The organism is Lentzea miocenica (genome assembly GCF_033949945.1).
GTDB lineage: Bacteria > Actinomycetota > Actinomycetes > Mycobacteriales > Pseudonocardiaceae > Lentzea > Lentzea miocenica.
The window spans coordinates 1-55,812 of the sequence record NZ_JAXAVW010000030.1 but is presented as its reverse complement, the minus strand read 5'-3'; the positions used below and the strand labels follow the sequence as shown (position 1 = coordinate 55,812).

The following is a 55,812-nucleotide window of genomic DNA, read 5'->3' as shown; positions in this document are numbered from 1 at the left end:
CCGCGTCTGGGGATACGACTACTACGGCGACACCAGGCTGCTCGACGTTCACATCCGCCGGCTGCGCTGCAAGATCGAACGTGATCCCGACGCTCCCGAAGTGGTGATCACCGTCCGCGGCACCGGCTACCGCGTGGACCGCAGCCCGTGACCGACCGCAGACGCCTGCAGCTGTCGCTGCGCTGGCGGCTCGCGGCCGCGTTCGGTCTCGGCTCGTTCCTGCTGTCCAGCGTGCTGGCCATCGCGACGTGGAACCTGTCCTCCGGTTACCTGCTGCGGCAGCGAGAGCAGAGCGCGGTGCGGCAGGCCGAGGTCAACGCCAGGGTCATCGACGAGGAGATGCGTCGCGGCGGCGAAGGCCTGGACAAGCTGCTCACGGGCTTGACCACCGGACCGGACTCGACGATCTTGCTGTACCGCCCTGGCGAGCTGCGCTCCAGCGGCCGCCAGATCGACCCCTCCGTCCTGCCGCCTCGGCTGCTCGAGCTCGCGCGCGATGGCATCCCCGCGAGGCAGCGGCTCGTGGTCGACGGCATCCCGGTCGTCGCCGTCACACTGCCGGTCACCGCTGGTGACGTCTACTACGTGGAGTTGTCTCCCACTCTGCAACTCGATCGCACGTTCCGGTTCCTGAGTGCCGTGCTCATTGCCGGCACGGTGGTCAGCGGACTGCTCGGCGTCGCGTTGGGCGCGTGGGCGGGCAGACGGGCACTGCGGCCGCTGACCGAGCTCACGGCCGTGGCCCATCGCATCGCGGGAGGCGATCTGCGGTCCCGACTGCCCGAACGCGCGGACCCGGATCTCGCGCCGCTGGCCAGAACTTTCAACGCGACGGCTGATCAGCTCGAACAGCGGGCCTTGCGCGACGCCAGGTTCGCCAGCGACGTCAGCCATGAGCTCCGTTCCCCGCTCACGACGATGATGAACGCAGCCGCGGTGTTGCGCCGTCGGCGTGAGGAGATCCCCGGCACGGCGGGACGAGCAACCGACCTGCTGACGTCCGAAGTGGACAGATTCGCTCGGATGGTCGTGGATCTGCTGGAGATCTCCCGATCCGATCAGCAGGTGGATGACCGTTCTCTGGAACCGGTCGATCTCGGCGGGCTCGTTCGCCATGTGCTCGCCACGCGATCTGACGCGGCCGCCCCGGAGGTCGAGGTGGATCCCTGCGCGCCACTGGTGATCGCCGACCGGCGCCGTCTGGACCGGGTGGTCAACAACCTGCTCGACAACGCCGAGCGCCACGCCGGTGGCCCGGTTCGCGTGGCGGTTCTTCGCAGTGACCACCAGGTCCGCCTCGAGATCGACGACCGCGGTCCCGGCGTCCCGGCCGAGTTGCGCGAGCAGATCTTCGAGCGGTTCGCGCGCGGCACTCAGGCGGGCAGCAGGGGCACCGACTCCGGCAGCGGGCTGGGGCTCGCTCTCGTCGCGGAGCATGTCCGTCGGCACGGTGGCCGCGCATGGGTACAGGACCGGCCCGGCGGCGGGGCACGGTTCGTCGTCGAAATCCCGGAGGCCACGACACGATGATCCGCACATTGTCGGCGCTGTTGCTCGTGTGCCTCACCACGGGATGTGGCGTGTCGGCGCAGGACGAACCGGTTCTGATCACCTCCACGAATCCTGCCGAATCCACCCCTACCATCACGATCAAGCCCACCGTGGCGCCGACCACCACATCGAGCTCCCCAACACCAGCGACAACTGCAACGCGCGACAGCCAGGAGAGGTGATGACGGCCGAACCACCGGACCAGGAGCCCGACTACCGGTTCACGCTCGCCAACGAGCGCACCTTCCTGGCCTGGATCCGCACGGCACTGGGGCTGCTCGCCGCCGGAGTCGCGGTACGCCAGTTCGTACCACCGTTCGCCGTCCCCGGTGCTACGACGGTGCTCGCGCTAGCGTGCATCATCCTGGCCGCGATCGTTGCGGCGAGCAGCTTTCCCCGATGGCGGCGCGCACAGCAGGCCATGCGCACAGGGGCCGCGCTGCCGCACAGCCCAATGGTCGCTGTACTCGCGGCCGGGGTGCTGTTCATGGCGCTGCTCGCCGCCGTGCTGGTGCTGCTCGGGTGAACCGTGACGCCGGTCTGCAGCCGGAACGCACCAGCCTGGCCTGGCACCGCACCGCGCTGGCCGCCGCCGCGTGCTCGCTGTTGCTCGTGAACGTGGCGGCGCGACACGGCTGGGGCCTGGCGACCCTGCCCGCCGTGTGCACCGCCGGGGTGTCAGTGATGCTGGTTCTGCTCGCTCGGCGCGGACAGCTCGCTGCCCGCCCGAGAGTCCTGCTCGTCCTCGCCGTTCTGGTCACTGGCGGGTGCGTGTCCGCTGTTCCCCTCGTCCTCGGCAACGGGATCTGACACCAGCACCTCTCGCTCCCCGCGACGCCGGGCGAGCACGAAGTACGCGACCGCTCCGAGGAACACCAGGATCGACACCCACACGTTGATGCGGACCCCGAACACGTGCGTGGCGTCGTCGGTGCGCATCAACTCGATCCAGCACCGGCCCAACGTGTAACCGGCCACGTACACCGCGAACGCCCGGCCGTGGCCCAGGCGCAGCTTGCGGTCCAGCAGGACCACGACTACCGCGATCAGCAGGTTCCAGATCAGCTCGTACAGGAAGGTCGGGTGCACGACCATGATCGGCGTGTGGTCGACCGCGACGCCGGTGAGCATGTCCGCGACGCCGTTCTCGGTCTCCCTGCGGTAGATCTCCAGGCCCCACGGCAGGTCCGTCGGAGCGCCGTAGATCTCCTGGTTGAAGTAGTTGCCGAGCCTGCCGATCGCCTGCGCCACGACGATGCCGGGCGCGACGGCGTCGGCGAACACCGGCAGCGGGACACCGCGGCGGCGGCAGCCGATCCACGCACCTACCGCTCCGAGTGCGATCGCGCCCCAGATGCCGAGGCCGCCGTCCCAGATCTTCAACGCGTCCAGCGGGTTCTTGCCCTCGCCGAAGTACCGGTAGTAGTCGGTCGCCACGTGGTACAGGCGGCCGCCGACCAGGCCGAACGGTACCGCGAACACCGCGACGTCGGACACGGTGCCCTTCGTGCCACCGCGCGCGACCAGCCGGCGATCGCCCCACCAGATCGCCACCAGGATGCCCGTGATGATGCACAGGGCGTAGGCGCGGATGGGCAGCGGGCCGAGGTACCACACCCCTTGGTCCGGGCTGGGGATCGTCGCGAGCATCCCGCTCACCGCACTGGTCATGCCGGCCACGGTAGTCAACGGCCTCAGACCGCCGGTGACCAGCCTCGATCGTCAGGCGTTCGCAAGGAAAGACGGCCATTTCGTCAATAGCCTTATCGATAGCCGCCGCACAGCTGAAGTCGAAGGGACGACCCATGCTGACCGCGATGACGGCAGCGGCTCTCGCGCTGGCCGCGCTCACACCCACAGACGCCGCCGACACACCTCCCGGACGAGTCACCATCGATGTGGTGACGGTCAACGGTTCCGGCTGCCCGGCCGGCACCGCCGCGGTCGCGTCCGCCGCCGACAACACGGCGTTCACCGTGACCTACAGCGACTACCTGGCCCAGACCGGTGCCGGTGCCAAGCCGACGGACTTCCGCAAGAACTGCCAGCTCGTGCTGCGGGTGTACTACCCGCAGGGCTTCACGTTCGGCATCGCCCAGGCCGACTACCGCGGCTTCGCACACCTCGCGACCGGTGCCCGCGGCGTGGAACGCGCGAACTACTACTTCCAGGGCATGTCGCAGTCCACGCCCCGCACCCACACGTTCACCGGCCCGATGAGCGACAACTGGCAGGCCACCGATCGCACCGAGGTCGGCGCGATCGTCTACGCCCCGTGCGGTGAGCAGCGGATGCTCAACGTCAACACGCAACTGCGGGTCCAGGGAGGCGCGAGCTTCATGACCATGGACTCCACCGACGCGAGCTTCAGCACCAACTACCACTTCTCCTGGAAGAAGTGCTAGCCACACCAACACACTCCGCCGCCATCTCTCTGGTCGACGAACCGAAGGTGGTCCCCCGTGCTCAACATCCTGGCCGCAGCGGCCATGACCATGTCCACGATCATCATCCCGCCCGGCGGTGCCCCCGGCGACACTCCCCCGCCCGACCACATCACCATCGACGTGGTCACCGTCAACGGATCCGGCTGCCCCGCGGGCACCGCGGCGGTGGCTGTGTCGCCGGACAACAAGGCGTTCACCGTGACCTACAGCGAGTACATGGCTCAGGTCGGAGTCGGCGCCAAACCGACAGACTTCCGCAAGAACTGCCAGCTCAACCTGAGAGTGAATGTCCCGCAGGGCTTCACCTACGGCATCGCTCAGACCGACTACCGCGGGTTCGGTCACCTAGAACGCGGAGCGAGTGGTGTGCAGCGGGCCAGCTACTACTTCCAGGGCATGTCGGACACCAGGCGCAAGACGCACACCTACAAAGGCCCGCTGAGCGACGACTGGCAGGCCACGGACAAGGTCGAGGTCGCCGCGATCGTCTATCACCCGTGCGGTGAACGGCGCAACTTCAACATCAACACCGAACTGCGGGTCGCCGCCGGATCGTCGGATCCCAAGAAGACAACCAGCTTCATGTCGATGGACTCCACCGACGGCGCCATCGAAACCACCTACCGCTTCTCCTGGAAGCGTTGCCCGTAGCCGAATTGCGGTCGCGTGCGGTTCCGGACCGTCCGGGGCCGCACGCGCGAAGCCTCACCCCTGCGTTCAAGGCAGCGGACAGGTTCGGATTCAGGCCGCAGACGCGATCGACCGCAGTGATCCCGAGAGATCGCAGAACCACGTTCTGATCGGCGACAACAGCGATTCTGCTCCCGCACTTCGCGGCTTCGTGATGGCTGTCGAGGAGGACGTGGATCCCTGAGGACCCCAAGAAGGTCACCGCGGTGAGGTCGAGCAACGGTCACCGCCGGGTCGATCGGCGTGGTGGCGTTGTAGTCGAGGTAGATCGGTCCGTCGAGAAGTCCACGTGGGACGGTCACGCGCTGATCTTCCTGTTGGAGTGGGTTTCGTACATGCGCACGGCGACCACGATTCCGGACAACGCGGTGAGTGCGGCGACCACCCACACCGCGGCGCGCAGGCCCCAGAGGTCGGCGACGATCCCCCCGAGCAGGGCACCCACGGCGAAGCCGCCATCACGCCAGAGCCGGTAAACGCCGACGGCTCGTGCACGCCATGCCGGATGTGCGACGTCGCCGATCGTCGCGAGCAGGGTCGGGTACACCATTGCGGTGCCCACGCCCAGCAGCACGGCCGCGACCAGCCACACCGTGAAGGTGTCCGCGACCGCGACGAGTGCCAGTGCCGCCGCCTGGATCAGCATCCCGGCGGTGATCAGGTGTTTGCGGCCCCACCGGTCCGACAGCGGACCGGTGACCAGCTGCCCCAGGCCCCACACGGCCGGGTAGACGGCGGCCAGGACACCGATCTTGGCGACCGAAAGGCCGGCAGTGGCGAACAGGATCGGGAACAGGCCCCACGCCAGACCGTCGTTGAGGTTGTTCACCATCCCGGCCTGGCTCGCCGCCGACAATGCGGGCTCCCGCAGGCTGGTGCGGGTGAAGATCTCCCGATCACTCGGCATGCCCTCAGCGGCAGCGGGGTGCTGTGTCGCTTCAAGCCGCGCGTGTTCTCGGGTCTCTCGCACGACGAACACGGTCAATCCGAGCCCGAGGACCACATAGGACAGTCCGAGCAGGAACGGTGCCGGACGCAGCCCGTACCGTGCGGCGAGGTAGCCGGTGGCGAGCGCGGTGACCGCGACGGCGATGTAGCCGGCGGCTTCGTTGAGGCCCATCGCAAGGCCGCGGCGGGACGGCCCGGCCAGGTCGATCTTCATGATGACGGTGGTGGACCAGGTCAGGCCCTGGTTGACGCCGAGCAGCACGTTGGCCGCGATCACCCAGCCCCACGACGGCGCCCAGATCAGCATCAGCGGCACGGGGATCGCGGCCAGCCAGCCTGCCAGAAGTACCGGGCGTCGGCCGAAGCGGTCGGACCAGGTGCCCGCGAAGTAGTTGGTGGCGGCCTTGGTCAGGCCGAACGCGACCACGTAGGTGAGTACGAAGGTGTAGCCGGTGAGGCCGAACTCGTCCTTGGCCAGCAGCGGCAGCACCGCGCGTTCCTGCCCGAGAACGCCACCGACCAGCGCGTTGACCGCGACGAGCAGGCTGAACTGAGCGAGGTTGGCGCGCAGCCCCAGTTGCAGGCTCACCTGCCGCTCTCCAGGCGTCCGCCGGTCGCGTCGGCCCAGTCCTGAGGTCCACCGGTGAGTACGGCGACGTCGCGGTGTCCCGCCTGTTCCAGGAGGCTGGCGGCGCCCATGGCGCGCTCGCCGTGTCCGCACATCACGATCAGCGGCTCCTGCGGCACCTCGTCAACGCGGCTGGGCAGGTCGCCGAGTTCGACGTGCAGCGCGCCCGGCAGGTGCCCGGAGGCGAACTCGGGTTCCTGCCGGATGTCCAGCACCGGCCCGCTCACCTGGCCCGGGCTCACCAACCTGGTTGTGGTCGTGGGAAGTTCCGCGGCAGTCCACGCATCCAGTCCGCCGGCGAGTTCGCCCGCGAGGTCGAGGTAGCCGATCTTGGCCGCCTGCCAGGCGATCTCCGCGGGGGTCTGATCGGCGCCGCGCACCACGACCAACGGCCGGTCGTGCGGCGCCAGCCAGCCGAGCCAGGAGGCGAACACCGGCCGAAGCGGAATCGACAGCGCGCCGGGCACGTGCGCGGCGGCGAATTCGTTGAGCGGCCGGACGTCGATCAATCGCGCGCCGTTGGCCAGAAGCCGCTGCACCGCAACAACTTCCAGCGGTGGCAGCTCGGGTGTTCCGGTGAGAACGCCTTTGCGGTTGATCTCGCCGAGGCGGCGGAAGTACGGCGGATAGCTGCCCAGCGAGCCGAGCAGCTCCTTCACGAAGGCGTCCTCGTCGGCCGCACGCAGCAACGGGTTCGTCGCCTTCTCCCTGCCGATCGTGCTGGTGCGGTCCGCGCCAGGCGGGGCTGAGCAGAAGGATCCGGCGCCGTGCGTGGGCCAGACGGCCACGTCGTCGGGCAGCCCGGCGAGCCTGCGCAGCGACGCGTACTGAGCGCGAGCCAGTTCCTCGGTCCGGTCGGGCGCGACGAGGTCGGTGCGGGCGGCGGCACCCACGATCAGCGAGCCACCGGTGAACACCCCGAGCGGACGGTCGCCGTCGAGCAGCAGGAACGACAGGTGCTCGTCGGTGTGGCCGGGGGTCCCCAACGCCCGCAGACGTAAGCCGCCGAGGTCGACTTCATCGCCGTCGTGCAGCCCGCTGTGTGCGAACTCGCGGTGTCCGGCCGCGGAGGCGAGCACGCGGGTGTCCTCGGTCGCGGAGAGCTGCCGGGCTCCGGACAGGAAGTCGGCGTGCAGGTGTGTGTCGGCGGCGAACGCCACGCTCAGCCCACGTCGCCGGGCTGCGCTGCTGACTTCCCTCAGGTCGAGGCTGACATCGACGACCAGCGCCCGGCCGTCGCCCAGATCGACCAGATACGCGGAGTTCCCCAGTCCCTCGTCGACAAGCGGGACTACCTCAGGCATGGCCATCGTCTCCTTCCCACATCCAGTGTTCTACACTATTCCAAGGATGATTGGAGAACCATGGGTGACCGGGATGCCAAGAACGCGTTGTTCGACCAGTTCGCCCGGGTCGGCAAGGCCCTCGCGAGCGGCAAGCGGCTGGAACTGCTCGACCTGCTCGCTCAGGGCGAGCGCACGGTCGACGCGCTCGCGAAGTCGGCGGAGCTGGGGCTGACCACCGCGTCGGCGCATCTGCAGACCCTCAAGCAGGCCAACCTGGTGGTCACCAGGCGCGAGGGCACGAAGATCTTCTACCGGCTGGCAGGAGACGACGTCGCCGCGCTGTTCGCGCTGCTGCGCACCGTTGCGGACGACCGGCTGCCGGACGTCCGCACCGCGCGTGAGGCATATCTCGGCGACGACACGGAAGCAGTCAGCCGCGAGGAGCTCCTCGACCGCGTCCGGTCGGGACGCGCGACGGTGATCGACGTGCGGCCCGCCGAGGAGTACGCCGCCGGGCACATCCCCGGCGCCGTGTCCGTTCCGCTGGACGAACTGGCGGACCGGCTGGCCGAGCTTCCGGCCGACCAGGAGGTCGTGGCGTACTGCCGCGGCGCCTACTGCGTGCTCTCCCACGACGCCGTCCGCCTGCTCACCGCGCAGGGACGAACTGCCCGGAGACTGGCCGACGGCATGCTCGAGTGGCGCCTCGCCGAACTCCCCGTCGCGGTCTGACGCACCGAGAAATGGACACCCTGATCACGCGTCACCCTGCCCAAAGACGCATCCTGACGGTGCTCGTCGCAGCCCAAGTCCTCAGCGGCGCCGGATTGGCAGCGGGCATCACCGTCGGCGCGCTGCTCGCCCAGGACATGCTCGGCGCCACCAGCGCGGCAGGCTTACCCGCGGCACTGTTCACCATCGGCTCCGCACTCGCGGCTCTGCTGATCGCCCGCGTCTCCGGCCTGCGCGGCAGACGCGCCGGTCTCGCCGGCGGCTACCTCACCGGCGCAGTCGGTGCGCTCGGCGTCGTCATCGCTGCCGCCACCGACAACGCCGTGCTGCTGTTCGTCGCGTTGTTCGTCTACGGCGCGGGCAGCGCGACCAACCTCCAGGCGCGCTACGCCGGCGCCGATCTCGCCGCCCCGCAACGCCGAGGACGCGCGGTGAGCACGGTGCTCGTCGCCACCACGCTCGGCGCGGTGCTCGGCCCCAACCTCGTCATGGCGACCGGCGAACTGGCCACGAGCTGGCACGTCCCGGCGCTCGCTGGGCCGTTCATCCTCGCGGTCTTCGCCTACACCGCGGCCGCCATCGTGCTGTGGGCACTGCTTCGACCCGATCCACTTCTCACCGCCCGGTCCCTACCCGCGGCCCCCGTGGCCAGCCGCGACTCCCGCGGCGACGCGCGGCTGCTGCTGATCGGCACGACCACCATGGTGGTCATCCAACTGATGATGATCGCGATCATGACCATGACCCCGGTGCACATGTACCTGCACGGTCACGGCCTCGCGGCCACCGGGTTCGTCATCGCCGTGCACGTGGCCGGCATGTACCTGCCCTCACCGCTCAGCGGCTGGCTCGTGGACCGGATCGGCAGGCTGCCCGTCGTCGCCGCCTCCGGCATCACCCTGCTCGCGGCCGGCCTGGTGGCAGGGCTCGCACCGGCCGAGTCCACCCCGTTGCTCACCCTCGCGCTCGGGCTGCTCGGACTGGGCTGGAACCTCGGCTTGGTCAGCGGCACCGCGCTGATCACCGATGCCGTGCCGCTCGAAACCCGTGCCACCGTGCAGGGCCGCATCGACATGGCCATCGCTGTAGCCGGTGCGACCGGTGGCATGGCCTCCGGCTTCGTCGTCGCGAGCAGCAGCTACCCCGCCCTGTCGTTCGCAGGCGGCATCATCGCGCTCGCTCTCGTGCCGCTGGTCGTCGTCCGTCCCCGGCTCAAGATCTGACTTTCTGACCGGGCGTGTCGAGTTCTGGTGGGTGCGCTCCGGTACGTCGCCGGGGCGGAGAAAGCGTTGGCCGAACTGGACTCCCTCGGCTTGGACCGCTATCACCTCTACCACGCCAACCCCTCCGAGCAGGCACTGCTGGAACAGCGGCTCAGGCCTTGACCGCGGCCACCCGTTCGACCATGCCGAGCTTGAGCCGCTCCTGGCGCTGCACCACGAACCCGGCCTGCTCCACCAACGGCAACGGACGCCGGGTCTGGTAGTCGCCGCACATCCGCACGCTCAGCCTCTCCAGCAGCGACTGTGCGAAGTGGACAAGGCGATGGTGGCTATGTCGCCCACACCGACCGGTGCGCCGTGCTGACGATCGAGCAGGAAGTGATCTTCGAGCCGTTTGATCTTGGTGCCGAGCCACCGGATACCGCCCCAGGTTGCCGTGTCAGCGGGTGGCGTGGGGGCCGTGGTCGCTGACTTGGGCGTCGAACCAGGCGTGCAGGGCGTTGCGAAGCTCGGTGCTGGTGGTGGTGTAGGTGGCGCGTGCCCCGTCGCGGGTGTCTTCGTAGTCGATGGTGATTCGTCCGCTGTGGGCGCGGAGCGTTTCCAGGCCGGGCATCTCGTTGCCGTGGATGCTGGCGGGGTCGGTGAAGTCGCCGCGCCGGAAGCGGTCGACCTCTGCGGTCAGGTGTTGCTGGATGAGGGTGATCTGTGCGGTGTCGCGCGGGTCGTCGGCGATGACAGTCTGCACGCCACCGGTGTCAGTCTTGGTGAACTGGTGTGTGGTGCGTTCCAGGTCGAACGGCATCACCGACGCACCTCGTTCGGCGACCTCGGCCTGTCGGTCGGAGGTCGCCGGCGTCGAGGGAGCGGCGCAGCCGCTGCTGAGCGCGACCGCAGCGGCTGCGACCACCAGGAACAGGGTTCGACGGGCTTGAGAGCGGTCAGGACGGTTCAACAGCGGCCTCCGCGAGGATCTGGAGCGCGCGCACCACAGCGGCGCGTTGGTCTTCGGGTACGCGATCGAGCAGGGCCGCGAGACGGTCCCGGCGGGAGTCGGCCTGCCGCGCGGCAGCGGTGGCACCTGCCTCGGTGAGCACGAGCAGCACGCCGCGGCCATCACCGTCCGCGGCCTCCCGGTCCACCCACCCCCGGCCTGCCAAGTTGGTGACCAGGCGGCTGACCGTGCTCTTCTCCAACCGCAAGCGGCGAGCCAGTTCCACCTGACGGATCCGCCCCTCACGGGCGATTTCCACCATGGCGTGCGCCTCCGAGACCGGGAGCGGCTGCCCGCATGGCGTGCGGTCGGGCTGATGGAGGCCGAAGTTGCGGACGAACCGCATCAGGGCTTCCTGCGCCGCGTCCGTCTCCCCGCTCTGCATGGTTCGACTGTACAACCAGATGGTTCGAGGATGCAACCAGTTGGCCCGCGCCGGTCACGGCGGCACCGTTGACCGCCCGTTGCTGCAAGAAGCTGTACCTGGTCGACCCGCGGGTTCCGGTCAACGTGCCGCGGAAGCGCGAGTGGGTCTGAGGACCAGCGACGAGTGGCCGACGTCCTCGACCATGTCGTCGAGCACGGTGACCTGTTCAGGGTGTTGCCTGTAGGACCAGCGACTCCGTCCCTATCGACAAGCGGACTTGAGACACTCGGCGACGCGGTCGGGGTCGATCTTGTTCCGTTCCAGGAGCCGGCGCACACCGTCGTTCTCCAGCAGACAGAGCAGGAACGCACAGCCGTCCAGATCGCGGCCGGGCCGGGGTTGAGGATCGATCACCAACGGGGGCGCCTGGTCACCGCGCGACCACACGGCGAAGGTTCGGAGCTCCTCGCGGGTGAACACCGTGCCGCGCAGATCCGCACCGCACGCACGGACCAGCACGCGATACACCCCTGACTCGGCGGTGGGAATCGAGACGGCGAACACCCCGGGCTCCTGCCCGGACAGTGACATGGTCACCTGACCTCCGCCGGGACCAGTCACCAGTGCACACACGGCCGCGGAGGACAGCGGAATCCCGCTGTCCGTCAACGTCGCTGTCAGCTGTGCCGGGGCGCCGGGCAGCCGCGAGCCCTGGCTCAGCAACACGCCGAGCCGCAGCGCGCTGCGGGCTTGGACGCTCAGCGTGAACGGCACGCCGTGCGCCTTGATCCCCGTCACGATCTGATCGAACAGCTGCCCGCCACGTTTGCGGTCGGCCAGGCGCTTGCGCAGTTCGGTGATCCAGCGGTCAAGCTCTCGCCCGTCCACGGACAGCACGGCCTGCCACTCCCCCTCCTGACCTGCCACGCGCAGCACGCGGTAGGCCTCGCCGACGACCTCGACCGGGCTCGCGGCGGAGCCGTCCGGTGCGATGAGCTCCACGCGCAGAGCCCGCGCGTTCTCGCCGAGCACCAGCACGTCCGCGCGGATGTCGGCGGCGGTGAGCAGGAACGGGACGACGACCTTGCCGCCGACCGGCACGAAGCCGTCCGGGTCGACCACGATGGCGGAGTTGGTGGCTCCGGCCAGCACCTGGGCGAAGTACTTCTGCAGCAGCAGCTGGTCGTCCGCGCCGGAGTTGCCGGTGAGCAGGAGGTAGCCGCCGGTGCCGTTGGCGATGTCGGACAAGGCGCCGGGGTTGAGCTGGTCGGCGGTGCCGAGGCCGATGGCGAACACGCGGCTGTGCACGGAGGACGCCGCGGCGGCGATGGTCTTGTCGGCTGTTTCGTGGCCGTCGGTGAACACGACGGTGGCGGTGTGGTCGTAGTCCATCGCGACCGGTGCGAGCTGTGCGGCGGCGCTTTCCAGGCCGTCACCGATGGCGGTGAGGCCGTTGAGGTCCGTGAGCGTTCCGATGATCGCGGTGGAGGCGGCGAGCCGGCCTGCTCCGCCGATCATGGGACCGGCATCGGTGACCGGTGCGGCTTCGGCGGCATCGGTGTCGAAGCGGACGACGCCGATGCCGTCGGTGTCGTCGAGCAGCGTGACGAACAGCGGCGCGGAGTCGTGCAGGACGTCCATGCGGGTCTTGCCGAGCAGGCCGGAGGCGAGACTCATGCTGCCGGACCGGTCCAGGACCAGCGACGCGCCGACGGTCGGGTTCGGCACGACGGTCGCGGTCACCGGGACCGTGAACACGTCGCCGGTCTCGGTGATGGTGACGGTCAGGGTGCCGGAATCCGATGAGCCTGCGGCATTCGGCGTGTAGAGCACCCAGACCAGCAGGTCGCTGGCCTCGAAGCCGTCCGGGTGCGGTGAGGTGACCGATGCGGACAGGACGGTGAACGGAGCGGTGACCGAGGCGGTGGCGGTCACCTCGGTGCAGCCGCGCACTCGAAGCCGCAACGCGCGAGCCGTCGGCAGGTGCTCGATCACGTCGAGGAACCGGATGGGGTCACCGACGGCCGGTGAGACCTGCTCCACGGTCAACGGCAGGGTGTCGTAGCAGGGTGGGCGCACCACGGACGGGTGGCGGCAGTTCTTGCTCTCGATGCTGGGTGACGCGCCGGCCCACGGGTCGATCGGTGAACCGAACTGGACGGTGCCGTTCCACGGCTGCATCGAATCCAGGATGCTGCCCGGTCCGGTCGTGCCCGACTGGTCGCCGTAGACCTGGTCCGGGTCGAGTCGCCAGTCGTGGCCCGGCTGCGCCTGCCACATCGCGAAGAGCCGGTCCACGTTGCTGTGCAACAGGAACACGAACGGGTCCTCGAACGCCTGGTGCTGACCGCCGATGTCGCCACCGACGTAGCCGTGCGCGCTGCCGTGCCATCCCTCCAGCTCGGTGCGGAACGCTTGCCACTGCTGGGCTTGGGGAAGGCCGTCAGCGCTGCCGATGATCGAGGCGTCCGAGTCGATCCCCGTCGCCCCCGCTCCGGCGCTCCGCTGGACGGACTGCGGTGGATCGGCCGGGTTCCCGGTCTGTTCACGGCTGCCGGCGAGCACACCGCCGTTGTGCAGCGCGGCGAGCGGTCCGTCGACCATTCCGTTCATCGTGCCGAAGAGGGTGTTGGAGGAGAGGTCGACGGTGCCGCCCTGGCCGTCGGAGGCGGCGCGCGGATCCTGCGTCCAGTCCCAGTAGTGCAGGGCGACATCGGGGTTCGACTGCTGCAGCAGTGCCTCGAAGCGGTTGCAGAGCTCGCGGTGCCATGGCAGGAAGGAGTTGCCGCCGTGGTTGTGGGTCGACTGGTGGATCTCGTCCTGCTTGTCCCAGTAGGACACTCCTCCGGGGAAGGCGTGCAGGTCGGCTTGCAGCAGGGCGTCGATGAACGCCTGCCGCTCAGTCGGCGTGAGGTGGGCGATGTTGCGTCTGACCGGTCCAGCCATCGTGGGCCCCCTTTGTGCGGATAACTCGAGGAGGTTGGATGGCGCGCGCAAATACACCACGCGGCACGGTATTGGCACTCCGAATGGGTCAGAGCCTGCCGCTGAAAGAACGGAAGGGCCTCGCGCAGGCGCCGCGCGGCACAGAGCGAGCCAGAAGTCTCTGCCGACTGTGACGCGTCGTGGGTTTGCGGACGCTGCGCGTGTTGATCGAACTCACTCATGCCCCGCGTCCTGCCCCCGGACGCGAGGTCTTGTCACGTCGAACTTCGGGCTGCGACAGGACGCTCGGTACGACGGTCTTGGCATTGCCAACCGCGGTCGTGGCGGAAACGGGGCCCGCCAGCGACTTCGGACTGTGGGTGAAGATCGCGCACGCCGACAGGACGACAGCAGTGGTCACGAGGTCGACCCTCTGGTGTGGTCGCGCGAGAGGGAGATCATGGCCTGGGGATCGACGGTTCTATGCCCGCGACGAGGTTGAACGCGCCGGTGAGCAAATTGAGTGCCACCACCCCGACCACATCAGCGATGACCCGGTCACTCCAGCCGTGTGCCCGCAGTTCCGCGACATCGTCGTCCGAGATTCCGGACGGCTCCGCGAGAACGCGCACCGCGAAGGCGATCAGTGCCGCCTCACGAGGATCAACGGCGGTGCCCTGGCGTGCGAGGACGATGTCGCTTTCGCTGAGTCCGTTCGCACGGGCAGCCTCGGTGTGCGCTGCCAAGCAGGCGCCGCAGCCGATCCACTCCTGTGCCGCGAGGGAGATCTTCTCGCTGAGAGCGCGCGGCAGCTTGACGCGCTTGAGGGCTCGCGACAAGTCCAGGTAGCCCTGCAACAGTGCGGGTGAGTGCGCCATGGTGCTGACCATGTCCCCGACCGAACCACGTCGCGTGAGGATCTCGGCGAGAAGCCCACGGGACTTGTCCGGGGCGTCCGCGGGGGCGAGGGCGGAAATGCGTCGCATGTGGAACCTCCTGAAGCAGACAGGTTGCCGCCCGCCTTTCGTGAGGCGGGCGGCAACACAGGTGAATGATCAGGCGTTGGCCGACTCGTGCTTGGCCTCCGGTGCGGCCGAACGGCTTCCGGGCAACGTGGCGGCCGCGATCAGCGCGCCCACGACCGCGATGCCGGCGGCACCGATGAAGGCGGCGGACACTCCGGTGGTCAGCTCGTCGACGTCACCGAGCCGGCCGGCCCCGTACGAGGCCGCCAGCGCCGTCATCGCGGCCAGGCCGAGGGCAGACCCGATCTGGTAGCTGGTGTTGACGATGCCCGAGGCGAGGCCGCCCTCCTCCGGGCGCGCGCTCGAGATGGCTGTGCCCAGCGACGGGATGAATGCCAGCGCCATGCCGGTGGCGGCCACCAGCGACGCGGGCAGCACGTCCGCCCAGTAGGTGCCGTCCGGACGCACGAGCGCCAGCCAGCCCAGACCGGCAGCGAGCACCACCAGGCCGGTGACGATCATCGTCTTCGTGCCGAACCGCGCGGTCAGACGCGGTGCCACGACCACCATCAACAGCATGATCGCGGTAGTCATCGGCAGCAGTGCCGAGCCACTGGCGAAAGCGCCCAGTCCGAGGACCTGCTGCAGGTAGAGGTTGAGGAAGAACCACATCGGGATCCACGCCCCACCGAGCAGGAGCTGCGCGACGTTGGCGGCACCGAGCTGGGGCGTGCGGAAGATGCCCAGCCGCACGAGCGGTGCCTTCCGCTTGGCCTGGATCAGCAGGAACGCGCCCAGCAGCACGACGGCGACGACCACGCCCAGGATCGTCTCGGCTGAGGCCCAACCCGCTTCGGGAGCGCGCACGATGGCGTAGACCGCTACCGCGAGGCCGGCCGTCACGGTGATCGCGCCGAGCAGGTCGGTGGAGCCGCGTTGAGCGGCACCGGCGGGCATCAGGGCCGGGATGGCGATCAGGGCGATCAGGGCGATCGGCACGTTGATGTAGAAGACCCAAGGCCAGCTCAGGTACTCGGTGATGACGCCGCCGAGAAACACACCGGCGGTGCCACCGGCCGGAGCGGCGGCGCCGTAGATCGCGAGCGCCTTGCCGAGCTGCGCCGGTTCGCTGCCGAACAGCATCATCAGCAGGGTCAGCGCGGAAGGCGCGATGAGTGCGGCACCCGCACCCTGCACCGCGCGGCCCGCGAGCTCGACCCAGACCTCTCCCGCGGCACCGGCGACGACGGAGCCCACGAGGAGCACCAGCCAGCCGGTGGCGAACATGCGACGGGCACCGAGCAGGTCGGACAGCCTGCCGCCGAGCAACAGCAGCCCGCCGAACGCCACGACGTAGGCGTTGAAGACCCAGGACAGGTTCTCCTGCGAGAACCCGAGATCCGTCTGGATGCGCGGCAGTGCCACGCCGATGATCGAGGTATCCATGATGACCATGAACTGCGCGGCGGCGATGAGAGCGAGCGCCCACCACCTGCGCCGACCGGTCTGCTCCACACTGGACATTTCAATACTCCATACTGGTAGGGGGTATAAACCAGGCAGACCTCTGCCATGACGGCATGCGGCTGCCACTACCCCTAGAACACGAAAGATTCGGACGATCTGTGGCCGCGGGCATCCGCGGCCACAGGTCACTCAGTGGTGGTGATGACCCTCGGGGCCACCACCGTGGTACTGGTGCACCACCGCGTGCCCCTTGCCCCGCGAGATCAGCCACCGGTTGACCGGGACCGTGACCACGAAGGCCACCGCCAGCGCGAATGCGAGGCTCCCCCAGAACAGCCAGCTGCCGAGGCCCGCCTCCATCGCGCCCGGCACGGCGAGCATCACTCCGTTGTCCACGATCTCCATCACGGCGATCGACACGGTGTCGGCGGCGAACGCGACACCGATGGCGGCACGGAGAGGCAAGCCGGACTTGAGCACCGGCCGGATGGTGAACGCGTAGCCGAACACGAACGCGAGCGCGACGGCCAGCACGATCGTCGACAGGTTCGACCACCCCAGCGCGGTGCCGATGATCATGCCGAGCACTTCACCGATCGCACAGCCGGTGAGGCAGTGCAGCGTCGCAGAGATGGCGAGCTTCGTCAGACTCGATTGCGCACCAGCGTGATTCATGATCCGTTCCTTTGCCTTACCTCTCGGGCCTACATACCCTACTGGGGTATGCTGCGGCGAACATACGCCCATACCCCCAGGGGGTGTCAAGAGACTGTTGAGGACGCACCGCCAGACACACGCGATCCAGCTCGGTCAGCGGTGCGATCGACAAGAAGAAAGAGCGCGCACGCCAACGTGGACCGGCTGCTCAGCCTCTGAACAACGATGCCCTGCTCCTCGTTGGAGGAACAGGGCATCGCAACCGTGCGCAACTCTGAGCTCTATGAGCTGGACACGACCTTGTTGGGCGTGGCCACCCGCGCACGCGGTGCCGCAGGCTCCACGGTCTCCGCCGTGGGCAGGCGCAACCGCTTGAGCGCCAGGGCGTTCAGCGCGACGATCAGGCTGGAGCCGGACATCGACAGCGCGGCGATCTCCGGACGCAGCATGAGGCCGAAGGCGGGCTCGAACACGCCGGCGGCGATCGGCAGCGCGATGGCGTTGTAGCCGATGGCCCAGCCGAGGTTCTGACGCATCTTGCGCAAGGTGCCGCGGCCGATGCGCAGCGCGATCGGGACGTCGAGCGGATCGGACCGCATCAGGACGACATCGGCGGTCTCGATCGCCACGTCGGTGCCCGCGCCGATGGCGATGCCCAGATCCGCCTGTGCCAGCGCCGGCGCGTCGTTGACGCCGTCGCCGACCATGGCGACCTTGCGGCCATCGCGCTGCAGTTCGGCGATCTTGGCCGCCTTGTCGCCGGGCAGCACCTCGGCGATGACGGTGTCGATGCCCAGCTGTGCGGCGATCCGCGCGGCGGTGGCCTGGTTGTCTCCGGTCAGCATGACAACCTCGACGCCCAGGTCGTGCAGAGCCGCGACGGCCGCGACCGAGGTGTCCCTCGGCGCGTCGGCGATACCGATCACGGCTGCCGCGACGCCGTCCACCGACACCAGCACGGCGGTGCGGCCGGTGGCGGCCAGCTCGTCGCGGCGCGCCGCCAACGTTCCCAGATCGACGTTCTCCCTCTCCAGCAGGCGCCGGTTCCCGACCACCACGCGGCGACCGTCCACCTGCGCGATCGCGCCGTGTCCCGGCACGTTCTCGAACCGCTCCGCGCGGGCGGCAGCGACGCCGAGTGCGTCGGCATGACGGACGACGGCCTCGGCGAGCGGGTGTTCCGACTCGCGTTCCACGGCGGCCACCAGCCGCAGCAGCTCGTCCTGCGACATGCCGTCGGTGATCACGTCGGTGATCTCGGGCTCGCCCTTGGTGAGGGTGCCGGTCTTGTCCATCACGACGACCTGGATGCGCGCGGAGGTCTCCAGTGCCATGGCGTTCTTGAACAGCACACCGCGTTTCGCACCCATGCCCGTGCCGACCATGATCGCCGTCGGTGTGGCCAGGCCGAGCGCGTCCGGGCAGGTGATCACCACGACCGTGATCGCGAACAGGATAGCGGTGGCGAACGTGCTGCCGGTCAGCAACCACGCGGCGAGGGTGGCGCCACCGCCGATGAGGGCCACCAGCACCAACCAGAACGCGGCGCGATCAGCGAGCCGCTGGCCGGGAGCCTTGGAGTTCTGCGCCTCCTGCACGAGCTTGACGATCTGCGCCAGTGCGGTGTCCGAGCCGACCTTGGTCGCCCGGACGCGCAGGGTTCCGTTGGCGTTGATGGTGGCGCCGATGACCGCGGAGCCGGAAGCCTTGTGCACCGGCAGGCTTTCGCCCGTCACCATCGACTCGTCGACCTCCGACTCGCCCTCCTCGACCACGCCGTCGACGGCGATCTTCGCGCCTGGCCGGACGAGCAGCAGGTCTCCCACGACGACCTCGGCGGTGCTCACCTCGACCGGTTCACCGTCACGGATCACGACGGCCTTGGGCGGCGCGAGGTCGAGCAGCGTGCGGATCGCGTCGTTGGCGCCACCGCGGGCCCGCATCTCGAACCAGTGCCCCAGCAACACGAACGCCGCCAGCACGGTCGCTGCCTCGTAGAACACCTCACCGCCACCGGTCAGCGTGATGACCAGCGAGTACAGCCATCCCGATCCGACGGCGACCGCCACGAGCACCATCATGTCCAGCGTCTTGGCCCGCAGTGCCCGGACCGCTCCGTCGAAGAAGATCCAGCACGAGTAGAAGACCACCGGCAGGCTGAGAACCAGCGCCCACACGTCCTGCCGCACCCCGAACGGCGTCGGCAGGTGCAGTCCGAACACCTCGGTGCCGATCGGCGACCACAACACGATCGGGAGTGAGAACACCAGCGCGACCAGGAACCGGTTGCGCATGTCGGCGACCATCGCCGCCATCGACATGCCGGCGTGCCCTCCGTGCCCCATCGCCTCGTGCGGAGACCGCAACGTCTCCGCGTGATCATGATGGTCGTGATCGTGCCCGGCCCTGTCCGGCTCCTCCATGGGATCGCAGATGTGATGGGGCACCGACTGGCCGGCGCAGTGGTAGCCGCAGTCGATCACCCACTGGCGCAGCGTGGCGACAGAGGTGTGGGAGGGGTCGAAGACCACCGTCGCCGTCTGGGCGGTGGGATTGACCGAGACGTCGAGCACTCCGGGTTGCCGGCCCAGCTTGGCGTTGACGACGTTCTGCTCGGACGCCCACCGCAGTCCGCTGACGTCGAGCACGGCTGTGCTGGTGTGATCACTCATGATCATGCCTTCCTGGCCCGCGGTCGATGTGCGGCCCGACTGGACTGGACTACCAACAGGAGAGCCGCGATGACGATCGCGTCGCCAAGCCCCTCCATCAGGGTGACGCGCTCGCCGAGAACCGCAACACCGAACGCGACGCCGACCACCGGGACGAGCAGCGTCCAGGCGGTGACCGAGGTGAGCGATGCGCGGCGCAGCTCGCCGAACCACAGCACGTACGGCAGTGCTGTCGCGCCTGCGGAAAGCACGAGCAGCACCGTGATGAACCGGGCGCTCCAGGTGATGGTGGTGGGCGGGCCTTCGGTGACCGCGGCGACCACCGACAGAACCGTGCCGCCGAACAGGAACTGCCACACGCCCAGGGCGAGCAGGTCGACATCGTCCAGACGGCGGGCCAGCAGCGCACCCGCGGTGATCCCGGCGGCGGCCAGCACCGCGAGGCCTGCTCCCCCTCCGAGACCGGTCGGCGCGGCCACCAGCACCAGTCCGCCGAAACCGAGCGCCACCCCCGCGATCTCGACCACCCGTGGCCGCTCGGCGTACAACCACCAGGCGGGCAACACGATCAGCAACGGCGCCGAGTTGCTCAGCACTGCGGCGGCCCCGGTGGTCAGCCCGCTCGTGCTGGCGAACATCGCACCGAAGGTGAGCGTGACGTTCGTCAGCGCCAGCACGCCGATGAGACCCCAGGTCCCCGCTTCGCGGGGAAGCACTGTCGCGTCCGCTCGCCGACCGACGAGTAGCAAAACGGCCAGCAGCAACAGTCCGGCGACCAGCGCGCGCAGGGCCGCGAACCACAGCACCGGAGCGTCCCGCATACCCCACGTGATCAGCGCGTAGCACGAACCCCAGCCCACGACGACGATCAGCATGCGCCACGGACGCACCCCTGTCGCCTCGGCACGCGCGGTGATCACGTCTGGTAGCCCAGCGTCGTCGCCATGCCCGCTTCGGCGTGGTAGGTGTTGTGGCAGTGGACCATCCATTGGCCTGGGTTGTCGGCGTCGAAGTCACAGGCCACCGTCTGCCCCGGCAGCACGATCGCGGTGTCCTTGCGTGGCCCGCCGGCGATCTGGAACGTGTGGCCGTGCAGGTGCATCGGGTGCCACATCATCGTGCTGTTCACGAACTCGACGCGCACTCTTTGTCCACTTCGGACTCGGGCGGGGTTGGTGAGATCACCCGCGCGCCCGTTGATCCCCCACTCGTAGCTCATCATTCCCCCGGTGAGCGCGAGCCGGTGCACGACGTCGGGCTGCTTGGCGGGCAACACCGCCGAGTCGGCCGGCCTCAGGTCCGCGTACCCGACGACTTTTCCGCGCAGCTCCGCGGGTTGCACGGTCGGTTCGGGCACAGCACCCGGACCGGTGCGCACCACCGCGAACGCGGCACCGGACTTGGTTTCGGCCTGCGCGACCAACTCGAACACACCGTCACCGAGTTCGATCAGCACGTCGTAGCGCTCACCCATGCCGATCACCAGCGCGTCGGTGGTCACCGGGACGACCGGGAAACCGTCGGTGTGGGTCACCGTCATGCGGTGTCCGCCCAGCGCGACCCTGAAAGCGGTGTCGGAACCCGCGTTGATGAACCGGACTCGGACACGCTGCCGCGGCCCGGCCTGGAAGGTGACCGGCGCCGCCGGAACGCGGCCGTTGATCAGGTAGTGCGGGTAGGTCACGTCACCGGTGAGCTGCTGGGCCGCGGCTCCGCCCATGCCGTGCATGGAGTGGCCGCCGCGCTGACGCAGTCCGGCGAGCACCTCGTCCGGTGTGGTGCCGGTGCCGTCGAGCCAGTCGTCGAGCACGACCGTCCACTCGGCGTCGTACTTGCCGGGCTCGGCGGGATCCTCGACGATCAGCGGCGCGTACAGGCCGCGGTCCAGCTGAGTCCCGGTGTGCGGGTGGAACCAGTACGTGCCGGGCGCCGGCGCGACGAACCGGTAGGTGAACGTCTCCCCCGGCCTGATCGGCGGCTGGGTGAGATGCGGCGCGCCGTCCATGTCGTTGCGCAGCGCCAGCCCGTGCCAGTGGACGGAGGTGTCCACGGGCAGCTGGTTGACCAGGCGCGCCTCGATCAGGTCGCCCGCGCCCACCCGGAGCTCCCGTCCTGGCGCTTCTCCGTCGTAGGTCCACGTGCTGACCACCGGACCGCCGAGGTCGATCTGCCCAGTCGTGGCCGTGATCGTGACCGATCGGGTGCGGCCAGTGCCGCCGCGCGCCGCTTCTGTCTGTCCCACCAGCGGATCGGTGGGCAGAATCAGCGGAGATCCGGCTTCGGACGTGCAGGCCGCCAATACACCGAGCGCGGTGGCCCCGAGGAAGGCGCGGCGGTTGAACGGGCTCATGCGGGACTCCTGCGGAACAGTCGGGCCGCTGCCAGCCCGAGCACGACCAGCCAGCCGATGCCCAGCAGCAACGCTTGCCACTCGTCGAAACCCGCGGTCAGGCCACCGTCGAGGAGCACCCGGTCGGCCCCGTAGCCGGGTAGGAACCGCGCCCAGCCGGGCGGCTCGTTGCGCAGCATGGGGCTCTGTGCGATGCCGATGTCCAGGAACGGCACCAGAAACGCGATCAGAACACCCGAGACGCGGCCGAAGATCGGCCCGAGGCAGACACCGATGAGCGCGTAGGTCGCGGCGAGCAGCACACTGCCGACCGCGTAGACGGGCCACTGCCGAGCGTCGAACACCATCGCGGTGACCGCGAGGGACGCCGCCGTCACCAGCAGGACAGCGAAGCCGATCACCATCAGCCGGGCGGACAGCAGCGCGCCGGTGCGAAACCCGGCCAGCGTGAGCCGCTGATCCCCGGATCGTGCGTCGAGAACGACGAACAGCCCGGCAAGGGTGGCCAGCGATCCGATCGCGATCGGGGTCATGGTGCCCGCGTGGACATCCGGCAGCCAGAAGGAGAATGAGGACTCGCGCCCATTGTCCACAAGGGACAGAACCATGGGCTTCTCAGGAGTGATCGCATTGGACAGCCAGATGAACACGACCGGAACGACGATCAGCAGCACCCAGAGCACCGGGTTGCGCCGGTAGTCGCGCAGCCCCATGCGCAAGCCGGTGGTGAACTGACCACTACGGCCGGCGCCGCGGTGCGCGACCCGCGTGGTGGCCGTGACCACGAACCAGGCCGCCAGCAGTGCGCCGAGCGTCCAGGTCAAAGCCCAGCCGAGGTCGCCGAGCCGGCCGCCGTGGCGGGAGGGCAGGTCGACCATCCACAGTGTCACGAAGTGGGTCGGGAACCAGCGGGTGGCGAGCCGGTCCGGTGAGCCGATCGCGGGACCGAAGAAGACGTCCATGATCCACACGAAGAGGATCAGCACGGTGCCGTTGACCGGGTTGCGCACGAGCACTCCGGTGAGTGCGCCGATCGCCAGATAGGTCACGGCGAACATGAGGGTGCCCGCGATGATCCGTTCCGGTTCGTCGATGCCTGTGCGCGCGGCCAGCGCGATCAGCGCGGCAGCGGACACCAGCACAGCCAGCACGAGCCCCGTCGCCATGCGGGCAGCGACCAGGCAGGTGGACGGCAGGCCGGCGAGCACGAGCCGTCGATCCGCGGCCCGTGCGGCCCGCAGCTGGAAGTACATGGCGACACCGGCCAGGAATCCGGCCGCCCACCCGGCCGCCGCGGTCTCCACGGACGGGCCGGTGCCGCCGAGCAGCTTCGCCGCCTCGGCCATCGATCCGGCCGCTACCACGACGAACACCACTGGGACGAGCACCAGCACCAGCGGGTTGACCGGGTTGCGGGCGTAGTCGGCCAGGAACCGCCGAACGAACAGCACCGTGGTCATCGCGGCACCGTCCGCCCGGCACGCAGATCCACGATCCGGTCGAAGCGTTCCTCGTCGGCGACGAAGTGGCTGATGATCAGTACCGAGCGGCCGGATTCCCGCCGCTGCGCCACCAGCTCCCAGAACCGGACGTAGGTGTCCCAGTCGAACCCGGCGTAGGGCTCGTCGAGCAGCAGCACCTCAGGGTCGGCCAGCAGTGCCAAGCCGAGGTTGAGTTTTGCCAGCGTTCCGCCGGAGAGCTGGTCGGCCCGTGTGGTCGCGTACCGCTCGAAGCCCAGCGCCTCGTACAACTCGCGGCGGGACCTGCGCTCCGCCTCCGGACTCATCCGGTATGCGCGGCCGAACAGTTCGAAGTGTTCGTTGCAGGTGAGCCGTTCGTAGGTCACCGGTTCCTGCGGGCAATATCCGAGCCCGCCCGAGACCGACACGGTTCCCGCGTCCGGGCGCAAGGCACCGACCAGGATCTTCATCAGGGTGGACTTGCCCGAGCCGTTCTCCCCCACGAGGCCGACCACCTCGCCGGGACGCAGGGTCAGGTCAGCGCCGCGCAGCACGTCCTGGCGGTGCCGGACCGGCCAGATGCCACGCCGGTAGCTCTTCTCGATCCCGGATGCCACCAGCGCATCGGTGGTCTGTGTCGGAAGCCCGATGGTCATGGCGCACTCCAGGTGCCGGTCACGTCTTGGGGAAGTCCGATGACCCGCAGGTCGACCGTTGTACCCGCGGGAACCGGGGTGGCGAACCGCAGCGTTCCTTCGCGATGGTGCCCTCCAGGGCCCTGGCCTTCCCAGACGGCGCCGTCGGCCACTGCTCCGTTGACGGTCAGCTCGGCCGAGGCAGCGAGGTCGAGGTCCAGCTCCACGGTGTGGGTGTCGAGCACGATCTTGAACACTGCGCCGGAACCGTCCAGGGCGAGCGCGGTCATCGTCACCTCGACATCGCCGGCCTGCACCGTGCGAGTACCCAGGTCCGCAGAGCTCGGTTCGGGTCGCGAGAGCCACCAGGCGATCGCACCGACAACAACCAGCGCGACCACGACAATCACGGCGACGCCGCGCCACGACGTGGTGATGTGAACCATGACGTCTCACCGTCCTGCGGGGACTGGAGTGCGGCGCAGCCGCCGGGCAGAGAGGAACACCCCGAGCGCGTTGATCGCGACTCCGGCCACCATGATCGGAGTCCGGTACTCGGTGAGGAACACGGCTGCGCCGGAAGCGCCGATGATCGGCGCGAGATCGGCCACGTGGTGAGCGCAGCACGCGACCATGCCGACAGCGGAAGCACCCGCGCCCGTGCCCGCAGCAGCGCGCACGTCGGTGTGCAGCCGCTGACGGCGGCGCAGCTCGACGAACAACCCGATCTGCGTGCCGAACCCGGTCAGGATCAGCACGAGCCACGGCCAGTCGTCCACGGCCTGCTGGGCCAGGTGGTCAAGCCCGCCGACACCGCCGACGACAAGTGCGTAGAAGAGACCCAGGGCGGCGGCAGCCACGATCCCGGCGCGCACGGCGTTCCTGCTCATCGCTGCCTCCGAACTCGGTCAGCCGGCGTCGAACGCAGCCGAGGCAGGAAGGCCGGCGTGTGCGCGGCGTAGGCGATCCAGTGCTCACCGAACCGTTGTGCCACCTCGCGTTCCTCGCTGCGCGCCAGCCGCGCGTACACCACGACCAGGATCGGGAACATGATCAACGTCGGGATGGTCGGCCACTGCAACAAGAACCCGATCATCACCAGCAGGAACCCGTCGTACTGCGGGTGCCGCACCCGCCCGTACGGCCCGGTCGTGGCCAGCCGATCCTCCTTCGCGGCCTCGTGCAGCCGGACCCATGCCGCGGAGATCAACCAGAAGCCGGCAGCGATCGCCACGTAGCTGGCCAAGTGGAACGGGCTCAGATGCGGATCGCCCGTCCAGCCGGTCAGGTCGTTCCACAGATGGCCGCCCGCGTGGGTGTCGCGCAGCAACGGAAAGCGCGACCCGAGCCAGCTGCCCAGCAGGTAGATGGTCAACGGGATGCCGTACATCTCGGTGAACAACGCCACCAGGAACGCGGTGAACGCCCCCATCGCCCGCCAGTCCCGTTTGGTCTGCGGACGGAAGAAGCTCATCGCGAACACCACGAACAACGCGATGTTCAGGAAGACCAGGGGCCACAGCCCGTAGGCGGCGTCAGCCATCACTGCCGGCCAGAGGTGTGGCGGTGATCCTTGTCGTGCTCATCGGAGCCACCGTGGCCGCCGTGCCCGCCCATCATGAACATCATCATCAGCGGGCAGGCCAGCACAAGCAGCCCGACCAGCAGGGTTCCCGCAGGCACACCGGCGAATCCCAGCCCGACGATCAGGATCGCCAGGGCGATCGCGTACAGCCCGAGGTGCTGGCGTTTCATGACGTCCTCCGCTTCATCGGTTGACTTCGAGCATCGGCTCGTACAACACCCGGCGGCAGGGCCCCCGGCATCTCGACATCAGGGACCTACTACCTCACATAGGAGAATCTTTCTGCTCTGCCCCGACGTCCACATCCGGTTGACAGTGCGGAGGAAAGCGCGGCGGCTGAGTGGAGCTCGGTTATGGGAACGGTTGATGCCGCCTGGACGCTGGACTACGACGGCTTCGACCAGGCCACTGAAGGGGTGAGGGAATCCCTGTGCGCTTTGGGCAACGGGTATGTGGTCACTCGTGGCGCCGCACCGGAGGCGAGCGCGGGCGGGGCGCACTACCCCGGCACGTACGTCGCCGGGGTGTTCAACCGGCTCCGCACCCGGCGGCACGGCCACGTCGACGAGACCGAGAGCCTGGTGAACCTGCCGAACTGGCTGGAGTTGCGCTGGCGGATCGCCTCGGGTCCCTGGATCGTGCCCGGCACCGACGCAGTGGTGGATCTGCGGCAGACGCTGGACCTGCGGGCTGGTGTGCTGCATCGCCGCTACCGTGCCGTCGACTCCGCCGGGCGGGCCACGACGGTGGTGTCCCGGTGCCTGGTGTCGATGGCCGCGCCGCATGTCGCCGCGCTGGACACGACGTTCATCCCGGAGAACTGGTCGGGCCTGCTGCACGTGAGGTCCGGCATCGACGCGCGGACCGCCAACACCGAGGTCACCGCGGACCTGCCACTGGGCAGCCGGCACCTGCGCGCGGAGCGCGCGGGCGGGAACGGCACGGCTGGCGTCTGGGTGCGGATGCGCACCAGCCAGTCCCAGGTAATCGTCGGGATGGCAGCTCGCACCCGTGTCCTCACCGCCGGCCGCATCGTCGAGGTGCCTCGCCGAGTGACCACCGCGGCGGCCCGCCCGCACGAGGATCTGGCGATCCGGGTCGAGGCCGGTCATCCGCTGACCGTGGAGAAGATCGCCGCGGTGTACACCTCCCGCGACCGGGCGATCAGCGAACCGGCCACCGCGGCACGCGACGAAGTCGCTCGTGCGGGCACGTTCGCCGCACTGCAGGCCGCCCACGTCGACGCGTGGCGGGACCTGTGGCGACGCTGCCACGTCGAACTCTGTGCTGACGACGGCGCGGAGTCGGCCGCACGGCTGAACCTGCACACCTTCCACGTGCTGCAGACCGCGTCCGAACACATGCGCGACCTCGACGCCGGGGTGGGGGCGCGCGGGCTGCACGGAGAGGGCTACCGGGGCCACGTCTTCTGGGACGAGCTGTTCCTCCACCGGGTGCTCGTGCTGCACCTGCCCGAGGTCAGCCGGGCGTTGTTGCGGTATCGCCACCGGCGGCTCGACCCGGCACGGCGTGCCGCCCGTGCGGCGGGGCATCGGGGCGCGATGTTCCCGTGGCAGAGCGGCAGCGACGGCCGCGAGGAGACACCCACCGAGCTGTACAACCCCCGATCCGGCCAGTGGATGCCGGACCGTTCGGTCCACCAGCGGCATGTCGGGCTGGCCATCGCCTACTCGGCGTGGCAGTACTACCAGGCCACCGGCGATCTGGCGTTCATGACCACCCACGGTGCCGAGTTGGTGTGTGAGATCGCCAGGTTCTTCGCCGACCTCGCCCAGGAGAATCCGGCGACCGGACGATACGAGATCACCGGCGTGATGGGGCCGGACGAGTTCCACGACGGCTATCCCGGCACCGACACACCCGGACTGGCCAACAACGCCTACACCAACGTCATGACCGCCTGGCTGCTGCGCCGGGCGCTCGAGCTGGTCGCCCTGCTGCGCCACCACGACGGCGCGGCGGTGCTCGACCGGCTCGGTCTCACCGACGGCGAGCTCGCGCGGTGGGCCGACATCACGACTCGGATGTACGTGCCGTTCCACGGTGACGGCATCATCAGCCAGTTCGACGGGTACGCCGACCTCACCGAGTTCGATCTCGCCGGATACCGGGCCCGCTACGGCAACGTCGGCCGCCTCGACCTCATCCTCGCAGCCGAAGGCGACACCCCCAACCGCTATCAGGTGAGCAAGCAGGCGGACGTGCTGATGCTGTTCTTCCTGCTGTCCGCCGAGGAACTGCGGGAAGTGCTGTCCGGCCTCGGATATGCGTGGCCCGAGGAAGCGCTGCCACGCACCGTGAACCACTACTTCTCCCGCGTCTCACACGGGTCCACGCTCAGCCGGGTGGTACACGCCTGGGTGCGGACCCGTACCGACCGCGACTGCTCCTGGGACTGCTTCACCGAGGCACTCGCCGCCGACGTCCTCGACACCCAGGGCGGCACGACCCGCGAGGGCATTCACCTCGGGGCGATGGCGGGCACCATCGACCTGGCCGAACGCTGCTACCTCGGACTGGAGACACGCGACGACGCGCTGTGGCTCAACCCCGTGCTGCCCAAAGAGATCAACCGCCTGCGCACCACGCTCACCTTCCGCGGGCACCGGCTCCAGGTCACCGCCACCCACACCGAACTCACCGTCATCGCCGCGGCCACTGACGCCGCACCGGTGACCGTCCACGCCGCCGGTCGCGAGCTGCGCCTGGGCGACACAGGCACCGAGGCGACCGTCCCGACAGGACCGAAGTCGGGACACCCCGCCACAGCGAACAGCATCCGCCGAGGCCTGATCGACGGCTCACATCCGCAATCAGCACGAACGGAGTTCTGACATGGGTGACGACATCCAGCTGGGCCGCCTTGCCGGTTTCCCCTTGCGCGTCAACTGGAGCGTGCTGGTGGTGCTGTGGCTGTTCACCTGGAGCCTGGCCGGCCACACCCTTCCCGTCGATGCACCGGGCCACCCGACCGCGACGTACTGGCTGGCCGGTCTGGCCGGCGCTGTGGTGTTCCTCGGCTCGATCCTGACCCACGAACTCGCCCACGCCCTCGTCGCCCGCCGCTCCGGCGTCGAAGTCAAGGGCCTGACCTTGTGGATGTTCGGCGGCATCGCCAGCTTCGGTTCCGAGGCGAAGACCCCGAGGGACGACTTCCGGATCGCCGCGGCCGGGCCCGCCACGAGCCTCATCCTCGCGGCCGTCTTCGCCGGTGTGGCCATCGGACTCGACGCGTTCGGGGTCGCGCACATCGTCGTCGGCGTCGCCTGGTGGCTGGCAGGCATCAACCTGCTGCTCGGCTTGTTCAACCTCCTCCCAGGTGCACCACTGGACGGCGGCCGGGTCCTGCGTGCCTACCTGTGGCACCGGCACGGGGACGTCACCCGCGCGGCCCTGGGCGCCACCCGCGCCGGCCGCGTCCTGGCGTTCGGGCTCATCGCGCTCGGCCTGGTCGAGTTCCTCGCCGGGTACGGGTTGGGAGGCTTGTGGATGGTCTTCATCGGCTGGTTCCTGCTCACCGCCGCACGCGCCGAGGAGGCGCAGGTGCTCACCCGGCAGGCCCTGGCGGGCATCCGCGTCGCCGACGTGATGAGCACCGACCCGCACACCGGCCCCGGATGGCTCACCGTCGACGCATTCATCGAACGCTACGTGCTGGGCGACCGCCACTCGGCCTACCCCGTCGAAGGACCCGACGGAGGCATCGACGGGCTCATCACACTGGCCCAGCTGCGGGCCGTCCCTAGCGTCGAACGGGCCACGACCAGAGTCCGCGACGTGGCCATCCCCCTCGCCGACGTGCCGACGGCGACACCGGACCAGCCACTCACCGGGCTGCTCGAACACCTGTCCCCGGACACCGGCGGCCGAGCCCTGATCTTCGACGACGGCCGGTTGGTCGGCATCATCACCCCGACCGACATCGCACGGACCATCGACATCAGGGGATTCGACGTGCTGCCGTCTGCCGGCCACCGCCACTGAGCCGACCACGAGCGAACACCCACACCGGTGTGGTCAGCCGAAGGTCGATCGGCGCCGGGAACGGGGACCTTCGGCAGCGGCGTCGGCACAGGCACGGTCGCATCGTGAGACCACGACAGATCGAAATCCGGACGGAGCGTCATCATGAATGGCTCGATCATCATCGTCGGTGTCATCGCCGTGGTCCTGGTACTGCTGGGCATGTCGGTGAAAGTCGTCAAGCAGTACGAACAGGGTGTGCTCTTCCGGCTGGGACGGGTGCGCGGGGTGCGCATGCCGGGCCTGCGGCTGATCATTCCGGTGGTGGACGTCATGCGCCGGGTGTCGCTGCGGATCGTCACGCTGCCCATCCAGTCGCAGGGGATCATCACCAGGGACAACGTCAGCGTCGACGTCTCGGCGGTCGCGTACTTCAAGGTCGTCGACGCGGTGAAGTCGGTCGTCGCGATCGAGAACGTCTACCACGCCATCGACCAGATCGCCCAGACCACGCTGCGCAAGGTCGTCGGTCAGCACACCCTCGACCAGACGCTGTCCGAGACCGACAAGATCAACCTCGACATCCGCAAGATCCTCGACGTCACCACCGTCGAGTGGGGTGTTGAGGTGACTCTGGTGGAGCTGAAGGACATTCAGCTGCCGGAGAGCATGAAGCGCGCGATGGCCAGGCAGGCCGAGGCCGAGCGGGAGAAGCGCGCGAAGATCATCAACGCCGAGGGCGAGTCGCTCGCCGCGGCCGCGCTGGGCGACGCGTCGGACACCATGATGGCGCACCCGCTGGCGTTGCAGCTGCGCAACCTCCAGACGCTCGTCGAGCTCGGCGTGGACAAGAACACCACGGTCGTGTTCCCCGCACCGCTGATGAGCACCATCGGTGAACTCGGGTCCTTCCTGGCCCGCGAAGCGGCTGCGGCGGTTCCCAGGGCCGAAGTCCCGGCCTCCGCCATCCCGACGCAGCCCCTCGGCACGCCGCCGGCACAGGAGACTCTGCCGAACGGCGAGCCCGTCGCTTCTCCGCGATAGACACATTCGCGAAACATGGGTGATGTGTCCGGTCGACTCCGGACACATCACCTGAGCCGGGTGGCGCGTTTCGGGCTCTGGACAGCAGCTCCATCCATCGTGGATTCAACCGGTGGTGCGGGCCAGCATGCCGGACAGCAGGTCAACCACTGTCGCCGTCATCCTGCCGAGCGCACCGCAATCCCCCGGTGTGCGACGGGGTACGTCGAGTAGTTCCCGCAGCGGAACCTCGCGGACCGTGCTGACCTCGGCCAGGTTGGCCGAGCCGGTGAACGCGGACCGGGCCGACCAGGCCAGCACCGGACTGACGAGGAACCCGCTGTCGGGCAAGGCGAACGGCGGCAGAACGCCGAGGACCTCCACCGCGTCCGGGTCGAGGCCTGTCTCCTCACCCGCTTCTCTCAGCGCGGCCGCGACCGGCCCGTCATCGCCGGGTTCGACCGCGCCGCCGGGGAACACGAGCTGGCCGGGATAGTGAGCCAGATCGGGAGTGCGTTCGGTGAGCAGCACTCGTGGGCCGATGGAACCGTCCGTGACCAGCACCAGCACCGCCGCAGGCCGCAACACGACCTGCTCGGGCAACCTGTGCTCCACCATCTGACGACGGATGAGGTCCGTCTCCAGTTGTTCAACCCATTCAGGTTTCGAGGATGGTCGACCAACTCGGATCGACGGCTCGTCATTGTGCACCGTGAGCCATCTGAGCCGGCCGGAGCTCACGGTCATCAGCGCCACACCGGGCTCGGGATCGCCCGCGTGGACGAACCGGGTCTGCTGGCCGAACCCCGGATGCCCGAACAACGCGCGAGCCGGGCGGTGGGCGACCAGGTCGCCGGTGTCCGCCCATTCCGCGGGGTTGTTCGCCACGACGACCAGTGCCTGGCACGATCCGACCAGCTGTGCGACGGGGCCGCCGAAGGGCACGAGCGTCTCGCTCATGGCGGGTACCAGCACGAGGTTCACACCTGCTTCGGTGAGCGCGTGCACGGCCTGCGGGTTGAGCAGGTCGCGGCAGATCGCGATCACCAGATGCCAGCCGTCGGCGGTCACGTGTACGCGGATCTCCGGCCAGCCCTGCGGCTGGATGTCCTCCGCCACCGGACGGTCCGCCGGGGAGTGCTTGTCCTGAAGCAGGGGAAGGTCACTCCCCCGCACCCACCCGACGGCCGTGTTGCGCCGGCGCGGCGAATCGTCACCGGCCTCGTCCTCGTGGTGGTGGCTACCCGCGATCAGCAGACGAGGGCCTTCCGGCCTGCGCACCCAGTCCCGCAGTCGCGCGCTCAACCGCTCGGTGACGCACAGTTCGGGCAGGACCACGATGGAAGCCCCGGACGCCGCGGCGCGAGCGACGAGCCTGTCGATCTCGGCGAGTTGCGCGTCCGGGTCCGCCGGACGCACCGGAAAGGTCCGCCGGCGCGCGTCTCGGGTGAACTCGAAATCGTCGAGGCTCCGATTGGGGTGGCAGGTCGCCACGACGGTACCTGCCGTGACCAGACCGGCCAGGAGCTCCGTCGCGCTGTAGTCGAACACGACCTGGAAGCGGGTGGCCCACTCGCCTGCCAGCCGAACCCGGCGGGTCTCGTCCAGCCGGTTCGCCAGGCGCCACGGTGGTGACGTGGCCGCCATCGCGGTGACCTGTCGCAAATCGGGACTGTCCAGTGGCACTGGATCCCCGACGCCAGGCTGATAAGGGCTGCGGCGCCGGAAGGAGCCCGCGAAGGTGTGGCCGTACGTGCTGTCCACCAGCTCGGCCAGCGCGTGTGCCACCACCACAGCCGGAACATCGTCCACCGGCTCGAGTGCCGCGGCGAGCGCGTGCCGTGCCGCGCGCGGCAGCTCCCGTTCTCCTGGCCGGGCGGGAAGCACCTCGGCCAGCTCCGTGAGCACAACCGTCACCCTCGCCCTGCAATCCGGATCGCTCACCCGCTCCCACAGCACCGGATGCTCGTCGCGGCACAACCGCAGCAGGTGGGTAACCGTGACCAGCGGTTCTGGCTCCTCGGCGATCGCGGCACGCATCGCCGCCACCCGGTCGGGCAAGGAGCTCAACCCCGGCACACACGGTGAACAGACGCCGTCCATCACCTGCCAAGGCTGCTGGCCGGGCGAAGACTCCGGCCAGCGCCGATCGACCTCCTTGCACAAGGACCTACGACCCGCCATAGGAGACCTTCGGCCCGCGACGTCGTCCGCACCGGGGTCGACAGTGAAGAGCAAAGGCAGTTGTTCGACGATTGTGCGAAGGAAAGGGCTGTTGCCATGAGTATCGCCCGCCGACTGGCTCTGTTGTTCCGCGCGAAGGCGAGCAAAGCGCTGGACCGGGCCGAGGATCCCCGCGAGATCCTCGACTACTCCTACGAACGCCAGACGGCGCTGCTGGCCAAAGTGCGTCGCGGCCTGGCGGACGTGGCGACCAGCCGCAAGCGCGTCGAACTGCAGATCGGCCAGGCCCAGCAGGCCGCGGACCGGTTGCAGGACCAGGCGACGCAGGCCGTGCGGCTGGACCACGACGACCTCGCGCGTGAAGCTCTGACCCGCCGCGCCGTGACGCTGACCCAGATCGCGGAGCTGCGCCCCCAGGCAGTGGCGCTGAAGTCCGAGGAGGAGAAGCTCACCGCGGCCGCGCAACGACTCCAGTCCAAAGTGGAAGCCTTCCGCACCCGCAAGGAAACCATCAAGGCCACCTACACCGCCGCCGAGGCGCAGAGCCACATCGGCGAGGCCGTCTCCGGGATCTCCGAGGAGATGGGCGACGTGGGCATGGCCATGCGGCGCGCCGAGGACAAGACCGCCCAGATGCAGGCCCGCGCCGGCGCCCTGGACGAGCTGATGGCCTCCGGCGCACTGGACGACGCCTCGTCCCCGATCGGGCACCGCGACGACATTCAGGCCGCTCTCGACGCCGCCAGCGGCCAGGGCAGCGACATCGACACCGAGCTCGCCCAGCTCAAGGGGCAGCTCGCCCCCAAGGTGATCACATCAGCGCAGCACGGGACGGAGTCGTCGTGATCATCCGCATCCTCAGCGAAGGCCAGTACGAGGTCGACGACGACCTGGTCGACGACCTGAACACGCTCGACGGCAACCTGCTCGACGCGATCGAGGCCGACGACGCCGACGCGTTCGGCCGCGCGCTCCGCGAGCTCCTGACGGCCGTCCGCCAAGCCGCACAACCGGTTCCCGACACCGCGCTCATCCCCTCGGAGTTCGTGCTGCCCTCCGAGGACGCCGACCTGGACGAGGTCCGGGGGATGCTGCGCGGCGACGGCCTGATTCCGGGGTGAGGACGATGCGAACCCGGTTCCGGCCGGATCACCGGCTCACCACCAGGATGGTGGTGACCATGTTCCTGCTCGGCCTGGTGTACGTGGCGTTCATCGCCGCGCTGGTCGTGCTGCTCGACTCAGTGATCATGGTCGTGGTGATCGCCGGGCTGTTCCTCGGCGCGCAGTACTGGTTCTCCGACCGGATCGCCCTGTACGCCATGCAGGCTCGCATCGTCACGCCGGAGGAAGCACCCGAGTTGCACGGCATCGTCGACCGGTTGTGCGCGACCGCGGACATGCCCAAACCACGGGTGGCGGTCGCTGACACCGACCTGCCGAACGCATTCGCCACGGGCCGCAGCACCCGGCGAGCCGTGCTCTGCGTGACAACCGGACTGCAGCGGCGACTGGACACCGAGGAACTGGAAGGCGTGCTGGCACACGAACTCTCCCACGTCGCCCACCGCGACGTGGTCGTGATGACCATCGCCTCCTTCTTCGGCGTCCTGGCCGGGCTCGTGGCCCGCTTCTCCTTCTACTCCACCATGTTCGGCGGCGGAGGGCGCCGAGGCCGCGACGGCGACAACACGTTCCTGCTCATCCTCCTGGTGATGGCCGTCTCCGCCGCTGTCTACGCGATCTCCTTCCTGCTCATCCGTGCCCTGTCGCGCTACCGGGAACTGGCCGCGGACCGAGCCGGCGCCATGCTCACCGGCCGTCCCTCCGCGCTCGCCTCGGCGTTGACGAAGGTCAGCGGCGAGATCCAGCGGATGCCGACCCGCGACCTGCGGGCCGCCGAGGCGTTCAACGCCTTCTTCTTCGCCCCCGCCCTGGGCTCCAGGATCAGCCTGTCCAGCCTCCTGTCCACCCACCCCACCCTTGAGCAGCGGCTGGACCAGCTGGCCACCCTGTCCACCCAACTGTGACCGGAGGCCCGCACGATGGGATTCCTCGACACCCTGCTCGGCCGAACGAAACCGGTGAAGCCGAACCTCGACGTGCTCTTCGCCATTCCTTCTGCGGCACTGACCGTGCAGGCCTCACTCGGCATGACGCCCACCGGGGTGGGCGCCGTCTGCTTCAAGGCCGCCGAAGGCGCCGCGGCCGAGCAGGCGCAAGCCGACATCCGCGCCCTGCTCGACCTCGACCACACCACAGAGATGTCGCTGCAGCACGACGAGTACGGCTACACCTGGATCACCTGCCATCAGTCCACGGTGGACCTACCGGCGCTCATGACACAACTGCACGCCGTCAACGCCACCCTCGCCGACGCCGGCTTCGGTCCCTCCCTGTTGTGCACCGTGGTGGGTTTCACCGCGCCCTCCCCTGCTCCCGCGAGCAGACTCGGGCTGGTCTACCTGTTCAAACGGGGAACCGTGTATCCGTTCGCACCGCTCGACGAGCAGCGGCGCGACACCGCACTGGAGATGAGAGTCCGCGCCGCACTCGCGGGAGAACTCCCTGTCGAAACCGACCTCGAACGCTGGTTCCCCATCTGGAACGCTCCCGTGCCCTAGGCACACCAACGCTGCTCGAAGCGACCGATTCGCCACCCCGCGGACGCGACCAGCCAGGTGACCACGAACAGGCCGATGATCAGGGCGACGGCGAACAGCGACATTCCCGCAGCCGTCACACCGAGGCCGACGCCGAACACACCGGAAGAACCGATGTCGTACCGCTGAGGTGCGACAAGCCGTACCAGCAAGCCCCATCCGAGCAGGTTGAGCAGCAGTACGCACGCAGCCATGCTCGCGATCGACCGGCGATCACCGCGGTCCCACCGGATCGATCGGCGAGGTGTGAGCGAGGGGCGTGGTCGGCATTCGTCGATCGGCCTGTGACAGTTCACTTCAGTGCCTGGCGAATCGTGAACGTGCTCCCGCTGTCGATGGAAGCGTGGATGGCGGACTCCGTCGCGATGTACACCTCGGAGCCCTTGGCGGCGAGCGCTGCAGGTGTACCGGCGATCCGGCCTCTCGCCGTCCACGACGCAGCGGAATCTTCGCTCACGTGCACAATTCCATCCGATGCGACACCAATGACGATGTCACCCTCAGACCAGTCGAGCAACGTCAAGCGTGGGCTGCCGCCAGCGGCGGCGAACGTCCGGCCTCCGTCCGTGCTGCGCACTACGCCTTGCTGCGTCGCGGCGAGGATGACGTCCGGATCAGTCGGGCTGATCGTGAAGTCGACCATCGAGACACGGCTGCGGGTGTCCCAGTCGCGCTGGTTCTCACTGATCATGATCTGGCCGTTCTGGCTGTTGTAGCCGTACACGCGGTTGTGCTTGACCTCCAACGAGTGGAAGTCCGCCGCGCCCGCCAGCGAGAGCGTCTGCCACGTCCGGCCCGCGTCCTTGCTCTCGATCAGCCCGAGGTGCGGTGCGGTGCCCGGTTCAGGCCGATCGGGATGACCGCTGCCGAGAAAGTGGTTGGCACCCACCACGACGAAGCCCATGGTGTCCTGCTTGCGGTCACCCACGCGCTCGGGAGGTTTGTCTGCGGGCACCGTGAAGACACCGAAGTGACTTGCTGCGTAAAGCATTCCGTCGGCGGGGTCGATGCCGAGGCCGTGCACGTGCGCGAGAGTTGCCGGAAGAACAGACGGGTCCTGAGTTGCCGGTGTGGTGGTGTTCGCACACGCGGTGGTGAACAACAGGATCGGGACGGCCAACTTCCACACGCGGCTCATGCGATCCGCACTCCATGTCCTTGCAGCCACGCCAACGGATCAAGCTTTCTCCCGGCCTGATCCCAGATCTCGAAGTGGAGATGCGGTCCGGTGGAGATGCCGCGGTTCCCGATCTGGGCGATCACCTGGCCGGCGCTGACCTTCTGTCCTTCGCGCACGGCGTAGCTGTTGATATGGCCGTACACGGCCGTGGTGCCGTCCGTGTGCTCGATCCTGACCCACAGACCGAAGCCGCTGGCCGGTCCCGCGTCTGTGACGACACCGTCCATGACTGACCTGATCGGCGTGCCGATGCTGTTGGCGATGTCGAGGCCGTAGTGCGTCGTTCCCCACCGGGGACCGAAGTTGGACGTGATCGTGCCCTGCGTCGGCGCGAAGACCTTGATCTTCCGCGCCTGCTCCGCGTCGTACTCGGCCTTGCGCCGTGCAGCCGCTTCCGCATCTCGCTGCGCGGTGAGGCGGAGACTTGTGTTGAGCCGCTCCACCTCGTCGTGGTCAGGCTGCTGGCGAACCCGCAACAGGTTCGGCCCGGCGTTGTCACCGCCCACACCGTCCACACCAGACAGGTTGGCCGACAGCAAAACTTGGCCCTGTGCCTGGACAGGCGCGTCCTTCGGTGCGGCGTCGAGTTGGAAGGCCGCCGCGGCGGCTCCAGCGGCGACGCCGGCTATCAACACGTGGGCCGACAGGCGTGTGGAACGGTGTGGCGTAACAGTTCGTGTGTGTCGGGACATCGAATCAGCCGACGATCCGCCGGGCACCGATGTAGTGGCCGTCACCGCGAAGCGAACGCACGTCCACGAGCTGCCCCTCGGTCGGCGCGTCCACCATCTTGCCTTCGCCCACATACATGGCGACGTGGTGGATCGCGGCCGGATTACCGGTGCCGTCGTCGTAGAACACCAGGTCACCTGGCTGGAGCTCGTTCTGGGCCACTGCTCTGCCAACCCGGTACTGGTCCACCGCCACACGAGGCAGCGTGACCCCAGCCGCCGCGTAGGCCCACTTCGTCAAGCCGGAGCAGTCGAAGGCACTCGGACCGTTACCGCCCCATTGGTACTGCGAGCCACGCTTGGACAGTGCTGCTTGCAAGGCGGTGTTGGCCGCACCGGGAGGCCCCAGATACGTTCCGGTGTCCTTCACCTGGCCGAACCCGAGGCCGACCTTCTGAGCCGAACTGAGGTTGTTCACAGCCTTGCGGAGCTCAGTGATGCGGCCGTCCAGGTCGGACTTGCGCTTCTTGACGTCCTCAGCGACAGCCGCCGCCTCGTTGGCCGCCTTCTCGGCACGCTGCTGAACGTCGTTCGCCTGCGCCACCGCGGCCGACAGCTTGTCCATCGACTCCGCGTTGTCGGCCGCCAGCACTTCCAGCGCGGACATGCGGTTGAGGAAGTCCTGCTGAGAGTCGCTGACGAGCAGCGCGGAGAGCCCGTTGAACCGTGCGCCCTGGAATGTGGACTCGGTGAGCACGTCGACCTGACCACGCAACTGCCCCTCGGCCTGCTTGGCCTGGTTCAGGTCCGCGCCGGCCTTGGTCAGCTCTGCCTTCTTGGCTTCGAGGTTCTCCTCAGCCTTGAGCACGTCGTCGTTGAGCTTCTCCGCCTGCTGGCTCAGCTCCTCGTACTGCTCGACCGGGTCGCCCGCGGGCTGGGCACCAGCCGAACCGGTGCTGCCGGCCACCGCCAGTACCGCCGCGGCCACCAGCCCACCTCGTGTGCCGAGCTTGAGTCGATGCGACGTCACGTCGCGTTACCTCCGTAGTCGGGAACAGGCCTCCCCCGATGCCTTGGCGCAAATTACGGCAACATCACGGCGTTGTCTACTAGCCAGCCTAGTAGTTCGCCGCTGTGACTCGGAACACGGCCGGCCCGTCATCCCCCATGCGACTTCGGCATTCACGTTTGACAGCGAACATGACGACGCATCACCACACCAAGTGGATCGTCCAGGGCAAACGTGGCATTACAGGTGATCATCCGTCCACAATGGACACGATTGAGCGATTCCCGCCCGTATCACGATCGCGATATGTTCGTAACCGTGCGGATCCAGACGACGACACTCCGTGGCGTCCGATCGACGGCGTTGGCCGTCGTGCTCGCCGTGCTGTCGTTTTTCGTCTTGAGCGCGCTCTGCTCCGCGGAAGGCCATGCTTCGGCCGGAGTCGGCCACGAACACGTGACTGACCCAGCACACAGCCACAGCCCCACGCATGACGCGGAACCCGCACCTTCCAACCATTGTCACCACGACCGCGAGCCTGTCCACCCCAAGGCCGCGCTCGACCGCGCTCTGCATCGCCCGGACGACACGGCGTGGACCGCGCAGTCCTCCAGCCACGACGTTCCGGCAAGTCTCGGCACCGAGACCTCTGCCGTCCCCAGTGGACTGGGCCCAGCTTTCTGGGCGGGCGCAAGCGGTCCTCCCAGACCGGGCCGCCGGCTACTGGTCCTCCTCAGCGTCGCGCGGAACTGATCAGCGCGCAGCAGTGCAGGCGAAACCCTCGCAACACCACCGGTTTCGCCAGTTCGTGCTGCCAGCGATCACCCTTTCGAACCACGCACAACCTTGAGGACACCATGCTCGTCACCCAGGGCCAGCCCGGCACGCTGGCCGTTCCTCCCGCACGCATGCTCACGTCGTCGTCCGCACCGCTGTGCCACAGCCCGGCATCGGTCGTCGGCAACACCCCGGTCCAGTGGATCGACGATCTGTCCGGTCTGTCTCCACACGGGTTCTGGGCCAAGCTCGAAGGTTTCAACCCTGGTGGCATGAAGGACCGCCCGGCGCTGCACATGATCGCCAAGGCTCGTGAACGCGGCGAACTGGCACCCGGTGGCACCATCGTGGAGTCGACCAGCGGCACTCTCGGGCTGGGGCTCGCACTCGCGGGCATCGTCCACGGCCACCCGGTCACCCTGGTCACCGATCCCGGCATGGAGCCGATCGTGCAGCAGATGCTGCAGGCGCACGGCGCCCAGGTCGATCTCGTCCCGGCTCCACATCCGACCGGCGGCTGGCAGCAGGCCCGGCGCGACCGCGTCGAGCAGATCCTCGCCGAGACGCCCGGCTCGTACTGCCCTGACCAGTACAACAACCCGGACAACGTGGCGGGCTACGAGTCGCTCGCGCTGGAGCTCGTCGCGCAGCTCGGCCGCGTCGACGTGCTCGTGTGCTCCGTCGGCACCGGCGGGCACTCGGCGGGAGTGTCGCGAGTGCTGCGGGAGTACTTTCCCGACCTGCGGCTCGTCGGGGTCGACACGATCGGCTCGACGATCTTCGGCCAGCCCGCACGGCCGCGCCTCATGCGCGGGCTGGGGTCCAGCATCTTCCCGCGCAACGTCGACTACTCGGCGTTCGACGAGGTGCATTGGGTCAACCCCGCGGAGTCCGTGTGGGCCTGCCGCAGACTCGCCTCCCGGCACCACGCCAGCGGTGGGTGGAGCGTCGGCGCGGTAGCGGTGGTGTCCAGCTGGCTGGCCCGCACCCACGACCCCGATGTGCGCATCGCGGCGGTCTTCCCTGACGGTCCGCAGCGGTATTTCGACACGATCTACAACGACACCTACTGCGCCGCGAACGAGCTCCTCGTGACGCCTCCAAAGCCGGATCCGGAGGAGATCACCGCCACGAGCGATCGCGAAGTCACCACGTGGACGCGCTGCGGGAATGTCGCGGACCCGATGAGGCTTCAGTCGTGACGAACATCGTTCGGCAGTTCCGGTCGTTCGATCGGCCGGTACAACTGCTGCTGCTCAACCAGTTCAGCATCAACGTCGGCTTCTACATGCTGATGCCCTATCTCGCCGTTCACCTGTCCGGCGAGCTCGCGCTCGCCGGCTGGGCGATCGGGCTCGTCCTGGGCGTGCGGAACTTCTCCCAGCAGGGGATGTTCCTGATCGGCGGCACGCTCGCGGACCGGTTGGGGTACAAGCCACTGATCGTCGCCGGCTGCGCTCTTCGGACAGCGGGTTTCGGCCTGCTGGGCTTCGTGGACACGTTGCCCGCGCTGGTCATCGCCTCGGCGGCGACCGGATTCGCGGGCGCGCTGTTCAATCCGGCGGTGCGCGCCTACGTGGCGAACGACGCCGGTCCACGGCGCGTCGAAGCATTCGCCTTGTTCAACGTCTTCTACCAGACCGGAATCCTGGTCGGCCCGCTCATCGGGTTGGTGCTGACCGGCGTCGACTTCTCGCTGACCTGCGCAGTCGCTGCCGTTGTGTTCGCGGTGCTGACCGTGTTGCAGATCAGGTCCCTGCCTGCACGCAAGGCCACGACTCGCACCGACAGTTCCGTGCTTCAGGACTGGCGCGGCGTGTTCGGGAACCGCAGGTTCGTCCTGTTCGCCGTCGCGATGATCGGTTCGTACGTGCTGTCCTTCCAGATCTATCTGGCACTCCCGCTGGAGGCACGCCGCGTCGCGGGTGACGGTGTCGCCGGCACCGTGCTGGTCGCCGCGTTGTTCGCCGTCTCCGGTGTGCTGGCGATCGTGGGACAGCTACGCGTCACCGGCTGGTTCAGGCAGCGTTTCGGCACCAACAGATCGCTGGTGATCGGGATGCTGCTGCTGGCGGTGGCCTTCCTGCCGTTGGCACTGCCCACGCCGTCCAGTGGACCGCTGCTGCTCGTTCCGGTGCTGTTGGCCGCGACACTGATCGCATTCGGCACGATGGTCGTGTTTCCGTTCGAGATGGACACGATCGTTGCGCTGTCTGGCGATCGGCTGGTCGCCACCCACTACGGGCTCTACAACACGGTGGTGGGCGTTGGCATCCTCGCCGGAAACCTGTTCACCGGCACCGCGCTCGACCTGGCGCGGGCAGCGGGGATACCTGCGGTGCCGTGGCTGGCGCTGACGGCGCTTGGATTGTTCTGCGCCTGGAGCCTGCGCGCACTCAACCGCGTGCCGGCAGTTGAACCAGTTGGAGCGCTGACCCGTACAAAGCAGTGATGCGACCTACTAGGTACGGTAGTTACATGGCTCCGGGCGCGCACGGCAGGACGACCCAGTGGGTCCTGCTGTGCGTGCTGTTCCTCGGTGTCGTCGGGATGCACCACGTCAACGTGAGCAACGACATGTCACCCACGCACGGGTCCATGTCCACGAACGCTCACCACGCGCCGCCGTCCGAGGACCCAGCACCGGAGCCGACGCACGAGATGTTGCACCTGTGCGTTGCCGTGCTGTGCGCCGTCGTATCGCTGCTGCTGCTCGTGTGGCTGCTGCTGCGCACCGCGCGCCCGATCGCGGGTCGCATCCTCGCGTCGGCGGCGTGGCCACGAGCTCCCGATCGACCGCCGCCCAGAGGCGGTCGCGACTTGCTCGGTTCCCTGTGCGTGCTGAGGTTGTGATCGGCCCGGTTTCCAGAGGCAAGTCACTTTCCCAGCACAGAAGGAAGAACCACCGAATGAGGAAGTCTCTGATCGTCGCCGGCTTCGCAACTGTCGCGCTGGTCGCCGGGTGCAGCAGCGGTAACGACATGGCCGGTATGCAGCACAACTCCACCGCTGCCTCGACCCCGGCTTCCGGCCAGCAGTCTGCGGACCACAACGATCACGACGTGCAGTTCGCCCAGGAGATGATCGCCCACCACCAGCAGGCGCTGGACATGGCCAAGATGGTGCCGGGCAAGAGCACGAACCCGAAGGTGACCGATCTCGCGAAGCGCATCGAGGGTGCGCAGGACCCGGAGATCAAGACCATGACGGCGTGGCTCTCCAAGTGGGGTGCCTCTCCGACTGCGTCGTCGATGCCGGGAATGGACCACGGCTCGATGGGCAGCGGCAACGGCATGATGACCGCCGAGGAGATGACCAAGCTCGGACAGGCCACGGGTGCCGAGTTCGACAAGATGTGGATGGAAATGATGATCAAGCACCACGAGGGTGCGATCACCATGGCCAAGACCCACGTCGAGAAGGGCAGCAACGCCGAGAGCAAGAAGCTCGCGCAGGACATCATCACCGCGCAGCAGGCTGAGATCACCGAGATGCAGGGGCTGCTGAAGTAGAAGCCACGAACGTTCAGGCCGGGGCAGAGCGATTTGACCCCGGCCTGAACGCTGTTCTCACCGAGTCTGGGGGAATTTCCTCGGCGAGGATGGCGGCTGGAACGGGGACCCCAGCCGTCGTCTACTATAGCGAATCGTAGTCAGGACCGGCTCTTCCTGCCGTATCCTCTCCGTCAGGAGGAACGATGCACGGACTTGGTGAGTTGGAAGCCGCGGTGATGGACGTGCTGTGGCGAGAGCAGCCGCTCAAGGTGCGCGATGTGCTCGACCGGCTCGAAACGGGAAAGAAGCTCGCGTACACCACCGTGATGACCGTGCTCGACAACCTGCACCGCAAGGGCTGGGTCACTCGCGAACTCGAGGGCAAGGCCTATTGGTACGAGCCGGCACTGAGCCGCGCCGAGGCAGCCGCTCGCACCGTCCGAGATGTACTCGTCTCGTCGGGTGATCCCGAAGCCGTGCTCATGCACTTCGCGCAATCGGCGACCGAGCGAGAGTCTGAGCTCCTGCGCCGAGCCCTGCCGAAGAAGAAGAGGTCGTCCGCCTCATGACGGTCGCGGTCTCGCTGCTGATCGGCGCGGCGCTGATGAGCTGGCTCGCACCCACGGTCCTGGCTCGCAGGGTCGTCAACGGCGGCGACCCACTGGTCGCGGTCGTCGCGTGGCTGACGTCGGCGGCGGCTGTGGCTCTCACCACGCTCGGGGGCGTAGTTCTCCTCCTTCTCCCGGACCACGGGTTCGGTGAGTCCATGCTCGCCGCGCTGGACAACTGCTGGTCCTCGGTCCGGCACGGCACTCCGCCCAGCGTCGAGGCTGTCAGCGGCGTCGTGGGCGCCTTGCTGCTGCTCGGTCTGTGTGTGCGCCTGGTCGTCGGCGCGGTGGGCAGCGCACGACGACGAGCGCGCAGACGTGCCGACCACCTCGCAGTGCTGCGCATCGCCGCACGTCGCGACGGCGAGACGTTGTGGCTCGAGCACGACGAGCCGCTGGCGTTCAGCCTCACCGGGCGCCCTGGCGTCATCGTGGCAACGGACGGCCTGGCCAAGGAGCTCACCGGTGCCCAGGTGGACGCCGTGCTTGCCCACGAACGCGCCCATCTGACCGGTCGCCACCACCTGATCGTCGCGGTCGGCGAGGCGATGGCCAGCGCGTTCCCGTTCCTGCCGCTGTTCAAGCTGGCACCCGGCATGCTGCGTGAGCTGGTGGAACTCGTCGCGGACGCGGCGGCTGTCCGGGAATGCGGCGCGGACGCCGTGCGGAGCGCCTTGCTGAAGGTGTCTCGCCACGGTGCACCGGGCACGGCTCTGGCGATGAGCGGCACCTCCATGGACGTGCGCGTCGAGCGACTGCTCGACGGGCCCGCTCCGGCGAGCCGACGCCGTCAGCTGTTCTCCTGCGGTCTGGCGGGCGTCACCGCGATGGTTCTTCCGGTTCTGGTCGCCTCGGGCGCGATGTTCGCCGTGGTGACCGTGGCCTGTCCCACCTGACGCGATCGCTCATCGATCGGCTGGCTGCAGCCGCGCCATCTCCGCCATGACCAGCCAGCGTCCGTCAGCTTGACGGCGCAGCGTGACGAACGTTTCGCGGAGCTGGCCATCGCCTGATCGCCACGTCGCCTTCGTGGTGGCAGCCGACTGCTCCTCGTTGCCGACGGCCACCTCCACGCTGATCACGACCGCCTTGCCGGTCGCCTCGACGACCAGCGAGCCACGCGGGTTGTCGGGGTTCTCGGGCGCGACGTACGGCAGTACCCGGCGGTTCGTACGGCCGATCTCATCCGGCTCAGCCGAGTGCGCGGCCTCGATGTAGGCCCTCGCCACGGACCGTGGATCGGCGAAGTTCGTGCCCGCCGCCGCTGACGGTGTGCCCGAGAGCGGGGCCGGCGGTGTTTCGCCTATCGCGGATCGAGCAGCAGGCCCGACAGGTTCCTCGGTCGTCGGCGGTGCTTGCGACGAAGGTGGAGCCGACGTGGCCACCGGTGCCTGCTCTCCGTTCGTGTCCCTGTCGATCAACACAGACACCAGCAGAAGGCCACCTGCAGCCAGTACGGCTAGCACAACGCCTCTTGGACTGCCGGATGCCATCGCGGTGCTCCTCGATCAGGCGGTGAAGCTGATGTGCAGGTGGTCGTAGTGACCGCCGGTGGGGTTGGTGACGTCGTACACGCCCGCGCCGGTGTACTTCTCACCCCACCCGCCCTGGTCGCCGGTTGCCGGGTCCCAGTAGCGCCCCTGCCAGATGATGTAGCGGACCTTCAGCGGGCCCGCGTAGGCCCGCGTCCAGGAAGCCATCCGCCAACCCGCCGCGAGCCGCTCTCCAGCGGGAAACACGCCGAACCGATCCGGGAAGACGTCGCAGGCCTTGCCGGTGGGATGGTCGCTGAACGGGGTCTCCGGTCGCGCGCCATAGCAGGTGACCGAGGCGATCTGCGGCCCGAACGCGCTGCGGATCTGTTGCAGCGCATGCGCGGTTGCCGCAGTGAGGCACCCCGCTGTCGTGGGGTCGTCGACGACGCATCCTGTCGGCGGCCCGGTGTAGGGCACCGGAGCGGGCAATCCGGCGAGATCCGCACCCCCTGGCACCGGTCCCCCGTCACCGGCGGGCGCGGTCTCAGCGGCGGCCCACTCACGTTCGTACTTGCGGATGTTGTCGAGGTAGCGGCGAATGAGAGACACACACTCATCACCACATCCCGCTTCCCCAGACTGAGGAATCCCTGTGCGGCTCAACAACACCCGGCCGCACCCGGCGATGTGGCACACGCTCATCGCGTCGTGAGGATCGAGTGACTTACCCGTCTGCTTGATGTGTGCGGTCATTCCGCGCAAGTTGCTGCACAGGAACTTGAGCCCGAGTCTCATGTGGATGGACGGATCGAAGATGTCCGCTCCGGACGGAGGTGGAACGCTCGCCCACGGCTGTCCGCCGAGGTTCTTCCAGTTCGCCTGATTGATCTGGAGAAGGCCGGCCGCACCGCCATTGCTGTCGTTGCTCCACGCGCCCGGCCGCCAGCCGGACTCGGCCTGCACTTCGGCGATCACCCGCAACGGGTTGAGCTCCGGGCAGTCCGTGGCGACGAACGACGTGATGATCGGAGCCACTTCTCGCGCCAGCGGCGGAATTTTGGTGATGTCGAAGGTGGCCTGCCCGGTGGTTGCGCCGGCGACGGCACCTTGGTTGCCGTTCTGGACCATGAAAGGCAACACGAAGACGAACTGAATCGCCAGGAAGGCCGCCAAGGCGACCACGCACACCGCCAGCACCAGGTGCGGCACCCTCATGAAGCCTCCTGCCGGACAACAACCCGTGACTTACTATCACGAGTAGTACATCCGGTCCACTAGGCCCCTACGGGTGAACAAGCGACGGTCGTGCACTCGCGCCGTCGCCACCGCACGACCACCGCGGTCGCGAGTACGGCCAGCGACGCCAAGGCGAGCAGCGGCTGCAGAGGAGCCCAGACGCCGAGCGCCCCGGACACGCCCAGCAACGCCATGACGATCTTGTTGCAGACCGGGCACCCGACCGCGAGTGCACTGAGCAGTGAACCGCCGTAAACGCGGGCAGATCCAGCACGGTCCTGCTGAACACCGGGCCGAATACCTGCCCATACGGCCGTGAGGGCCGCCGTGAGCACGAGCACGGGCAGTTCCCACCACCGAACCGGGGTCATGCGCGTGAACATCGAGTTGTCGATGACGTCGGTCGGCACACCGACCACGGCGGCACTCAGCACCGCGCCGGTGAGCGCGCGAGTCCAACTCCACGACCAGGCCCGCACCTGAGCGCCGTCCATCGACACCCCCGCCGTATCTACTATCTGAAATAGTAACCTACGAGGTGCGTGCAGCACGACAGAGAAGATTTCTTCCCCACAACACACCTGCCACGCCGATCACCAGCCACGCAACCAGAGCGGCGATCGAGCGCGGCGAACCGAGGTCCAGCACGGCATCCCCCAGCAGCGCGGCGACCAACGTGGTGGGCACGAGCCCGAGAGCAGTGCCCAGCGCGAACAACGCCGGACGCACGGCCGTCACCCCGGCGCCGTAGTTCGAGGCGGCGAACGGGATCACCGGCAACAGCCGCAGCACGAGAGTCGCGGCCAGACCGTTCTTCGCGAAGACTTCGTCCAGCGTGCGCAGGCAGCTGTCGCCGAGCCAGCGCGCCACGGCCTCGCGCCCCAGCAACCTGCCGATGCCGAAGGAGATCAACGCACCTGCGGTGAACCCGGCGATGGCGAGCGCTGCGCCGGGCAGGATGCCGAACAGCAGGCCGGAGGCGGTGGCGAGCACGGGCTTGGGGAAGAACACGGCGGTTCCTCCGGCACACAGCAACAGGAACGCGGCCGGAGCCCACGCGCCTGCGCCGCGGATCCAGGAACGGACCTCGTCCCCGCCAGGCAGATCCACCACGAACGAGATGACGACCAAGGCGACAACCAGCGCCAGAAGTGTGATCGCACGCACCTCACGCATGGACAACCTGCACTTCCGCCAGTTCGATCGTTTGATGGTAAGCGGAGCGGATCACAAACTGCGAAAGCAGGTAGTAGAGGGCGCGATCCGCATGACCCCCAGTGGCCGTCCCCTCTCCCTACTACGGATCTTCGTAGGTGCTGTGACATGCTGTTGCGCGATGAAGCAGCAGCTGCGCGAACGCCCGGCCGGCAGGCCGCTGGTCGCCAGGCTGGATCCGGTCGACGGCCGCTCAGCCCGGCCCACTCGCCGACGTCCCGTCCGAGAATGGATCGTGGCGGCGGTCGCCGTGCTCAGCCTCTTCGGACTCAGTGCCATGGCCGTGCGTGACACGTTGACGCCCCCGCCCACCGAGCAAGCAGCTCCGCCACAGGAGCTCGATCAACCCAGTGTCGTCGCGCACGACCAAGCCGGACACGCGCTCACCAACCGGACACCTCCCGCACCGAATCCTGATCCGAAGGTCTTCGATGCGCTGAAGGCATCCGCCGAACTCCCACCCGGTGGAGACTTCACGGTCCAGGGCGCGAGGAAGTGGACGGTCGTACCCGGCACCAGCCCCGCGGTAGGCGGAACGAACCGCGTCACCTACACCGTCGAGATCGAGGACGGCGTGCAGCTCGTCGGCGGCCCCGAGACCTTCGCCACCGACGTCAGCACGATCCTGGCCGACCCGCGCAGCTGGATCGGCGACGGTAAGCACGGCTTCCAGCGCATCGACTCCGGCAAGCCGGACCTGCGGATCAGGCTCACCTCGCAGATGACCACGCGCGACGTGTGCGGGTTCGCGATCCCGTTCGAGGGCTCGTGCGTCAACGGTGACAACGTGACGATCAACGTCGCGCGCTGGGTGCGGGGCGCGGTCTCGTTCCAGGGCGCTCTGGTGGAGTACAAGCAGTACGTGGTCAACCACGAGGTCGGCCACGGCCTGGGATACGACCACAAGTCCTGTCAGGAGAGCGGCGCGCTGGCGCCCGTGATGATGCAGCAGTCGTGGGGTATCTCGAACGACTACCTCGCCGCGCTGGGCACTGACCGGGTGAGCAAGGACGGCAAGGTGTGCAAGCCCAACGCCTGGCCCTATCCCACCGGCCAGTGATCATCACTCCACATAGGACAAGACGGCCATCATTCCTGCCTCACCGTGGTACACGTTGTGGCAGTGAGTGAGCCATTGACCGGGGTTGTTGGCATCGAAGTCCGCGATCAGTTCCCGGTTGGGCAACACGATCGCGGTGTCACGGCGAGGACCGATCTTGCCGTTCGCCCGCATCTGAAAAGTGTGACCGTGCACGTGCATGGGGTGGAACATCTGTGACTTGTTCCGCATCCGCAGCCGCACCACCTGTCCAGAGCGGATCGGCAGTCCGTCGGTCGGGTCGTAGACCTTGCCGTTGATCGTCCAGGAATACTGGTCGCCGGGCCCTTCCAGGACGAGATCGTGGGTCACGTCCGGCTCGCGCAGCGGCAGCGCAACGCTGTCCGTCGCACGGAGTGCGTTCATCTCCGGCACCACCAGCTTCGTGAGTTCCGCGGCGAGCGCTTCGCTGTCCGTTGACGCAGCTACTCCGGTGGACAGAGTGACCTGAGCGAACAGACCGCGGCCCTCGGCGAGGGCGAGCACGGGCACCGTCCGATCAGGCACGGTCACGACGCAGTCCAGCCGCTCGCCCATGCCCAGCAGCACGACGTCCAGCTCCACCGGCACCACGGGGAAGCCGTCCGCGTGGGTCACGGTCATCGGCACCCCTGGCACGCCGACCCGGAACACCGTGTCGGCCGCGGCGTTGATCAGCCTCAACCGGATCCGCTGCCCCGGCTTGGTGGCGAACGCCTGAGGTGCTTTCCACACCTTGCCGTTGGCCAGCACGTGCGGATAGATGACGTCGCCGGCGTCGCCCCCGAGCAGGTCGGACTTCGGCATGGCGGGCATGCCAGGCATCGAGCCGTGGTCCATGCCCGGCATGCCGTTCGCGCGCAGCTCGTCGAACACGGCATCCGGTGTCCGGCCGAGTCCGTCGAGCCAGTCATCGAGCACGACGACCAGTTCGGTGTCGTAGTTCCCGCCGTCCTCCGGATCCTCCACGATCAGTGGCGCGTAAAGGCCGCGGTCGAGCTGCACCCCCGAGTGCGGATGAAACCAGTAGGTGCCGGGGTCCGGTGCGGTGAATTCGTAGGTGAAGGAACCACCGGGCACGATCTCGCCCTGGGTGAGGCCCGGCACTCCGTCCATGTCGTTGCGCAGTGCAAGGCCGTGCCAGTGGATGCTCGTCGGCTGCGGCAGCTGGTTGCGCAGCTCGACGTTCAACAGGTCACCGCGCCTGACCCTGATCTCCTTGCCAGGAAGGTCCCCGTAGGACCAGGTGTTCGCCGTGATGCCGCCCAGGTCGACCTCTGCCTGGATGGCGGCGAGCTTGACCGACGTCCTGCGCGCACCCGCGATCTGACGGGCGCGCTCGGCGGCGGCCACCTTCGGAGAGTTGGGCCCGATCAGGGTTCCACCGCCGGAGGATCCGCCACTGCTCGCGCAGCCTGCGACGCCGGTGGCCACCGCGAGGCCGAAGCCGAACCGGAAGAGCTCCCGGCGGCCGAACGATGCGGGCTGAGTGGTCATGACGTCCTCCAGAGTCATCTACTAAGGTCCATAGTAGCTAACCCGGACCCGGCGGGTTGTCCGTCCTCGCTCTCCGATGCGTGCCCCAGGTCACATGAGATACCCCTACCCCGTATGACCACAGGCCCTTGCACACCCATACCCCCCTTAGGTATAAAGGTGGCAAGCGCCCGTCGTTCCCCCGGTCAGTTGCGGCCGGCCGCGCGACGGACCGATCGACAGGAGCGGTACATGCACGGCTACACCGACAACAAGGACGCTCACCTGCGGCGCTTGAAGCGCATCGAGGGCCAGGTGCGCGGTCTGCAGCGGATGATCGAGAACGACGACTACTGCATCGACGTGCTCACCCAGATCTCCGCGGCGACGCGCGCACTCCAGGCCGTCTCGCTGGGACTGCTCGACGAGCACCTGAAGCACTGCGTCAGCGAGGCGATCACCGAAGGCGGCACCAAGGCGGACGAGAAGATCGCCGAGGCCAGCAACGCCATCGCCCGCCTCGTCCGCTCCTGATTTCCCAGCCCCACCAGTACACGAGGAGTTCCCATGGCCGAGGCCACCTACACCGTCACCGGCATGACCTGCGGACACTGCGTCAGCTCGGTGACCGAGGAGATCAACCAGATCGGCGGCGTGCAGAAGGTCGACGTCGAGCTGGCCAGCGGCAAGGTGACCGTCACCAGCGACCAGCCGGTCGCGGACGACGACGTCCGCGCCGCGGTCACCGAGGCCGGCTACACGCTCGTCGCGAGCTGAAGGGGTCCGAGATGAACACCGCCACGAAGGTGACCGCCTACGCGGGCGTGCTGGCGATCGTCTTCGGCGGCGCCTGGGTTGCCGGCGCCGCTGTCGGTCCGTCCGGTGGCGCGACCGCGCCGACCGCGATGGACCACGGCGCCACGCAGTCCACCTCCAGCAACACCGGCGACAAGCTGCCGCCCGGTCTGTCCGTCGCTGAGAACGGCTACGTGCTCAAGCCGTTGCGCACCACCGCGAACGCCGGCGAGCAGCAGCCGTTCCAGTTCACGATCGGTACCGCCGACGGCGGCACGGTGACGAAGTTCGACGTGGAGCACGAAAAACGGCTGCACCTCGTACTGGTGCGCCGGGACGGTTCCGGGTTCCAGCACGTGCACCCGGAGATGGCCGCGGACGGGACGTGGTCGGTGCCGCTGACCCTGCCCGCCGCCGGCAGCTACCGGGTCTTCGCCGACTTCAAGCCGGAGAACGGCACCAAGACCACGCTCGGCACGGACATCCAGGTGTCCGGCAGCTACGAGCCGAAGCAGTACGACACCGACACACGTGAATTCACAGTGGACGGTTACACGGTCCGCCTCGACGGGGAGCTCAAGCCCGGCGCGGAATCCATGGTGACCACGACCGTCACCAAGGAGGGCAAGCCGGTCACCGACCTGCAGCCGTACCTGGGCGCGAACGGCCACCTGGTGGCACTGCGCTCGGCCGACCTCGCTTACCTGCACGTCCATCCGATGGACGCACCGGGCGCCGGTCCCGAGGTGAAGTTCATGGTCGAGGTGCCGACCTCCGGTCGCTACCGCCTGTTCCTGGACTTCCAGCACGAGGGCAAGGTCCGCACCGCGGAGTTCACCCTCGGCACCACCGGAACGGCCCCAGCCCCGTCCACACCGTCCACATCCACTTCCGCTCCGGCCACCCCGCCTGCCGACGACCACGGCGGTCACGGTGGCTGAGCCCGGCACCCTCGAGGAGGCGCGCTCCATGAGTTCACCGACAAGTGAGATCGAGCTGTCGATCGGCGGCATGACCTGCGCCTCCTGCGCCGCGCGGATCGAGCGCAAGCTGAACAAGCTCGACGGCGTCCAGGCCAGCGTCAACTACGCCACCGAGAAGGCCAGGGTCAGCTTCCCCGAGTCGCTGACCGCCGAAGACCTGGTGAAGGTCGTCGAGCACACCGGCTACACGGCCGAACTGCCCGCTCCCCCGCGGGCCGCTGAGAGCACGGAGAAGACCGAAGAGGATCCGACGCGCTCGCTGCGGCAGCGGTTGATCACGTCGATCGTGCTCACCGTGCCGGTGATCGCGCTCGCGATGATCCCGGCGCTGCAGTTCACCTATTGGCAGTGGCTGTCGCTCACGCTCGCCGCTCCTGTCGTGGTGTGGGCCGCGTGGCCGTTCCACAAGGCCGCGTGGACGAACCTGCGCCACGGTGCCGCGACGATGGACACGTTGATCTCGATCGGTGTCGGTGCAGCGTTCCTGTGGTCGCTGTACGCGTTGTTCCTCGGCACCGCGGGCACGCCGGGCATGACACACGCCTTCGAACTGACCGTCCAACGCATGTCAGGCGCCGGCAACATCTATCTCGAAGTCGCCGCGGGCGTGACCACGTTCATCCTCGCCGGCCGCTACTTCGAGGCACGGTCCAAGCGCCGCGCCGGTGCCGCACTGCGCGCCCTGCTCGAACTCGGGGCCAAGGAAGTCGCGGTGCTGCGCGACGGACGCGAGCAGCGCATCAGCATCGACGACCTCGAGGTCGGCGACCGGTTCGTCGTCCGGCCTGGCGAGAAGATCGCCACCGACGGCGTGATCGAGGAAGGCAGCTCGGCGATCGACGCGAGCATGCTCACCGGCGAGTCGGTGCCGGTCGAGGTCACCACAGGTGACGCGGTCGTCGGCGCCACGGTCAACGCGGGCGGGCGGCTCGTCGTCCGGGCCACGCGGATCGGGTCCGACACTCAGCTCGCGCAGATGGCCAAGCTCGTCGAGGACGCGCAGAACGGCAAGGCCGAGGTGCAACGCCTCGCTGACCGGATCTCCGCGGTGTTCGTGCCGATCGTGATCGCACTCGCCGTCGGCACCCTGGCGTTCTGGCTCGGTTCGGGCTCGGGTGCGTCGGCGGCCTTCACCGCCGCGGTCGCCGTGCTGATCATCGCCTGCCCGTGCGCACTCGGCCTGGCCACGCCGACGGCGTTGCTGGTCGGCACCGGTCGCGGCGCCCAGCTGGGCATCCTGATCAAGGGGCCGGAGGTGCTGGAGTCGACCCGCCGCGTCGACACCGTCGTGCTGGACAAGACCGGCACGGTCACCTCCGGGCAGATGAGCCTGGTCGAGGTGCACGCCGCTGACGGTGCCGACGAGGAACTGGTGCTGCGTCTGGCCGGTGCGCTGGAGCACGCCTCCGAGCACCCGATCGCCAGGGCGATCGCCACGGGTGCGGCCGAGCGAGTCGGTGATCTGCCCGCGGTGGAGGGCTTCCAGAACCTGGAAGGCCTCGGCGTGCAGGGCGTCGTCGATGAGCACGCCGTCCTCGTGGGCCGCGCCCGGCTGCTCGAGGAGTGGAGCGTCCGGCTCGGCGAAGAGCTCGTCACCGCGAAGAAGGAAGCGGAGGACAAGGGCCGCACCGCCGTGCTGGTGGCGTGGGACGGCGAGGCGCGCGGTGTGCTGGTCGTGGCCGACACGGTCAAGCCCACCTCGGCCGAGGCGATCGCCGGACTGCGTGGCCTCGGGCTGCGCCCGGTGCTGCTGACCGGCGACAACGAGGCCGTCGCCAAGGCGGTGGCCGCCGAGGTCGGGATCGACGAGGTCATCGCCGAGGTCCTGCCCAAGGACAAGGTCGACGTCGTCAAGCGACTGCAGGCCGAGGGACGCGTGGTCGCCATGGTCGGCGACGGCGTGAACGACGCTGCGGCACTGGCCCAGGCGGATCTGGGCCTGGCGATGGGCACCGGCACGGACGTCGCCATCGAGGCCAGTGATCTCACGCTGGTGCGGGGTGACCTGCGGGCAGCGGTGGACGCGATCCGGTTGTCACGGCGCACGCTCGGCACGATCAAGGGCAACCTGTTCTGGGCCTTCGCCTACAACGTGGCCGCGCTCCCGCTGGCCGCGCTGGGGTTGCTGAACCCGATGATCGCCGGTGCCGCGATGGCGTTCTCGTCGGTGTTCGTGGTGAGCAACAGCCTGCGGCTGCGGGGCTTCCGCAGCGCGAACAAGCAGACCGTCTGACTGGTAGGCCGGCTCGCATGTCAGCGAGCCGGCCCATCAACACACTGAGGGGGTCAGTGATGCAGGACCGGTACGTCACCAGGGCGGGCGCGAAGATCGCCTACGAGCTGACCGGACCCGGACCACTTCTCGGCTACGCGCACGGTGTCTTCCTGAGCCGCGCGGCGGTCCGGCGGCTCCACCTGCTCGACTTCGACGCCCTGGCGAGAGGTCGGCAGCTTCTGACCTATGACCAGCGCGGCCACGGGCACTCGACCGGCCGCCCGATCGCGGACGACTACCGCTTCGAGAACTTCACCCTCGACCTGCTCGCCCTGCTGGACGAACTGGACCCGGACGAGCCGATCGACTTCATGGGCTCCTCACTGGGCTGCGACGTCGCGTTGCGCGCCGCCATCACCGCGCCCGAACGTTTCCGCCGCCTCGTCCTGATCATCCCGCCGGTGGCGTGGGAGGAAGGCCCGAACCAGGCGCGGCAGTGGTACACCGACAGTGCCGAGACCATCGAGTCACGCGGTGCCGCGCACTGGCGGCAGGAGTGGGCGCGGAGGGAACCTCTGCCGATCTTCGCCGACTACCCGGCCTTCGACCTGACCCCGGACATCCCGGACGAGCTGCTCGCCCCGATCCTGCGCGGCATCGGCGAGTCAGACCTCCCGGCACCTGAAGAGATCGCGGCGCTGCCTCACCCGGCGCTGATCCTCACGTGGGACACCGATCCATTGCATCCGGTGTCGACGGCGGAACGGCTTCATGAGTTGCTGCCGAGTTCAACCCTGCATGTCTCGACGACCGTCGCCGACGTGCAGACCTGGACGAACCGCATCACTGACTTCCTGGCTGATTAGGCCGATGGCACGGGTCAACTCGTGACGTCCGGGCTGGGCAAGGCAGTCGCGGACCGTCAGCTCAGACACGCCGATGAGCCAGCAACACTCCGCTGACCACTCCCACCACGAGAAACAGCACACCGATCAACGACACCACCAGCGCCTGCACACCGACGGCCTGGTCAAGAGGTTCAGCCTTCCTCAGCACATAGCCCGTGAGAAAGGTGAAGAAGGCTGCGGTCATCAGTCCAAAGTGGACCATAGCCAGGCGAAAAGTCTTGGTGCCCGCGGGAATCGACAGCGAATCGAGGAACCCCGCCACCGCGGCGGCACCCGCGGCCAACAGCCCCCACCCGATCAGCGAGGTAGCCGCTCGAACATGTGACGCAGGGTCAACGGCCGAGCGGGACGCGAAGTCCAGGACAAGGCTCACCAACCAGCAGCTGACCGGGAGAAGCCCGACCACCGCATGCGGTCTGGTGTGCCGCCGCCACAGCCGCGACCTGGTCATGTCCGCATTGCCGTCAATCCACACGCGAGCAAGCCTATCTACTCATCAGTAGAAAGACGGCCGACCTACGACGGCCCTAGACGGCATCTTCATCAACCTCGGGCAGCGTCTTCCGGTCGATCATGCGTGCCACGAGGCTGTCGGGCATGTCGGCGCGCCCAGGGCCGCCCGCTGCGATCCACGCGAGGATGTCCTGTGTTGCCTCTTCACCTAGCACTCCACCTAACCAGACAGGACGGGCGCCTTGCGCACGCGCCGGCGGCGCAGGCCGAACGACAACGACGTTGGAGTAGTCGCACGAGTCGAGGCAGTTCGCGACGCTGACGTTCTCAACCCCGACACCCTTGCGCAACGCGCTCAGCTGACTTTCGTGGTCGATGCCGGGATGCTTCTCCGCGGTGCCACAGCAACAGCCACGACACACGGTCAGCTTGCTCGAGTAGCTCACATGATCTCCAGGTCGAAATGTCGCGGCCACGGATGCTACCTGCGGGTTCAGGCACACCGCCGCTACAGTCCGTGGTGACCACGCTCACCTTTGGTTGAGCCGAAAACATACGATCAAGGGCAGTACTAAGCCTCTTAGTGGACTAATCGATCCACGTTCCGTAACCTGGCCGCGACCTTCAGGCCCGTAGTGATCTGTTCGGGTCTCCAACCGGGGTCGCCGCACCACACAGGGCGACGACCTCCGCGATAAAGGAGGAACACGCGACGTGGTGTCGCCCCTCTCAAGGCGCACGGTCCGTGGAGCGGTAGCGGCTGCAGCCGTGGTCGCGGCGGCGAGCCTTGCTCCCGCCTCCGCAGAC

At 68.3% G+C, this 55,812-nt stretch carries 59 protein-coding genes and 1 pseudogene (1 of these 60 only partly in view); 28 read left to right on the top strand and 32 right to left on the bottom strand.

What is annotated here, in order from left to right; all coding sequences use genetic code 11:
- The 4 genes and pseudogenes from SK803_RS32025 to SK803_RS32010 form a co-directional block, all read left to right on the top strand.
- On the top strand, window positions 1-151 hold the end of the coding sequence (locus SK803_RS32025) for a response regulator transcription factor (RefSeq protein WP_319969884.1). Its footprint begins 533 nt before the window's first position; only the last 151 of its 684 coding nucleotides appear in the window; its start codon lies off the left edge, out of view; it ends in the stop codon at window positions 149-151.
- On the top strand, window positions 148-1,530 hold the full coding sequence (locus tag SK803_RS32020) for a HAMP domain-containing sensor histidine kinase (protein WP_319969883.1): 1,383 nt from the start codon (window positions 148-150) through the stop codon (window positions 1,528-1,530). The genes SK803_RS32025 and SK803_RS32020 overlap by 4 nt, the downstream gene beginning before the upstream one ends.
- Before the next feature lie 202 nt (window positions 1,531-1,732).
- The gene (locus tag SK803_RS32015; RefSeq protein WP_319969882.1) at window positions 1,733-2,077 is read left to right on the top strand and encodes a YidH family protein; all 345 of its coding nucleotides are present in this window, start codon (window positions 1,733-1,735) and stop codon (window positions 2,075-2,077) included.
- Window positions 2,074-2,199, top strand: a pseudogene (locus SK803_RS32010) (DUF202 domain-containing protein); the annotation flags it as partial. The gene SK803_RS32015 and the pseudogene SK803_RS32010, both read left to right, overlap by 4 nt.
- A 30-nt stretch (window positions 2,200-2,229) precedes the next feature.
- Here SK803_RS32010 and lgt read toward each other — a convergent pair.
- The gene (lgt, locus tag SK803_RS32005) at window positions 2,230-3,222 is read right to left on the bottom strand and encodes a prolipoprotein diacylglyceryl transferase (RefSeq protein ID WP_319969881.1); all 993 of its coding nucleotides are present in this window, start codon (window positions 3,220-3,222) and stop codon (window positions 2,230-2,232) included.
- 134 nt (window positions 3,223-3,356) lie between these two features.
- Between lgt and SK803_RS32000 the strand changes: the two genes are divergently transcribed.
- Both SK803_RS32000 and SK803_RS31995 read left to right on the top strand, forming a co-directional pair.
- Complete coding sequence (locus SK803_RS32000; protein ID WP_319969880.1) at window positions 3,357-3,956, top strand: DUF4360 domain-containing protein; 600 nt, start codon at window positions 3,357-3,359, stop codon at window positions 3,954-3,956.
- A gap of 57 nt (window positions 3,957-4,013) precedes the next feature.
- Window positions 4,014-4,649, top strand: coding sequence for a DUF4360 domain-containing protein (locus SK803_RS31995; protein ID WP_319969879.1), 636 nt, complete (start codon window positions 4,014-4,016; stop codon window positions 4,647-4,649).
- Here the strand turns inward: SK803_RS31995 and SK803_RS46605 are convergent.
- From SK803_RS46605 to SK803_RS31985, 3 genes are all read right to left on the bottom strand, one after another.
- Window positions 4,579-4,890 (bottom strand): STAS domain-containing protein, encoded by a 312-nt coding sequence (locus SK803_RS46605; protein WP_406601615.1) that lies wholly within the window; start codon window positions 4,888-4,890, stop codon window positions 4,579-4,581. The two genes, SK803_RS31995 and SK803_RS46605, sit on opposite strands and share 71 nt — an antisense overlap.
- Before the next feature lie 96 nt (window positions 4,891-4,986).
- Window positions 4,987-6,225, bottom strand: coding sequence for an MFS transporter (locus SK803_RS31990; RefSeq protein WP_319969878.1), 1,239 nt, complete (start codon window positions 6,223-6,225; stop codon window positions 4,987-4,989).
- Window positions 6,222-7,568 (bottom strand): MBL fold metallo-hydrolase, encoded by a 1,347-nt coding sequence (locus SK803_RS31985; RefSeq protein WP_319969877.1) that lies wholly within the window; start codon window positions 7,566-7,568, stop codon window positions 6,222-6,224. Before SK803_RS31985 ends, SK803_RS31990 begins: the two co-directional genes overlap by 4 nt.
- Before the next feature lie 60 nt (window positions 7,569-7,628).
- Between SK803_RS31985 and SK803_RS31980 the strand changes: the two genes are divergently transcribed.
- Genes SK803_RS31980 through SK803_RS31970 form a run of 3 tightly spaced genes read left to right on the top strand, consistent with a single transcriptional unit; the run spans window position 7,629 to window position 9,667 of the window.
- A complete protein-coding gene (locus tag SK803_RS31980) occupies window positions 7,629-8,282 on the top strand; it encodes an ArsR/SmtB family transcription factor (protein WP_319969876.1) in 654 nt (217 codons plus the stop codon).
- A gap of 11 nt (window positions 8,283-8,293) precedes the next feature.
- The gene (locus tag SK803_RS31975) at window positions 8,294-9,505 is read left to right on the top strand and encodes an MFS transporter (RefSeq protein WP_319969875.1); all 1,212 of its coding nucleotides are present in this window, start codon (window positions 8,294-8,296) and stop codon (window positions 9,503-9,505) included.
- Between the two features lie 27 nt (window positions 9,506-9,532).
- The gene (locus tag SK803_RS31970; protein ID WP_319969874.1) at window positions 9,533-9,667 is read left to right on the top strand and encodes a hypothetical protein; all 135 of its coding nucleotides are present in this window, start codon (window positions 9,533-9,535) and stop codon (window positions 9,665-9,667) included.
- Here the strand turns inward: SK803_RS31970 and SK803_RS31965 are convergent.
- From SK803_RS31965 to SK803_RS31890, 16 genes are all read right to left on the bottom strand, one after another.
- Complete coding sequence (locus SK803_RS31965) at window positions 9,657-9,785, bottom strand: hypothetical protein (RefSeq protein WP_319969873.1); 129 nt, start codon at window positions 9,783-9,785, stop codon at window positions 9,657-9,659. The two genes, SK803_RS31970 and SK803_RS31965, sit on opposite strands and share 11 nt — an antisense overlap.
- Before the next feature lie 159 nt (window positions 9,786-9,944).
- Window positions 9,945-10,412, bottom strand: a complete 468-nt coding sequence (locus tag SK803_RS31960) for a hypothetical protein (RefSeq protein WP_319969872.1) — start codon at window positions 10,410-10,412, stop codon at window positions 9,945-9,947.
- Between the two features lie 31 nt (window positions 10,413-10,443).
- Window positions 10,444-10,881 (bottom strand): MarR family winged helix-turn-helix transcriptional regulator, encoded by a 438-nt coding sequence (locus tag SK803_RS31955; protein WP_319969871.1) that lies wholly within the window; start codon window positions 10,879-10,881, stop codon window positions 10,444-10,446.
- A gap of 243 nt (window positions 10,882-11,124) precedes the next feature.
- Window positions 11,125-13,809 (bottom strand): tyrosinase family protein, encoded by a 2,685-nt coding sequence (locus SK803_RS31950; protein ID WP_319969870.1) that lies wholly within the window; start codon window positions 13,807-13,809, stop codon window positions 11,125-11,127.
- A 437-nt stretch (window positions 13,810-14,246) separates the two neighbouring features.
- Window positions 14,247-14,774, bottom strand: coding sequence for a carboxymuconolactone decarboxylase family protein (locus SK803_RS31945; protein WP_319969869.1), 528 nt, complete (start codon window positions 14,772-14,774; stop codon window positions 14,247-14,249).
- 69 nt (window positions 14,775-14,843) lie between these two features.
- Window positions 14,844-16,277, bottom strand: a complete 1,434-nt coding sequence (locus SK803_RS31940) for an MFS transporter (protein WP_319969868.1) — start codon at window positions 16,275-16,277, stop codon at window positions 14,844-14,846.
- Window positions 16,278-16,409: 132 nt separating this feature from the next.
- The gene (locus tag SK803_RS31935; protein ID WP_319969867.1) at window positions 16,410-16,895 is read right to left on the bottom strand and encodes a DUF4396 domain-containing protein; all 486 of its coding nucleotides are present in this window, start codon (window positions 16,893-16,895) and stop codon (window positions 16,410-16,412) included.
- A gap of 263 nt (window positions 16,896-17,158) precedes the next feature.
- Complete coding sequence (locus SK803_RS31930; protein ID WP_319969866.1) at window positions 17,159-19,549, bottom strand: heavy metal translocating P-type ATPase; 2,391 nt, start codon at window positions 19,547-19,549, stop codon at window positions 17,159-17,161.
- Window positions 19,550-19,551: 2 nt separating this feature from the next.
- Window positions 19,552-20,469, bottom strand: a complete 918-nt coding sequence (locus SK803_RS31925) for a DMT family transporter (protein ID WP_319969865.1) — start codon at window positions 20,467-20,469, stop codon at window positions 19,552-19,554.
- Entirely contained in the window at window positions 20,466-21,899 is a 1,434-nt protein-coding gene (locus tag SK803_RS31920; RefSeq protein WP_319969864.1) for a multicopper oxidase family protein, read from the bottom strand. The genes SK803_RS31925 and SK803_RS31920 overlap by 4 nt, the downstream gene beginning before the upstream one ends.
- On the bottom strand, window positions 21,896-23,359 hold the full coding sequence (locus SK803_RS31915) for an ABC transporter permease (protein WP_319969863.1): 1,464 nt from the start codon (window positions 23,357-23,359) through the stop codon (window positions 21,896-21,898). Before SK803_RS31915 ends, SK803_RS31920 begins: the two co-directional genes overlap by 4 nt.
- The gene (locus tag SK803_RS31910) at window positions 23,356-24,015 is read right to left on the bottom strand and encodes an ABC transporter ATP-binding protein (RefSeq protein WP_319969862.1); all 660 of its coding nucleotides are present in this window, start codon (window positions 24,013-24,015) and stop codon (window positions 23,356-23,358) included. The genes SK803_RS31915 and SK803_RS31910 overlap by 4 nt, the downstream gene beginning before the upstream one ends.
- Window positions 24,012-24,440, bottom strand: a complete 429-nt coding sequence (locus SK803_RS31905) for a hypothetical protein (RefSeq protein WP_319969861.1) — start codon at window positions 24,438-24,440, stop codon at window positions 24,012-24,014. Before SK803_RS31905 ends, SK803_RS31910 begins: the two co-directional genes overlap by 4 nt.
- 6 nt (window positions 24,441-24,446) lie before the next feature.
- Entirely contained in the window at window positions 24,447-24,884 is a 438-nt protein-coding gene (locus SK803_RS31900; protein ID WP_319969860.1) for a hypothetical protein, read from the bottom strand.
- Window positions 24,881-25,537: a methyltransferase family protein gene (locus SK803_RS31895; RefSeq protein WP_319969859.1), complete on the bottom strand. Its 657-nt coding sequence runs from the start codon at window positions 25,535-25,537 to the stop codon at window positions 24,881-24,883. Before SK803_RS31895 ends, SK803_RS31900 begins: the two co-directional genes overlap by 4 nt.
- Window positions 25,537-25,749, bottom strand: coding sequence for a DUF2933 domain-containing protein (locus tag SK803_RS31890; protein WP_319969858.1), 213 nt, complete (start codon window positions 25,747-25,749; stop codon window positions 25,537-25,539). Before SK803_RS31890 ends, SK803_RS31895 begins: the two co-directional genes overlap by 1 nt.
- A 183-nt stretch (window positions 25,750-25,932) precedes the next feature.
- Between SK803_RS31890 and SK803_RS31885 the strand changes: the two genes are divergently transcribed.
- The 3 genes from SK803_RS31885 to SK803_RS31875 all read left to right on the top strand — a co-directional run bounded on the left by SK803_RS31885 (window position 25,933) and on the right by SK803_RS31875 (window position 30,607).
- On the top strand, window positions 25,933-28,434 hold the full coding sequence (locus tag SK803_RS31885) for a glycoside hydrolase family 65 protein (protein WP_319969857.1): 2,502 nt from the start codon (window positions 25,933-25,935) through the stop codon (window positions 28,432-28,434).
- 1 nt (window position 28,435) lies between these two features.
- Window positions 28,436-29,584: a site-2 protease family protein gene (locus tag SK803_RS31880; protein WP_319969856.1), complete on the top strand. Its 1,149-nt coding sequence runs from the start codon at window positions 28,436-28,438 to the stop codon at window positions 29,582-29,584.
- Window positions 29,585-29,728: 144 nt separating this feature from the next.
- Window positions 29,729-30,607, top strand: coding sequence for a slipin family protein (locus SK803_RS31875; RefSeq protein ID WP_319969855.1), 879 nt, complete (start codon window positions 29,729-29,731; stop codon window positions 30,605-30,607).
- 105 nt (window positions 30,608-30,712) lie between these two features.
- On the opposite strand, the gene SK803_RS31870 is transcribed toward SK803_RS31875, so the two are convergent.
- The gene (locus SK803_RS31870; protein WP_319969854.1) at window positions 30,713-32,647 is read right to left on the bottom strand and encodes an NUDIX domain-containing protein; all 1,935 of its coding nucleotides are present in this window, start codon (window positions 32,645-32,647) and stop codon (window positions 30,713-30,715) included.
- Window positions 32,648-32,866: 219 nt separating this feature from the next.
- Between SK803_RS31870 and SK803_RS31865 the strand changes: the two genes are divergently transcribed.
- From SK803_RS31865 to pspAB, 4 genes are read left to right on the top strand one after another with little or no spacing between them, the layout of a single operon-like run.
- Window positions 32,867-33,616 carry a PspA/IM30 family protein gene (locus SK803_RS31865; protein ID WP_319969853.1) on the top strand — a complete coding sequence of 250 codons (750 nt, stop codon included), beginning with the start codon at window positions 32,867-32,869 and terminating at the stop codon, window positions 33,614-33,616.
- Window positions 33,613-33,891 (top strand): PspA-associated protein PspAA, encoded by a 279-nt coding sequence (gene pspAA, locus SK803_RS31860; RefSeq protein WP_319969852.1) that lies wholly within the window; start codon window positions 33,613-33,615, stop codon window positions 33,889-33,891. Before SK803_RS31865 ends, pspAA begins: the two co-directional genes overlap by 4 nt.
- A gap of 5 nt (window positions 33,892-33,896) precedes the next feature.
- On the top strand, window positions 33,897-34,799 hold the full coding sequence (gene htpX / locus SK803_RS31855) for a zinc metalloprotease HtpX (protein WP_319969851.1): 903 nt from the start codon (window positions 33,897-33,899) through the stop codon (window positions 34,797-34,799).
- Between the two features lie 15 nt (window positions 34,800-34,814).
- Entirely contained in the window at window positions 34,815-35,393 is a 579-nt protein-coding gene (gene pspAB, locus SK803_RS31850) for a PspA-associated protein PspAB (protein ID WP_319969850.1), read from the top strand.
- Here the strand turns inward: pspAB and SK803_RS31845 are convergent.
- The 4 genes from SK803_RS31845 to SK803_RS31830 form a co-directional block, all read right to left on the bottom strand.
- Complete coding sequence (locus SK803_RS31845; RefSeq protein ID WP_319969849.1) at window positions 35,390-35,626, bottom strand: hypothetical protein; 237 nt, start codon at window positions 35,624-35,626, stop codon at window positions 35,390-35,392. The two genes, pspAB and SK803_RS31845, sit on opposite strands and share 4 nt — an antisense overlap.
- Window positions 35,627-35,724: 98 nt before the next feature.
- The gene (locus tag SK803_RS31840; RefSeq protein WP_319969848.1) at window positions 35,725-36,570 is read right to left on the bottom strand and encodes a F510_1955 family glycosylhydrolase; all 846 of its coding nucleotides are present in this window, start codon (window positions 36,568-36,570) and stop codon (window positions 35,725-35,727) included.
- Window positions 36,567-37,127 carry a M23 family metallopeptidase gene (locus tag SK803_RS31835; RefSeq protein ID WP_319969847.1) on the bottom strand — a complete coding sequence of 187 codons (561 nt, stop codon included), beginning with the start codon at window positions 37,125-37,127 and terminating at the stop codon, window positions 36,567-36,569. The genes SK803_RS31840 and SK803_RS31835 overlap by 4 nt, the downstream gene beginning before the upstream one ends.
- Before the next feature lie 181 nt (window positions 37,128-37,308).
- Window positions 37,309-38,313 carry an NlpC/P60 family protein gene (locus tag SK803_RS31830; protein ID WP_319969846.1) on the bottom strand — a complete coding sequence of 335 codons (1,005 nt, stop codon included), beginning with the start codon at window positions 38,311-38,313 and terminating at the stop codon, window positions 37,309-37,311.
- An 836-nt stretch (window positions 38,314-39,149) separates the two neighbouring features.
- On the opposite strand from SK803_RS31830, the gene SK803_RS31825 reads away from it, so the two are divergent.
- The 6 genes from SK803_RS31825 to SK803_RS31800 all read left to right on the top strand — a co-directional run bounded on the left by SK803_RS31825 (window position 39,150) and on the right by SK803_RS31800 (window position 44,067).
- A complete protein-coding gene (locus SK803_RS31825) occupies window positions 39,150-40,271 on the top strand; it encodes a PLP-dependent cysteine synthase family protein (protein WP_319969845.1) in 1,122 nt (373 codons plus the stop codon).
- Window positions 40,268-41,521 carry an MFS transporter gene (locus tag SK803_RS31820; RefSeq protein WP_319969844.1) on the top strand — a complete coding sequence of 418 codons (1,254 nt, stop codon included), beginning with the start codon at window positions 40,268-40,270 and terminating at the stop codon, window positions 41,519-41,521. Before SK803_RS31825 ends, SK803_RS31820 begins: the two co-directional genes overlap by 4 nt.
- Before the next feature lie 26 nt (window positions 41,522-41,547).
- Window positions 41,548-41,922: a hypothetical protein gene (locus SK803_RS31815; RefSeq protein WP_319969843.1), complete on the top strand. Its 375-nt coding sequence runs from the start codon at window positions 41,548-41,550 to the stop codon at window positions 41,920-41,922.
- Window positions 41,923-41,978: 56 nt separating this feature from the next.
- Window positions 41,979-42,581, top strand: a complete 603-nt coding sequence (locus SK803_RS31810; protein WP_319969842.1) for a DUF305 domain-containing protein — start codon at window positions 41,979-41,981, stop codon at window positions 42,579-42,581.
- 185 nt (window positions 42,582-42,766) lie between these two features.
- On the top strand, window positions 42,767-43,132 hold the full coding sequence (locus SK803_RS31805; protein ID WP_319969841.1) for a BlaI/MecI/CopY family transcriptional regulator: 366 nt from the start codon (window positions 42,767-42,769) through the stop codon (window positions 43,130-43,132).
- Window positions 43,129-44,067 carry a M56 family metallopeptidase gene (locus SK803_RS31800; protein WP_319969840.1) on the top strand — a complete coding sequence of 313 codons (939 nt, stop codon included), beginning with the start codon at window positions 43,129-43,131 and terminating at the stop codon, window positions 44,065-44,067. The genes SK803_RS31805 and SK803_RS31800 overlap by 4 nt, the downstream gene beginning before the upstream one ends.
- A gap of 9 nt (window positions 44,068-44,076) precedes the next feature.
- Here SK803_RS31800 and SK803_RS31795 read toward each other — a convergent pair whose 3' ends face one another.
- From SK803_RS31795 to SK803_RS31780, 4 genes are all read right to left on the bottom strand, one after another.
- Window positions 44,077-44,400 carry a hypothetical protein gene (locus tag SK803_RS31795; RefSeq protein WP_319969839.1) on the bottom strand — a complete coding sequence of 108 codons (324 nt, stop codon included), beginning with the start codon at window positions 44,398-44,400 and terminating at the stop codon, window positions 44,077-44,079.
- A gap of 279 nt (window positions 44,401-44,679) precedes the next feature.
- Entirely contained in the window at window positions 44,680-45,861 is a 1,182-nt protein-coding gene (locus SK803_RS31790; protein ID WP_319969838.1) for a transglycosylase SLT domain-containing protein, read from the bottom strand.
- A 59-nt stretch (window positions 45,862-45,920) separates the two neighbouring features.
- Window positions 45,921-46,376: a hypothetical protein gene (locus SK803_RS31785; protein WP_319969837.1), complete on the bottom strand. Its 456-nt coding sequence runs from the start codon at window positions 46,374-46,376 to the stop codon at window positions 45,921-45,923.
- A 37-nt stretch (window positions 46,377-46,413) separates the two neighbouring features.
- Complete coding sequence (locus SK803_RS31780; RefSeq protein ID WP_319969836.1) at window positions 46,414-47,058, bottom strand: TVP38/TMEM64 family protein; 645 nt, start codon at window positions 47,056-47,058, stop codon at window positions 46,414-46,416.
- 160 nt (window positions 47,059-47,218) lie between these two features.
- On the opposite strand from SK803_RS31780, the gene SK803_RS31775 reads away from it, so the two are divergent.
- Entirely contained in the window at window positions 47,219-48,157 is a 939-nt protein-coding gene (locus tag SK803_RS31775) for a DUF3152 domain-containing protein (RefSeq protein ID WP_319969835.1), read from the top strand.
- Window positions 48,158-48,160: 3 nt separating this feature from the next.
- Here SK803_RS31775 and SK803_RS31770 read toward each other — a convergent pair whose 3' ends face one another.
- On the bottom strand, window positions 48,161-49,672 hold the full coding sequence (locus SK803_RS31770) for a multicopper oxidase family protein (RefSeq protein WP_319969834.1): 1,512 nt from the start codon (window positions 49,670-49,672) through the stop codon (window positions 48,161-48,163).
- A 231-nt stretch (window positions 49,673-49,903) separates the two neighbouring features.
- On the opposite strand from SK803_RS31770, the gene SK803_RS31765 reads away from it, so the two are divergent.
- The 5 genes from SK803_RS31765 to SK803_RS31745 are packed head-to-tail and all read left to right on the top strand — an operon-like array spanning window position 49,904 to window position 54,510.
- Complete coding sequence (locus tag SK803_RS31765; protein ID WP_030482288.1) at window positions 49,904-50,185, top strand: metal-sensitive transcriptional regulator; 282 nt, start codon at window positions 49,904-49,906, stop codon at window positions 50,183-50,185.
- A 33-nt stretch (window positions 50,186-50,218) separates the two neighbouring features.
- Window positions 50,219-50,428 carry a heavy-metal-associated domain-containing protein gene (locus tag SK803_RS31760; RefSeq protein ID WP_319969833.1) on the top strand — a complete coding sequence of 70 codons (210 nt, stop codon included), beginning with the start codon at window positions 50,219-50,221 and terminating at the stop codon, window positions 50,426-50,428.
- 11 nt (window positions 50,429-50,439) lie between these two features.
- Window positions 50,440-51,387 (top strand): hypothetical protein, encoded by a 948-nt coding sequence (locus tag SK803_RS31755; protein ID WP_319969832.1) that lies wholly within the window; start codon window positions 50,440-50,442, stop codon window positions 51,385-51,387.
- A 28-nt stretch (window positions 51,388-51,415) separates the two neighbouring features.
- Window positions 51,416-53,662, top strand: a complete 2,247-nt coding sequence (locus tag SK803_RS31750) for a heavy metal translocating P-type ATPase (protein WP_319969831.1) — start codon at window positions 51,416-51,418, stop codon at window positions 53,660-53,662.
- Window positions 53,663-53,721: 59 nt separating this feature from the next.
- Complete coding sequence (locus SK803_RS31745) at window positions 53,722-54,510, top strand: alpha/beta fold hydrolase (RefSeq protein ID WP_319969830.1); 789 nt, start codon at window positions 53,722-53,724, stop codon at window positions 54,508-54,510.
- A 61-nt stretch (window positions 54,511-54,571) separates the two neighbouring features.
- Here SK803_RS31745 and SK803_RS31740 read toward each other — a convergent pair whose 3' ends face one another.
- Window positions 54,572-55,027 carry a DUF2231 domain-containing protein gene (locus SK803_RS31740; protein ID WP_319969829.1) on the bottom strand — a complete coding sequence of 152 codons (456 nt, stop codon included), beginning with the start codon at window positions 55,025-55,027 and terminating at the stop codon, window positions 54,572-54,574.
- 52 nt (window positions 55,028-55,079) lie between these two features.
- Window positions 55,080-55,481, bottom strand: a complete 402-nt coding sequence (locus tag SK803_RS31735) for a hypothetical protein (RefSeq protein WP_319969828.1) — start codon at window positions 55,479-55,481, stop codon at window positions 55,080-55,082.
- Window positions 55,482-55,812: the final 331 nt, after the last annotated feature.

Excerpts from the sequence above, each read along its gene's own strand:
- SK803_RS32015 (WP_319969882.1), top strand. The coding sequence starts at position 1,733 with ATGACGGCCGAACCACCGGACCAGGAGCCCGACTACCGGTTCACGCTC.
- SK803_RS31815 (WP_319969843.1), top strand. The coding sequence starts at position 41,548 with ATGGCTCCGGGCGCGCACGGCAGGACGACCCAGTGGGTCCTGCTGTGC.
- SK803_RS31875 (WP_319969855.1), top strand. The coding sequence starts at position 29,729 with ATGAATGGCTCGATCATCATCGTCGGTGTCATCGCCGTGGTCCTGGTA.
- SK803_RS31895 (WP_319969859.1), bottom strand. The coding sequence starts at position 25,537 with ATGGCTGACGCCGCCTACGGGCTGTGGCCCCTGGTCTTCCTGAACATC.
- SK803_RS31935 (WP_319969867.1), bottom strand. The coding sequence starts at position 16,895 with ATGAATCACGCTGGTGCGCAATCGAGTCTGACGAAGCTCGCCATCTCT.
- SK803_RS31905 (WP_319969861.1), bottom strand. The coding sequence starts at position 24,440 with ATGGTTCACATCACCACGTCGTGGCGCGGCGTCGCCGTGATTGTCGTG.
- pspAB (WP_319969850.1), top strand. The coding sequence starts at position 34,815 with ATGGGATTCCTCGACACCCTGCTCGGCCGAACGAAACCGGTGAAGCCG.
- htpX (WP_319969851.1), top strand. The coding sequence starts at position 33,897 with ATGCGAACCCGGTTCCGGCCGGATCACCGGCTCACCACCAGGATGGTG.
- SK803_RS31885 (WP_319969857.1), top strand. The coding sequence starts at position 25,933 with ATGGGAACGGTTGATGCCGCCTGGACGCTGGACTACGACGGCTTCGAC.
- SK803_RS31985 (WP_319969877.1), bottom strand. The coding sequence starts at position 7,568 with ATGCCTGAGGTAGTCCCGCTTGTCGACGAGGGACTGGGGAACTCCGCG.
- SK803_RS31865 (WP_319969853.1), top strand. The coding sequence starts at position 32,867 with ATGAGTATCGCCCGCCGACTGGCTCTGTTGTTCCGCGCGAAGGCGAGC.
- SK803_RS31940 (WP_319969868.1), bottom strand. The coding sequence starts at position 16,277 with ATGTCCAGTGTGGAGCAGACCGGTCGGCGCAGGTGGTGGGCGCTCGCT.
- SK803_RS32000 (WP_319969880.1), top strand. The coding sequence starts at position 3,357 with ATGCTGACCGCGATGACGGCAGCGGCTCTCGCGCTGGCCGCGCTCACA.
- SK803_RS31880 (WP_319969856.1), top strand. The coding sequence starts at position 28,436 with ATGGGTGACGACATCCAGCTGGGCCGCCTTGCCGGTTTCCCCTTGCGC.
- SK803_RS31755 (WP_319969832.1), top strand. The coding sequence starts at position 50,440 with ATGAACACCGCCACGAAGGTGACCGCCTACGCGGGCGTGCTGGCGATC.
- SK803_RS31945 (WP_319969869.1), bottom strand. The coding sequence starts at position 14,774 with ATGCGACGCATTTCCGCCCTCGCCCCCGCGGACGCCCCGGACAAGTCC.
- SK803_RS31915 (WP_319969863.1), bottom strand. The coding sequence starts at position 23,359 with ATGACCACGGTGCTGTTCGTTCGGCGGTTCCTGGCCGACTACGCCCGC.
- SK803_RS31770 (WP_319969834.1), bottom strand. The coding sequence starts at position 49,672 with ATGACCACTCAGCCCGCATCGTTCGGCCGCCGGGAGCTCTTCCGGTTC.
- SK803_RS31785 (WP_319969837.1), bottom strand. The coding sequence starts at position 46,376 with ATGGACGGCGCTCAGGTGCGGGCCTGGTCGTGGAGTTGGACTCGCGCG.
- SK803_RS31745 (WP_319969830.1), top strand. The coding sequence starts at position 53,722 with ATGCAGGACCGGTACGTCACCAGGGCGGGCGCGAAGATCGCCTACGAG.
- SK803_RS31750 (WP_319969831.1), top strand. The coding sequence starts at position 51,416 with ATGAGTTCACCGACAAGTGAGATCGAGCTGTCGATCGGCGGCATGACC.
- SK803_RS31950 (WP_319969870.1), bottom strand. The coding sequence starts at position 13,809 with ATGGCTGGACCGGTCAGACGCAACATCGCCCACCTCACGCCGACTGAG.
- SK803_RS31775 (WP_319969835.1), top strand. The coding sequence starts at position 47,219 with ATGAAGCAGCAGCTGCGCGAACGCCCGGCCGGCAGGCCGCTGGTCGCC.
- SK803_RS31760 (WP_319969833.1), top strand. The coding sequence starts at position 50,219 with ATGGCCGAGGCCACCTACACCGTCACCGGCATGACCTGCGGACACTGC.
- SK803_RS31805 (WP_319969841.1), top strand. The coding sequence starts at position 42,767 with ATGCACGGACTTGGTGAGTTGGAAGCCGCGGTGATGGACGTGCTGTGG.
- SK803_RS31890 (WP_319969858.1), bottom strand. The coding sequence starts at position 25,749 with ATGAAACGCCAGCACCTCGGGCTGTACGCGATCGCCCTGGCGATCCTG.
- SK803_RS31955 (WP_319969871.1), bottom strand. The coding sequence starts at position 10,881 with ATGCAGAGCGGGGAGACGGACGCGGCGCAGGAAGCCCTGATGCGGTTC.
- SK803_RS31920 (WP_319969864.1), bottom strand. The coding sequence starts at position 21,899 with ATGAGCCCGTTCAACCGCCGCGCCTTCCTCGGGGCCACCGCGCTCGGT.
- SK803_RS31840 (WP_319969848.1), bottom strand. The coding sequence starts at position 36,570 with ATGAGCCGCGTGTGGAAGTTGGCCGTCCCGATCCTGTTGTTCACCACC.
- SK803_RS31780 (WP_319969836.1), bottom strand. The coding sequence starts at position 47,058 with ATGCGTGAGGTGCGTGCGATCACACTTCTGGCGCTGGTTGTCGCCTTG.
- SK803_RS31930 (WP_319969866.1), bottom strand. The coding sequence starts at position 19,549 with ATGAGTGATCACACCAGCACAGCCGTGCTCGACGTCAGCGGACTGCGG.
- SK803_RS31790 (WP_319969838.1), bottom strand. The coding sequence starts at position 45,861 with ATGAGGGTGCCGCACCTGGTGCTGGCGGTGTGCGTGGTCGCCTTGGCG.
- SK803_RS31825 (WP_319969845.1), top strand. The coding sequence starts at position 39,150 with ATGCTCGTCACCCAGGGCCAGCCCGGCACGCTGGCCGTTCCTCCCGCA.
- SK803_RS31765 (WP_030482288.1), top strand. The coding sequence starts at position 49,904 with ATGCACGGCTACACCGACAACAAGGACGCTCACCTGCGGCGCTTGAAG.
- SK803_RS31975 (WP_319969875.1), top strand. The coding sequence starts at position 8,294 with ATGGACACCCTGATCACGCGTCACCCTGCCCAAAGACGCATCCTGACG.
- SK803_RS31800 (WP_319969840.1), top strand. The coding sequence starts at position 43,129 with ATGACGGTCGCGGTCTCGCTGCTGATCGGCGCGGCGCTGATGAGCTGG.
- SK803_RS31845 (WP_319969849.1), bottom strand. The coding sequence starts at position 35,626 with ATGGCTGCGTGCGTACTGCTGCTCAACCTGCTCGGATGGGGCTTGCTG.
- SK803_RS31810 (WP_319969842.1), top strand. The coding sequence starts at position 41,979 with ATGAGGAAGTCTCTGATCGTCGCCGGCTTCGCAACTGTCGCGCTGGTC.
- lgt (WP_319969881.1), bottom strand. The coding sequence starts at position 3,222 with ATGACCAGTGCGGTGAGCGGGATGCTCGCGACGATCCCCAGCCCGGAC.
- SK803_RS31900 (WP_319969860.1), bottom strand. The coding sequence starts at position 24,884 with ATGAGCAGGAACGCCGTGCGCGCCGGGATCGTGGCTGCCGCCGCCCTG.
- SK803_RS31980 (WP_319969876.1), top strand. The coding sequence starts at position 7,629 with ATGGGTGACCGGGATGCCAAGAACGCGTTGTTCGACCAGTTCGCCCGG.
- SK803_RS31910 (WP_319969862.1), bottom strand. The coding sequence starts at position 24,015 with ATGACCATCGGGCTTCCGACACAGACCACCGATGCGCTGGTGGCATCC.